Here is a 57,671-nt window from a genome sequence, read left to right as displayed (position 1 = left end):
TTCTCGAAAGGAATCTGGCGTGAGCGCACTTGTTTTTTGTGCTGTGTCATGCTGTGAACCTGCTTTCGCTTATATATTTCTCTGTTATTATAGAACGCATAGTAGCCAGGAAAGTGATATATAGACCTTCGTTGTGCGCTCCATGATGGAGATGGATTTGGCTACAGGCTGTCAGGGGGCGTAGTGCCCTATGGCCTGTGCTTGCCTTTAGCTTGTATAACGAGAAGAGAAGACATGCAAGTTGTGAGGATTATCGGTGGCGCCGTTCATGCCACCAGAGCCAGCAAAGGAGCATGGAGGTCATGGAGACACCTCAACAGTTTGACGAGGCCCATTGGACTACACCAGTACCAGCATCCCTACCACCAGCCGAGGGGCGCGATGATATTGGCCGTGAAGAGGAGTGCTCTACCGTATTTGGAGAGTCCGCGATCATTTCGCCCGATCCCGTGGAGGGGCGTAATGATATCGCAGAAGATGTTGAGCAGGAGCGACAGCAATCATATCAAGCGTCGCGGGAGGATGTGGGCTAATAGGCTGAATAGAAGAGGAACGGTCACAGCAGAGTATGCTGTGACCGTTCCTCTTAGTATGAGCTCCTCTATTGCTAGACGAGTTGAGTCTCGATGGTTGGCATCTGCTCCTGCTCTGGTGTGAGCGGGATGTGCTTTTCAGCCAGATGCTTCACCCACTGATAATTGCCATCACGTGGCTCACCGCTCAAGAGCTGATAGGTCAGGAAGAGCCAGCACAGAGCGTTAGGAATGGTCAGGTAGTCAGTATTCGCGCGCTCAGTGGCATCCTTACTCATGAGCTTATAACGCTCATCCTCTGTCAGCAAGGTATACAGGTGCTTGGCGACCTGCGTTGTATTATTTGGCTCGACGAGGTGTCCGGTAATGCCATCCTCAATCTGTAGAGGAATGCCCCCAACGTTATACGCAATCACGGGGCGTCCCTTCATGAGTGCCTCAGTAACCTTGACTTCAAAGCCCTCTTTGGTTGAAAGCTGAAGCACCACTTTGCTTCGGCGTAGGAGGGCATTCAAGATCTGGTCGCGGTGAGGCAGGCGCAGAACTTTGATGTCCTGTGCGAAGTGTGCATATGGCGCTGTCTGGAGGATATTCCAGATCAGATTGTAGATGGGCACACCATCGGGATCGTCAATAGAACCATTGCCAGTAATTATCAGTTGTGGGACAACGCGGCCTTCCACTTCCAGCATCTCACGCAGCTTGCGGTATGAATCGAGCACGTCTGGGATACCCTTGGAGGGATCGAAGCGCGCGACCTGAACGATGAAGGGGCGCGCACTATCCAACGGTGTCTGCCCAGCTGCCTGAAGGTAGGAATTGAAGATCTTCATATAGTTGTTGAGTTGATCTTCGGAGAGTGGCTTATTGAGACCATCCAGCGGGTCTGTCGTCGCGGGCATATAGAAGACCTTATGCGCCGGAACCGTATCAGGAATAAACATGCTCATTGGATGGCTTACAAAGTAGTCCGCGAGTTGAATTTTGTCCCACAGGAAGTTCCAGGTGATCTGTTGTGGCGTTCCAGGCTGGTTCGCCAGACTGCTCACAATCTGGATGTGTGAGCGGTAGATGATCTTGGCTTCGGGATTGAAACGCTTGATATGGGGAATCAAACCAGCCGGTTGCGGGTCATCAATGACTACGACATGTGACTGCTTCAATACATCCTGGAGCATCTCGGCATTCTCATGTGTCCACTCCTCGTAGACTTCCATATCTTCTGGCGTGAGAACGGTTTCAGGACTGGCGACAGCCTGTAGGACATTATGAATTTTGGTCTTCGTGATGTCGAAAACTTCTTTGCTGGGCTTAAGAATATACCAGTGCGCGTCGACATCGAAGAGACGAAGTAAACGAATAAGTGCATGACGCATCAAGGCCACACCACCACCCCGTGGTGTCGCGTTGATAAAGATTAACTTTTTTCCTTGTAGATAGCGAGCTAACATCTGTAGACGCGCGAAGTCAGCAGGCGGGGTAATCCGCTTGTAATCTTCAAGAGTAACCAGCTCAGAAGGAATAACCTCGTTATCCTCTGTCAACTCAGGCTCCACAATGTCCTGCTCATCGAAGATCTCCATCATTGCTTCGATGCTCTGCCCAGGGGTTATTGTTTGCCCAGGAGGGATGCGGAAAGGTACAATATCTTCCTGCAACCATAGGCGAGAGTGCAGCTCATTGAAGTGTGGATCATCATGAAAAGCGGCAGCTATATATTGTAGATTGTGTTCCTTAGCCGCCTGATGGAGGAAGGCTAAGGCCTGAGCGACTACATTCTCAGCGTGGCGTGGGTGCGTGAATGATTCAAGCTCCATACCCCGCTCGCTCTTGCTGGTCGCGGTGATTGTTAGCGCATTGCTATCAAGGTGAATGCTAGCATATTTCGCCGTTGGATTTACATGTACGCTGCTAGCATCAGGAGTAGAAATGTTTTTCAACATAGCGAACTTCTTTATTTCTCAATTTTCAAGAGCCACTACTCAGCCATGAGGCCGCGACTATGGCTGTACACATCTTATGTAACTCTTACGTACATTCGTTGGTGTGTTACAGTGGCAACGAATGCGCCTTCGCTTCCTTGTGCCACCTGAAGCCGAGGTAATTACAGACCTCTGCAAAGAGGGGAAATAAGAGGCGAGATGATAAGTCACTGTCTTCCGTACACCTTATCGGCCTCCCCTGGCCCCAACCCAAGACGCTAGTACTTCTGGTCATTGAGTAGATGCGCTCGATAAATGGAGTAGTGAGCCAGCCATGAGATGCATAGCGTATATCCATCTTGTATCTGACTTTAACTCCTCTATTAACAGGATAATTTTGTATTTTAACCATGAAGTTAATTTTACTAATAATAACGCCGCTCGCTTCATAATTATTCCAGCTCGCTCGAAGCGTATGGGTCGGTCAGGCGGTTTTTATATCTCAACCCAAAGGTACTGCTCAGCGGGCTTGAGAACGGCCCATATAGAAATGATCACCAGTTTTTTGAGGTGGGTTATCGTAGAGATACGCTTGCTCTCCTATACTAAATGTGTAGAGGACGGGATGTATGAAATAAGTTGACTTTTGAGTGTAACAAGGCGTGCCCTGTGTCTTGTACTTACTTCGACAGTGGCATACCCGAGTGCATCGTGAAGGAGATACGCCTGTGTTTAAGCGCGTTCTGGTCCCGCTGGATGGTTCTGCCAGAGCCGAGCGAGCCCTCGGTGTGGCAAAGAGGATTGCGCGAGCCTCTGGTGGTTCGATTGTATTGGTACGTGTAGTTGATCCAGTTAGTGATCTCTGGCCGGTCAATCAGGCCCCACTTGTCGAGACTCAATTGAAAGTGGCTGCGGTCTATCTGGCTGATCTGTTGAACGAGGAGTCAGGGGCTCCGACAGCAGCAGATTCATCCTCGATTCCTGCCGAAACACTGGCGCTACGGGGTAATCCTGCCTCAAATATCCTCTCTGCTATAACATCGAGTGGTGCTGACTGTGTGGTGTTGTGTAGTCATGGGCAGAGCACCGAGACTTCTTGGCGTGTGGGAGGTGTTTCGGCCAAAATCGCGCGCCACGCGAAGGTTCCAGTCCTGATCCTGAAAGAGCGAGGTAGTGTTCCTGCCGGACCCCATCCTGACGCGACTGAGCCTTTGCGTGTCCTGGTTCCGCTGGATGGCTCAGTAAACGCGCGAGTAGCGCTTGCTCCTGCCGCTCGGCTGTTAGTAGACCTGGCTCAGGGGGCTCCCGCCGCGCTGCATTTATTACATGTTATTCCGGCTGAGGTTCAGATGCTAAGTTCTGATGAGCGCAAACAGGATCTAGTGAACAAAGCGAGCTCCTATCTTAAAGAGATGGCCGCTAAACTAAAAGATGGCTCAATTGATCCAGCTCTGGTAAACCGACATCCGGATGTTACCTGGTCGGTAATGCTGGATAGCGATGTTGCCAACGCTATTATCCGAGCGGCTGAGAATGGTGATGCTCAAGAGGGTTCTGGCTCCATTGCGCGCTGTGATGGTATCGCGATGTCCACACATGGTATGAGTGGGATTCGACGCTGGGCTATGGGAAGTGTAACTGAGCGTGTAATGTATGGCACCAGACTACCCTTGCTGATTACACGTCCTGCCTGGGTGGAAGAGAAGGTGAACCAGGAGGAAGTACGCGCGAGTGTAGTCTCCGATCAGATAAGACATTGAGTATTGTGCCTGTTTATGGGGGCTGAAAGAGAGAAAGGGAGTGCGTCTATGTTTAAGCGTGTCCTGGTCCCCCTGGATGGCTCGGAGCTATCCGAGTGTGTCTTGCCATTAGCAGCTATCATCGCACGTAAGGCTGGTGGAAGCTTGATCCTGCTGCGCTGTGTGCGCATGATCGATGATCTGGCTTCGCGGATAGCCTATAACAATGCATATGCCTTGTTCATGTATAACTATGATGAAACAGATTCGACAGAAGAGGCGCGTCGTTACCTGGTTCATGTGGCTCATACGCGAGTCCCTGATGATGTGCAGGTACAGAAATATGTTCTGACGGGCGAGCCTGCGTCCGCCATTTTGATGTTTGCTCAGGAGCAACAGGCAGACCTGATTGTGGCGAGCACCCATGGTAGAAGTGGCTTCAAGAAGTGGATGTTGGGAAGCGTAACGCAGAAGCTAGTTCGTCATAACTCCATTCCTGTGTTGGTTGTGAACCGCGAATGTTCCTGTACCTGCCCTGAAACTGGGAGAAGTAGCCGTGTTCTGGTAGGTCTCGATGGCTCCCAGTGGGCGGAGGCTTCATTACCTGCGGCAGTCTCGCTTGCCTCCCTTTTCTCAGATCCCGCGCGAGGTGAATTACATTTACTCCGCATCGTGCCTGCCCTGACGCCGAGCGAAACAGCTCTTTATAGACGTGCTGGCATAGTCCGAAACTTTGAGCGTGAGGCGACGGAGATCGCGGCTAATTATCTCAAGAGCCTGGAGAATCGCCTGAATGTGGAACTGGGAGAAGCACACAATCTAGATATTACGTGGTCAGTCATAGAGGGGAGTGACGTGGCTCGTCCGTTGCTTTGCCTTGCGGATACGGGGAAAGGGACATCTCGTGAGTGTGCTTTTGATCTGCTCGCTCTGGCTACACATGGTAGAGGTGGATTTGAGCGCTGGATGCTTGGTAGTGTTGCCGAGCGTGCTCTGGCGTCTGCCCATATTCCAGTACTGATTGTGTGCCCTGACCAGCGTTTGACGCGATAGTGTCCCCTCTCTGGATATCCAGAGAGGGGACATCTTATCTCAAGCGTCTCTAATCCGTGAGAGGTTAGAGTTTGAAGCCACCCAGGTTATCGATGTTACCGAGGTTACCCAGGCTCTTCAAGTCGTTTTTAAGCTCATCAGGGGTATTGTATGTCTTGTCAGGAAGGCGGTCGAGCACGGCAGTCATTTGAGGGGCAATACCTGACTGCTGTACCATTTGTACCAGATTGGATTTGCTTACCGGGTAAGGTAGGCGATCAATTACCTGGTTAACCTGTCCGAAATCCATGTTCATATGTAGAGTACACCTTTCTCTATCAGGACGCTACAACAAAATAGCGTTGCCAGGTCTGTATGTGCCTGGCAGACAACCACGTCAAATGGCAAGGGAAAGTACTTAGCTAGCACCACCCAGAACCTTGTGGTTTTGTACTTAGTGTATCCTGAAGGCAGACGGCACCATGTAAATAAACTGATCCAGCGATCCAGGAGTTTGCCCTGAAGGAGGATACTTGTGGTCGATTATGTTCAGCCTGCTGCTGCTCCAAAGCAGGTCGCAACCCGACAAGCACTCATTGAGCAATACAAGCTCGTTCGTAGTTTTACCGAGCAACTCTGTGAGCCGCTTGCGACTGAGGACTATGTGGTGCAATCCATGCCTGATGTCAGCCCAACCAAATGGCATCTTGCGCATGTGAGTTGGTTTTGGGAGACTTTTGTGCTTTCTGCGGCCCAGCCCGGCTATACGTCGCTACACCCTCAATACACCTATCTGTTCAACTCTTATTATGATAGCATTGGTGAGCGCCATTGCCGCCCCAGGCGGGGGCTCATTTCACGCCCTACTGTTGAGGAGACTTATCAATATCGTCATTATGTTGATCAACATATGCTCGATCTGTTGACCAGGATAGATGAGGCCCAACTGACAGAGTTGACGCCAATTATTACGCTTGGGCTACAACATGAGCAGCAGCATCAAGAACTGATGCTTACTGATATCAAGCATGTGCTTGCCTGTAACCCCCTGCATCCTGCTTACCTCTCCGAGCGGAAGCATCCACCTTCCAGCGGGAGTGTCCCGCCGCTCAAATGGCTCTCCTATGAAGAGGGGATTTTTGAGATTGGGCATCAAGGTGATGGCTTTGCCTTTGATAATGAGTGCCCAAGGCATCGCGTGTTTCTCAACGCTTTCCGCCTGGCATCACGCCTGGTCACAAATGGGGAATACCTCGACTTCATTGAGAGTGGAGGTTACAGCATTCCTACTCTCTGGCTCTCGGAGGGCTGGCACACGATTCAAGAGCAGCAATGGCAGGCACCGCTTTATTGGGAGAAGCGTGATGGCCAGTGGCATGTACAGACTTTGATGGGGTTGCGCAAGATGAATTGGGACGAGCCCGTCTGCCATGTGAGCTATTACGAGGCCGATGCTTATGCCCGTTGGAAGCATGCTCGGCTGGCGACTGAAGCCGAGTGGGAGATTGCGGCCCGTGATATCCCTATAGAGGGTAACTTTGTGGAGAGCGGACGTTATCATCCAGCGCCACTGGCGAGTGCAGGGTCAGATGAACAGCCTGCTCAGATGTATGGGGATGTCTGGGAGTGGACCCAGAGCGCGTACGCTCCATATCCAGGCTATAAGCCCGCGCCAGGAGCGGTTGGCGAATACAATGGGAAATTTATGTGCAGTCAGTTTGTACTACGTGGTGGTTCGTGTGCGACCCCGCGTGCCCATGTTCGCTCAACATATCGCAACTTTTTTCCACCTGATGCCCGCTGGCAATTTACAGGTATTCGTCTGGCTGGTGAGGTATAATGTGCGTCAACATCTTGAACTGTATGACTTCCAGCCATCGTGTGTGACCTTACGCCAGGAGGTTATACAGGGACTACAGAAGCCACAGAAAGAGCTTCCGAGCAAGTACTTATATGATGAAGTAGGCTCAAAGCTGTTCTCTCAGATTTGTGAGCTTGAAGCTTATTATCCAACACGCACCGAGCTGCAAATTATGGATGAGAACATGGAAGAGATAGCCGCACTGCTGGGCACTGATTGCCTTCTCATCGAGTATGGTAGCGGGAGTAGCCTGAAGACGCGAAGGCTGCTGAACGCGTTAAATCGTCCCACTGCCTATGTCCCTATTGACATCTCAAAAGAGTACTTAATGGATGCCGCTCTTGAACTGGCTCTAGCCTATCCAGACCTAGAGGTCTTACCTGTATGTGCCGATTATACAGGTGATTTTCCCATTCCTGTGTCGAGTCTCCAGGTCCGTCAGCGTGTGGGTTACTTTCCGGGATCAACGATTGGCAACTTCGACCCTGACGCCGCAAGAGATTTTTTGTGGCAAATCGCTCGCACGTGTGCTGGTGGTGGTCTACTTATTGGCGTCGATTTGAAAAAGGATTTTAATATGCTTCACCTGGCTTATAATGATCCAGAGGGCATTACGGCACGTTTTAATCTCAATCTGCTCACGCGGCTGAATCAGGAACTTGCAACTGATTTTCAGCTTGATCAGTTTGGGCATTACGCGTGCTATAATCCTGGCGCCAGCCGCATCGAAATGCACCTGGTGAGCCTGTGCGAGCAGACTGTACACCTTGAAGAATGGGCCTTTCCTTTCAGGCGTGGGGAAAGTATCTGGACTGAGAGTTCTTATAAATACACCCTGGACGAGTTCGCTAGCTTGGCGGTAAGCGCTGGTTTTTGTGTTGAGCGTGTCTGGACTGATCCATATCAGCTCTTTAGTATCCAATACTTAAGCGCTCCTGCTTTGTAGGGTACGCAACAACAAAGAGAGAAGCGCTGAGGCGATTTGCCTTCAGCGTTTCTCTCTTTGTTGTTGCAGGCATAATAGCTTATGACAATGTTTAGTTATGCAATTTGGAAGTCAATAGTCTGTTGTGGGACTGAGCCCGTTGAGGGCGTATTGAGCAGGATGAAGGAGAAATCTGTCGTTCCTTGAGGCATAAGGAAAACGGCGGTACCTGTGATATTTGATTGATTCGCGTTGATAGCAGTGGGAAGATTGCTATTGCCATCTGGCGAGTTGAGAGTATCTCCAGATTTCAAGCGAATGTAATCTCCATAATAAGCATTGAAAGTAGTGGAACTGGTATTGTCCATCCGCAATTGAAGCACAATATAGCATTTCCCGCTTTCAGCCTGTTTTCCTGCGTAACTGAGTTGAGAGGTGGCATTTGTAATGGTCCAGGTGACGTTGCTGTACTGGGTCTGCTTGTTAGGAGTAGCAGTCTTCGCCTGATACTTAGACAGATCGGCGTTGCCTTTCAAGGGAATATCGATCTGCGACTCGGTGCTTGTTCCCAGACGGAGGATAAGCTGATCTGGCTTCACTGAGGTTGCGACGGGGAAATCAAGCCAGTTTGTCCGTTTGATAGAGGCTTCGGGACCAGAAAACGCCTGTGAGGACGAAACCGCAATGTTGTCTCCATTAGGCATGATAAGGTGCGCTGCATCTCCATAATAATAGCCTGCAGTTTTAGAAGAGGTATTTTCTTCTTTAATATTTAAGCGGATAAGGCCCTTACCATCTCCACCATTGTCTCCTGGCAAGCTTGTCGCCTGTTGGGCGCTGAGCACAGTAATATTAACGCTTGAGTACATCACAGGTTTGGTGCTGATGTTCGTGGTCACGGCTGGAGCGCTGGTTGGGGTCGCGTAGCTTGAGTTACCATCCCCTGTATTGTTGGTACTTGTGTTGCTCTTGCTAGCCTGTGAGGCTATCCATTGATAGCCAAAGTAGCTTATACCTCCACAGGCTGCGAGAACGACTAGGATAATGGCAAGCATACCACAGCCAATCTGTCCCAGCACTTTTCCCTGAGAGGGACTCTTGCCTCCAGAGTAGGAGGAAATGGGAGTGTTGTATATCTGCTGTCCAGGCTGCGGTGCCTGGGCATAGACTGGCGGTGGAGGAGGAGGAGTATATTGTGGCTCTATGCGTGTGCTTTCGCGAGAAATGCTTTCGGCTGGTGTACGCTCGGTTTGCTGATGGGCACTTCCTTCGAGGACTGTACCACAGTTCGAGCAGAAACGCTGCCCCGCTTCAAGCGGGGTATGACACGAGGGACATGAACGTATTGATTGCCCCATAATGCCTCTCCTTGCGCTCTTGTGACGAGCGCTACGCTATTGCTATATATAGATCATAAAAAAAACAGCGCCATGTGGCGAAAATTTGCGCGAGTTTCAATGGCTACTATGCAGCCAATTGTTACCTACTACCATGATGAACGCTCGCTTTAGTTTACTTTGGTGGATGAGTTATGTCTAGAGTCCATTAGGAATAGTGTCACGAACGCATGCGTTCATGACACTATTCCTAATGGACTCGACAATATGGGGCTTGATTAGTGATGTGTGATTGAGCTTAGCGTGCCTTGAACTCTGGCTGGCGCTTTTCAACGTAGGCGGCGATACCCTCTTTGGCGTCCTCGCTTTGGAAGAGGAGTTGTTGTAGCTCACGTTCGATAGCTAGCCCTTCGGAGAAGGAGACCTCAGCCCCCGATTGGACCGAGCGTTTAATGCGCCCGACCGCTTTTGCTGCCTTATTAGGTGGGCAGAATGACTGGGCATACTTCATTACTTCATCCCAGTAGTTCTCGGCTTCGTAGATATAGTTGATCAGGCCGAAGTCAAGGGCTTCTTCAAAGTTTATGAGCTTGCCCTCGGTCATGAGCTCAATGGCCTTGTTCTTGGGTAGCGCCCGAGCCAGGCGCTGTGTCCCGCCGGTACCCGGAAGCACGCCCAGATTGACCTCGGGTAATCCGACCTTACCACCCCCACGGCGCGCGATACGGATGTCGCAGGCAAGCGCAATCTCCAGACCACCGCCAACCGTGTGCCCATTAAGCGCTGCGATAACCAGCTTGGGCGTCTGCTCCAGACGTGTCAGCGTCTCATTGGCATGTAGACAGAAATAGTATTTAAAGCCTGGGGTCACTGCGTTCAGCATGCTAATCTCAGCGCCTGCGCTAAAGAATTTTTCACCTTGTCCACGCAAGAGTAAGACATGCACGTCATCGTCGAAGCGTGCGCGGAGGATGGCCTCGTCAAGCTGGCGCATCATCTCATGGCTGTAGGTATTGGCTGGTGGGTTTGTCAGTTCAATAATGGCAATACCATTTGTGGTAGTATAGTTAACCAAGGTTTTTTCTGTCGTTGTCATTTTGCTCAATCCTTTCAACGTCGAATGCTCGCTTTGACCTTGCGTCACGATATGCGTAACGCCTTGTTGGGCGAGGATATGATCACCCTTGATATGTTCAAATGGCGTGTGACAGCTCTGACAATAATATTGTACCGTGAGTAATTGCTGACCGAACAAGGACATGAGTTCGGTTTGGCTTGAGCCGCAATAGGGGCACACGATCTGTTCTCTTGTGTTTTCAAATCGTGCATTCATCAGGTTGGCTCCAGCCTTCTTGTAGTCCTGTTCCACCGTGTCCAGGGTAATGATTGAGAGGGTTGTCCCTGGGGGCCGAGTGGGATAGGAACTTCAAGTTCTAGCTCATTGAGTATTGGCATGATCTTGCTCAGGTAGCGTGCGCGCAACTCGTCGGGCGAAGCATTGATGATACCATTACGCAAGAGTGCTTGTATGGTGGCGTCATCAGGAGGGCCAAACCAGCACAATGCTTCTTCCCAGAAGCGCGCGAGCGATGTTTGAAGCGCACGGCGTACCCCGCCACCGGGTCCGTTCAGCCGCCGCACCCAACCCTCCGCATGGACGAAGTGGAGCTGCTCCTCTTGAATGATCTTCCGCGCACGGGTACCAAGTGGTTCATAGGTGGAGTTTTGCGCCGCCTCGAAGAAGGTTGTCAGGGCGGTATCTACTAGAAAGTTCGTCGCCACGAAGTCGCACCAGCCTGTGAAGTCCTGATCGAGCGCGCAAAGATGATAATGGAGCGTGCGCGTCGTGGGTTTGATCTGCTCGGGAACGGCCTGTGCCTGCACAAAGTCCTCTAGCAAGGGATAAAGCGTGCGAGCATGGCCCAATTCATCCTGAGTCATGGCGGCGGCGGCTACGGCGGCTTCCAGCGCTGGTGCGCCATTGCACCAGTACGCGTACCGCCGCCCGATGGCCTGTTTGTTATCAGCCAGTGATGAGAGAACTGCGAATAGGGCCTCGTTATCAACGTGTGTGCCTGTGGTCATAGATGCTCCTTTTCTTGCGCTACGACGCGATAATGGTGACAATCGCGTCGCGTGGAATCAAGACCATCTCGATCCAGCTGAATTCGTCATAGATACTGCGCGCGTAGACCTTGGCTAGCTCTACATCATCAGCCATGACGTTGCCAATCTCATGGAGTGGCTCCTCATACCTCTGTCGGGCATAGACCTGCCAGACTCGCGTCTCATTGAGAATCTCACGCCGACTGGCGACAGGTTCAAGCGTCTGTTCTCTCATGCTGATACCCCCCAGGTGCGTAGAATATCGACCCCTTCTTCGCTCAAGCGCTCGCGAGTCCAGATGGGATGCCATACGACCTCGATGTCGACCTCATAGATGCTGGGCTCTCGTAGTAAGCGCTCGCGAATATCATCCATGATAAAGTCCATGGCGGGGCAACCCATGGCGGTGAAAGTCAGCTTCAGGGCGACTCTTCCATCGTGCTCTTGAAGATCAACGATTAGCCCCATATCAACAATGCTGATAGGGATTTCAGGATCGGTCACGTCCCGTAGCGCGTCCCACAGGGCAGGGCGCGCGTGATCGTCGTAGGTATGAGTAAGTAAGGACGGATAGGTGGTAGGCATGGCATTATGCCTCCTGTTCCAGCAGGCGTAGCATCTCGCGTTTGCCACGCTGAATTTGTTCTACAAAGCGCTCATTCGCGGGGCCGCGTGCCTTCCAGCGTTTGAGCACATCGTCCCAGGTGCATTGGCCCTCCCAGCGTCGCGCTATAGCATCAAAGTGTTGGGGGAAGGCGCAGTCAATGACGTATTTTTGCTGTTCCGCGTCATAGTGTGCTGGTACATTCAGGTGTAGCTCTTCGCAGAGGGGAACCGCCGTCGACATCCAGCCCTGGCGCAGTTCGTCATTACTCTTGCCTTTGAAGCCGTAATCAAGCTGCTCTCCATGCTTTTTGAGATTATCGGGAAGGCCAAACCATTCGACGGTCAATAGAAACATCCAGTCTGCCGCATCCTGGAGCGCCTGATGTCCTGCGGCGGTCTGATTGATCTTGCGCATACCCTGCTCACCGTGGCGCAGGTGGAATGTCTCTTCTTTATCTACTTTGATCAGAGCCCGTTTCCAGGGGCCGAAGGTTGTGCTCTGGTAGATATCGCCGAGCAGGGCGTAACCAGCGCGGTCGTAGAAGGCATTGGCGACGATCAGTTCAGTCCAGCTTGTCAGGGGGACATCGAAGGCATAGGGATATTTGAAGTGGCGCGGCTCGCGCTCGAAGATAAGCGCTTCGGTATCAACGCCCAGGTCGCGTAGCAAGCGATATGCGATATGAGCGTGACCTAGCTCATCTTGAATGATTGAGATGGCTGAGCCAAAGTTGTTGAGCGTTGGCGCATGTATGGCGGCATTATAATAGGCTGGCGAACTGATAAGCTCGGTGTCCGCCGAGACTGTGAGGATTCGTTTGATGCCTTCCAGATAGATTGGACTCATCTGATCAATAGATTCGATGAGTTGTTGTTTTCGCAGGCGCGCGAGAACCGATTCCTCGCTTTGCAACGTAAGCGCAGGCGATATGGACATCTTTAACCTCCTGTACAAGCCATAATGCGAAATCCAATGCCGCTATCGCGGCTGGTGAGGTCTGTTCAGGTTCTCGTATTGACCTGAACGCGCTCAGGGGTTGCATTAGGCGGAAACGCTGGGCAGGAAAGGTTCCAGTGTTGCTATAAAAAGAATGCCCGGAATGGATACAATATATTTTTTGAACAACTGGTAGAATTATAAAATGGTCGGCAAGGAAAGTCAAGTTTCGCACAAGAAAATTAAGCACCTGTCTCTTTAACGGGAGAGTATTGTGCTCGAAAATCGGGAAGTGTGATCGATTCAGAAAACGGTATCGCTTACGTGGTAGTGGTTAACTGTGCGAATCTTGACAGCGAACGCTATTTCCTCGTATCATTGATTTTAAACAGGTAGTAGAAAAGAGGAAAACCATATGGTGCGCAAGCTGGAGCCGGAAGAAGCCCCTAGAAAGAAGCGTGTCCGGTTAACGCAAAAAGCTATTGTGGAGACTGCCGCCGAACTGTTCGCGCGTCAGGGCTTTGGCGCGACCAGCCTGGATGATATCGCGGAACAGCTTGGCGCCACGAAAGGCGCGCTCTACTACCATGTGAAGAACAAAGAAGAGATTCTGCGCCTCATCTACCTGATGGTGCTGAACGCGAGCGAGGAGCCGTTGAGCCGCATTGCCGAAGCACCACTCTCTCCAAAGGAGAAGCTAGGTCAGGCTATCCGGCATCATACGACGGTTGCCGCTAACCGCTCGCCCGCGATGGCAGTATTCTATCGTGAACAGCAACATTTAAGTGGTCCGTTTGCGAAGGAGATTATCACGCGGAAGAAAGAGTATGAGCGTTATTTCGAGCAGATTATTGTTGAGGGGCAGGAAAGCGGCCTCTTTACGAAGGCCATTGATTCGAAGATTGCCACCTTTGGCCTATTAGGGATGTGCAACTGGCTCTCACAGTGGTATCAGGCAGGCGGGCAATACTCCTCACTTCAGATTGCTGATATGTTCATTGCCATCATTGAACATGGCCTCACTCTTCCACACAAATTGTAATCAATTGCTTTTAAAGTCGTGATAAACATCATATAACTATAATGCCTGATTATATCTAAGGTGCGTATTATAATCATAAAAGTAGGAAGAAGGAAATAGAGGTATTCACCATCTATTTCCTTCTTCCTACTTTTTACAAATGCAGTTTAGCAGACGACTCTTGCTCTTATTATCGCGTGGCAACCGCGAAAATGTGTAACTGACCTGGGCCTGCTGGAAGAGTTGGTAAAGTAATGCTTTGGACCTGTTTGTTAAGCGCTCCTAAAGTGGCTTCACAATAGAACATGTAAGTCGCAACATTCTGCTTTCCTTTGGGACCATTGCGATAGGTGGTTGTGAGCGCGACTTTATTGCCATATGAGGGCTTCATCTTGCCTGCTCCCAGTGTCCAATCGCTAAAGCCCAGAGAGACCGTCTCAGTTGTTCCGTCTGTATAGGTGACGAGCACATTACCCTGTAAGGGGCCATGTGAGGCTGAGCCAAGGAAGGCGATATAATTGGCATTGTAAACCGAATTGACTGGTATCACCTGCCCTTGCGCGACATAATTATCTACTGTCCCTGGCGTTGATGCGGGCCAGACGAAGGAAGTTCCATTGAAGACGACTACACTGCCTGGCTTATAGCCTTTACTCTGTAGCGCTTGAGCGGAATAGCTCATATGTCCACCATCGAAGTTGCCTGAGCCGGGTGTATTATCGTTACTTGTGCCCATGTTGTTGTATGGCGATTGAGCGTAGAGAGAGCCTGTCCTGGTTGAGATGGCAAAGACATGGAGTTGTCCATTTTTGACATCCGAAGGAAGTGTAATACTCTGTACCGTTTTATCAACCGCTAGCGGGATTTCGCTATAGAAGATGTAGGTATTGATGTTCTGTTTACCATGAGGTGTATTGCGGTACGGCATAGACATCGCGACTAGGTTATTGAAGGAGGGCGATGCCTTACCTCCCGCCAGGGTCCAATCGCTGAAACCCAGCGTAAAGGTCTCAGTTGAGCCATCCGTATATGCCACGGTAAGCGTTCCACTAGAGGGGCCATACGAAGATGATCCAAGGAATGCCAGGGTGCCAGCATTATTGACGGGCTTGATTGGTAGAACCTGTCCCTGGGCAACGTAATTGTTTTTGTATGATGGATTGACGGCAGGCCAGATGAAGGTTGTGCTATAGACATTCACCGAAGCCCCTGGAATCAAACCTAAAGACTGGGTGGCCTGTGATGAATAGCTGTTAATTCCATCGAAGCTACCGCCAGCCGGGCTACCATCATCGCTTGTCGCGACGTTATTATAAGGAATTGTAGGCGTAACAGGCGTCGAGACAGTTCCTACTTTAGTCGCGATGGCGAAGATATGCATCTGTCCGCCCGAAGTCGTTGAAGGCAAGGTCACACTCTCAACAGTCTTTCCCTCTTGCATGGCAACGTCTGCATAGAGTATATAGGTTGTGACTACCTGCAAGCCTGAGGTTGTGTTGCGGTATGGCAGAGCAGCCATCCTGCCGTTGCCAAAGGAGAGTGGATTTTTACCCCCGCCTAGTGTCCAATCGCTAAAGCCCAGGGTGATCGCTTGTGTTGAGCCATCGGTATAGTGAATAGTTGCCTTACCGGAAGATGGCCCATTCGTTGAGGCACCCAGGAAGCCCAACACGTTAGCATCTGCTATGGGTATTACAGGCACTGTTTGTCCCTTAACCAGATAGTTGTTTGGTTGTCCTGGGACAGCATTCGGCCAGGTAAAGACCATACCCTTATAGAAGGTGTTATCGCCAGGGTTGATACCTGCGTTTTGAATGGCCTGAGCGGAATAACTGGTATGTCCGCCGTCAAAATTACCAGAGCCTGGATTGGTATCATCACTGGTACCAACATTATTAAAGGTTGGCGGGCCTGCTGGAGTTGTAGGGGTAGGGGGAGGTGTTGACGTCGCTGTTGGAGTCCCAGGTGTGCTTGGAAGCAGGCCGAAAATGGATAGGCCGGTTTTGGTGCCTACAAACACTTCGCCATTCGCGACTGTTGGCACTGCGAACTTCACAAAGCTATCTAGGCTATCACGACTGGCTACATCCGACGAGGTATAGAGCCGTTTGGAGAGGTTTGTCGCGTCATATGCGCGCAGTACCGCGCTCGGGTCAATTGACCATAACACGGCTGTACTGCTATTCATACCGTTGCTTGATGTCACGGAGCCGCCGCCAGTAAAGGCAAAGCTATCAGCAGTTTGTGAGATAGGAGCAGTTGAAAGTACTCCATTGTTAAATCTAAACGCCTTGATATGGTCGCCAGCGCCAGTGAAGTAAACAGTATCGTTCCAGAGAGCCGGAGTACTGTATTGTCCGCCTGTTGTTCCCGGAGGTAGTTCCTGTACCACCTTGTCGATATCTGTGCGTTTTCGCTCATCGGGATTCGAGCAGGTTAACTTTGGATTGGGCGTATATTTTCCCATATTGGAATTGTTCACTACATAGATGCGCCCTTCCTTCCCTGCTCCCACAAGTTCATTTGTCCCTGGGATAAGTAAGGGGCCACCAGAACCTAGATCGGCATCTGCTTGTTCCAGGCAGAGTTGATTGAAGGGAGCAAAGTAGTCGAGTAATTTTAGTTGTGGGCTGAGCTTGATAAAGGTATCGCCTGCATTAACTCCACCAGTATTCAGATCGAAATCGCCATTACCAGTGATAGTGTAGATATTGCCATCACTATCTGATGCCAGCGCGTTCCCGCTGCCCCAGATACCGCCATCGGCCCCGTTGGCTGTATCATTATAAATGCCTGTTTGCTGTAGATCTGTATTATAGCTCATGATCCAACCATGATACGGTCTGTTATCACAGAAAGAAGCAAAAGCAATATAGAGTTGCCCATTGGCAAATAGTAGCGCAGAGCGTTGCCGTTCATGTTTGGGGTCAAAGTTGACCACTCCATTTACATTCCCTGAGCCTTTTCCCGGCACAGATCCAGTTATAATTTGTGGGCTACCAGGTTTTTCCTGTCCGTTTGTTACATCGAGCGCGTGCAGTTGATAGACTAATTTGCTATTCTCCTTTGTAAAGGCGACCAGATATATCGTGTCTCCAACAATGACGGGGGTGCCGGTAATGCCAACCTCAGGAACCATATCATTGCATGCGACATCCGATGAGGGAACAGGGGTTATGCCGCTCGAAAGAAAGCTGGTATACCAGAGTGGTGCGGTCACCGTGGTTTGATCGGCGTCAAAGGCATAGACGCCATCATGTTCCGTGACGACAATGACGACGTTATGTGTGTCTCCATTGATTGTCAGGTTGGGCATGAAGAGCGGCTGAGCGTAGACTTGCCCATCAACTGGATACGTAACTCGTTTTCCGAACTGCGAGGAATTAACATTACTCTTATTCAGGATTGTCTCATTGGTATATTGACCGGTGCGATAGGTGTCACCCTTGTAGGTGAGGACCGCGCTATCAGCCGCCGCGCGTGCTGTGCCAAATGGGATAATATTGAGCGTGAGGAGTGTCCCTGATGCCACAATAACCAGCAACAATACACTAAAGAGTATAAACGGAACACGAGGAATCTTCACAAAAGGTTTGCTGTAACGCGTACGCCAGGACGTTTCGGGCGGACGGGAAGCCATACAAAATCTCCTTATAAATAGAACACACAGATACAATGAAAGAACGTGCATTGGACGGTTATTGTACAGATAAATATTTAATCTGGCTTTTCTATTTAGTCCACTGTCTGGGCGATTTCTCGCGTAGTAAAACAAGGGAAATAACCGCTTTTTGTAGTATAATTCAGCTGAGCTAAAAAGGAAATGGTTGTTAGTAAGAAGAGTTAAAAGTACTTAAATGTACCAGTACCTGTATAGATCAATTGTTTGGCACGTTTTATATGCTTATATGGCATTATCTAAACTCTCAAATTAGAGAGCGAATGCTCGCCATGTTAGAAGTGGTTTAAAAGGGGTATGTAATGAAGCGCTCTATATTGCTTAGTATATCTATTTGCTTGCTTGCGCTCTTGCTTGTTGCCTGCAACGACCAGGGATCCTCGACCTCGCAAGTCGCGCCAGCCACACCAACTGCGACGCCATCTACACCTACACCAGCGCCTACTTTTGCACCTAATGCTGTGCAAAGCATGCCGATTGCAGTCGGATATTACCAGGCCTTGAAGATGAAAGATTACGATACAGCTTATACCTATCTCAGTGCAGACGCGAAAACTCAGGATGGTCAGCCTCTTACGAAAGAGGTCATGATCAATATGGCGCGTACCGCTATCGATAGCTATGGTCCTATCAGTACTATCACCATGTTGCCGGAATCTAGTGACGGTACCCAGATCGTGACGACGATAGATCGCAATACAGATATACACTACCATTCTCACCTCACCTTGAAAAAGGAGCAGGGACATTGGAAGATCATAATGATTGATAGAATTTAGGAGGTCTTGATCTTTGACTACTAACGAACAACGCGCTCGCGTTTCGGTCTCGACGTGGAGCTTACACCGAACTCTAGGTGATCCGGAATTTTATGGAGTGGGGCAGGAGATCCCAGTTGATACACATCATAAAGGGGCCTCTTCGTTACTGGAGTTGCCGGAGCGCATCGCGGCTGCGGGAATCCACACTCTAGAGATTTGCCATTTCCATCTCCCCACTCTTGATCCTGTCTATCTGGACGAATTAAAGGCTGCTCTGAAGACTGCGCAGGTAGAGCTCTTCTCTTTGTTGGTTGATGATGGTGATGTGACACATCCTCGCGATGGTGAGCGCGATCAGGCATGGATCAGTTCGTGGCTCAGAGTTGCGAGTGCCCTGGATGCTCGCTGTATGCGTGTTATCGCGGGTAAGTCCGCTCCGACTCCTGAGACACTGGAGCGCAGTTATCAGGCAGTGCGTCAACTGGCGCAGGAAGCAAGGGAGCAAGGTATACGCCTCATGACCGAGAACTGGTTTGAGCTCCTTTCAACCCCTGAGGCCGTGCAAACTCTGCTGAATCGCCTAGAGGGTGAAGTTGGTCTCTGCTTTGACTTTGGTAACTGGGAGGGCGAGGATAAGTATACCAGGTTAACAAAAATTGCCTCTTTCGCTGAGTCATGCCATGCGAAGGCATCGTTTACTTCTCCCTTTGTTGTGGACGGCGAGGATTATACAAGATGCCTGGATATCACGCGCCAGGCAGGGTTTGCTGGTCCATATACATTGATCTATGCGGGACCAGATGATGATGAGTGGCAGGGATTAGCGATCGAATCCTCTCTTGTTCAACCTTATGTGGAATAGTTCATCTCCTGAGCGAAGGAACTCTCTTACTGCGACTATGTTGTAGAATAATAGCTGAGCCTCGATGCTGTTCTTATCGAGGCTCAGCTATCAAAGGGGGTTCCTTCATTTATGACTCAGGCAATGCAACTACTATGTTCGACTGGCGCTTTTAGCCGCTTTCCAGACCAGACTGGTTATCAGGCGGTGCTTGAATATGGGCCACTGCTAGAGGTGGACGGCTTTGAATTGATGTTTTACCCCAACTGGTATGGGCAGATTGAGCAAATCGCTCATGATCTGAAGTGCTCGTCCCTGGCTTTTCCGGCGATGCACGCGGATAAGAATATAGGTATTGTGCTTGGGAAGCCTGAAGAGGAGCAGAGGGCCATGGGTATACGTTGGCTGGAAGAGAATTGCCAGTTGGCGCGCCGGATAGGTGTACGGGTTATGGTACTACACCTATGGGGATGGCCCGAACTTGATGATGATCTTGAGCGTAATTTGGAGTCCCTGAGTGCATGTCTGGATGTGACAACACGCCATGATATAGAGCTTGCGATTGAGACGATTCCCTGTAGGCGCGCGGACCCTCTGAGCAACATTATGGCTGCGCTAGAGTGTGATAATCGTAGTCAGGTCGCGCTTGACACTGAATTTCTGTCGGATCACTCTCAGCTTGGGGAAGTTTTCCAGCAAGAGCGCCTATGGCGTGAGCAGCGCGTACGTCATGTGCACATTAAAGATGCCAACGGGCAGCGTTTTGGACCAGATGGCAAGCGCCTCTATCTACATCCGGGAGAAGGTCAGATTGATTTTGCCTCGTTCTTCGCAAGCCTCAAGGAACTAAGCTTTGTGGGTAATATCAGCTTGGAAGCCCCAGCGATAGCCCAGGATGGAGATGTGCGTGTCAAGCAATTGCGTACAAGCCTGGATTTCCTGCGCCGTTTGATGGCATAAATGAAGGTGGACCCCTTCAGGGCTTTGGAGGTAGGGTTCCCATCTTGAAGCCCTGAGGGACATTCATATCCCAGAGTTCTTGAGGCACTTTCTCAGTTCGCAGTACTTCAAATTGATCATATACCGGTTCTGTCTGTCCCTGATTCTTCTGATGCAGGATATTGACTGGCATATAATCCATATCGAGCAGAAGGATATATCCGTCGTGATAGTCTATCTGATAAACCTCCTGCTGCTTGAAAGTTTCTTTTCCCTCGTATGAGGCTCGTCCTGCCTGTAAATCAGCGCGTATTTGTGCCAGATTGAGCATAGAGGTGCTCTCATTCCAGGCAAAGGCATCCCATTGGGCGACATGGTTCATCATATCTTTCCCCAGAACACCATGTTCTTTGTTCCCGACGGCGACCACATCAACCTCATTATCCATGGTGGTCTCTACATGTGTCATATCACTCGCGAGATCACGATAGGTGTCCTCGCGATATTTCGTACCATCTTTGGTTGTCTGTGTCTGGCTATAGTGTAGGACGTAGCCATTCCAGGTCAGATCTGTTGGAATCTGAAATTGCTGCGTGGGCGAGAGCAGTGATGTATAGATGGCGAGAGATGCGGCGCAAAGTAGCAGCAGTGACGCTACAAGTGTAATGGGTCGCCATTTATTGCGTGCTCTTGTGCGCTGTTCTTCTCTTCGCTGCCGCCTTTGCGCAAAGTGTGTAGGATGAGTTCGAGATCTATTTGCGATGGCTGCATAGACTGCTTCATCTACGCGCGCGGATGGCTGGGACATTTCAAGACCTGTCACAATCCGTTTGGCTTCCTGAATAAGATGCATCTCTTGTGCACAGGTTTCGCAATGTCGCACGTGCTTCATGACAGTTTGCTTCTCTTCGGAGGTCAGGTCATCCCAGACTGCAAGATACAGGCGCGCCACCTGACAAGTTTGTGGGGATAGGGCTTCGTTTGAAGGGAAAGGTGGGAGACGGTCTTGGTTCATTTCCTGCCCTCCTGCCTCTCATACTCTACCTTGTTTAAGCGTTTGTACTGTTCCATAAACATCTTCTTTGCGCGCGAGATGCGTGTTGCTGAGGCATTGGGGGAGATACCAATAATCGCGGCAACCTCTTGATAGGGAATGCCCTGGGCTGCGTTTAATATGAGGGCTGCCGCGTACTCTTCTGGTATGCGAGACAGGGCCAGACGAATAAGTTCACGCTCTGCTACCTCTGGAATACCCCCATCATCAGCGAGGAGAATGCTACTTTCTTCGTCCGCTGTCAGCTCGCTCCTTCCATTGTGTTCTTCTCGCCGCCAGCGATTTGAGAGGGACCACCAGGAGAGGCGCTTGCGACGCCTCATCAGGTCCAGGCAGAGATTGGTTGCGATACGATAGAGCCAGGAGGAAAGCCGATCACGATCATAGAGCCCTTCCCACGCTGTACAGGCACGAATGAATACTTCTTGCGTTATATCATCGGCATCTTCCTGATGACCTAAAAGGCGATATGCGTAGGAATGGATGGGGCGTCGATACTGCTCGTAGAGTTTGATCAAAGCAACCTCATCATTTGATGCTTGAGAGCCTTGATAGTCTGTAGACTCTTTCACAGTTTCCCTGGCTGCTACTTTCTCTTGGGATAATGAAGTCCTATCTGATCAGGAACAACATTCTTGCACTATATCATATTTGCCCGAATGAATGAAGCGGTCCTGCTTCTTGTAAAAATACTTTAGTTAACGCGTGTAAATGGGTAAGTATCTGGTTTCTCTGAGATGTGGGGCTGGATTCACACTATGAAGAGCTAGAAAATTGTATTGCAGTCTATGTAAGGAGTTGCTATGACTACTGCACCCGTTTTGACCCTGCCACGCTCGATTTATATTGAACCTACCAGTCGTTGCAATGAATTTTGTCAGCAATGCCCTCGCACCCTGCTTTCGCGTGAGGATGACCGGGATCTGACCTACGATGATTTTCGTCGGATCGTAGATCAATTTCCTGTACTTGAGCGTGTCGTCTTGCATGGGCTTGGGGAGCCGCTCTTAAATAAGGATTTGCCGAAGATGGTCCGCTATTTGAAGGATCGCGGGACCTATGTGCTATTTAATTCCAACGGCATCGCGCTCACGGAGGCGAAAGGCAAGGAATTGATAAAGGCCGGGTTGGATGAATATCGCCTCTCGATGGATGGCTCAACGCGCGAGGTCTATGCGCATGTTCGTGGTGTTGACGCCTTTGATAAGATCTGGCGAAATGTGCGAGCCTTTGCCAAACTCCTGAAGGAGAGCGAAGCCAAAAAGCCTTCCCTCTCGCTCTGGTTTACCGCTATGCGCGAGAATCTACATGAGTTGCCGCATCTGGTCGGACTGGCGGCTGATGCAGGCATTCCTGAGGTGTATATGCAACGGCTGGTCTACTTTGAACAAGGGCTTGCACAGTCGCAGCAGTCGTTGTTTCGTCGCTCATCCAGAGAGGAGCTTGAACTGGTACGCCGCTGTGAGCAGATGTGTAATGAACGCGGCATTCGCTTTAACGCCGCTGGCTCAGCAACTCCGGTGGAGAGTCTGGTACGTGACTTTGGTGAGCGTCCCTGGTCGGGTTGCCGCCGTCCCTATACGCTGACCTACATTACCTCAAGCGGGAATGTACTCTCTTGTTGTTTCGCACCCTTTGGGCATCGTAGTGCCAAAGAGTATCGTGAGGAGCGTGTTCTGGGGAATGTCTTCCAGGAGTCAATAGAGCAGATCTGGCAAGGCGAGCGTTATGAAGCTTTCAGGCGTGCCTTTGAGAGCGATTCCCCTGCCCGACATTGCGCGCAGTGTGGTTTGAATTGGAGCTACTAGGAAATACCCCAATCATTCAGGAAGAGTTTCTATGAAAACCTGTGTGCGTAGAATTGATTTTTGTTGAGATGCAAACAGGAGGTTTGTTCGTTGCTGTGTGGAATAAGTCTTTCTTTATTGCGAAAAGCGCTGGGCAGCGAGCCGTTGAGGCTGATATGCTTCCAGATCAGGTGTGTAATGGCATGATTACATCACACACTGAAGCATGGCTGGACCGCTATTACTTTGAGAAATATGTTCTTGAGGTCTCGATAGCTACCCTTGAGCGTGGAGGGGTGACGTCGAGAATTGATACTTACCAGTTTCTTGATCCTATTGATGTATGGGCCTTTCCCAAATATCCTGGAAAGACCGTAATTCTTGAACCAACGATGAATATCGCCGAAGGGATTGCGGAATTTATTCGCGAGAACGACGCTTGTTTGCGTGAGCCTGATACGTGGCTTGGAACCTGGATTAATCCCGCAACCCAGCGCTGTTATCTTGATATTACAATGATCTCTCCTTATCTTGACGAGGCAACCGTGCAAGCACGTATTCATAGTGAGAGAGAGAACCGTGCGATTCTGGCCCTCTATAATTTGGGGAACCATCAAACCGTATATCTTGGTCGTGAAAGTCTCTCTCAGGAGTAATGGTGCTATGTCGACGACACAACAAACGGAGAGACCATCACCGGCTCGTTGGGTGCTGGTGATATCCCTATTGGGGTTAGGGGCTGGTCTTGCGAGTAGCCTGTTGGCAACAGTGGTTATGGGGGTGTTGCTCTTTGCTGTCGGCGCTCCCACACCAGTGGAGTTGTTTGGCAGCTACGTGCTTAAGCATTTAGACGTGTACACCTTTGTTAAGCTGCTTATTACCTTCTCACCTAACTCTAAGACAACCCCGTTGGGATTGGCATTTCTGGCAATGCTTGGGATCGGGACTCTGTTAGGTGCCTTCTATGCTCTGGTGGCGCGAGTCCCACTTCCTGCTGCTGGTTATTGTCCGGGGCGCAGGGAGTGGATCTGTGGCCTAGGATTGGGATTGGGGATGGCGATTGTGGGCATCGTGCTCTTTCGGGATGAACTACGCCATAATCAGTATGGCTTGACTGTTGGCTGGTCGAGCCTTGTGACGAGCCTGTCTCTACTGGTCGAATTTGGAATCTATGGTGTGACCCTCTGTTTTGCCTTGCGTGCCCTCTTACCGAAGGAGCACAGCCCGGAGACTCCCGCCGAACTGCAAAAAAGGCGCCAGTTCTTCTCGCGGACTGGTGTTGCCGTTGTTGGGCTGGCAAGCGGCGTGGGAGTGGTGGGTTTACTGCGTGCCTATCTTGATCAGTACTCATCTTATGATGGGATGAAGACTCTTCAGCATGGGGAAAAGACCGCACCTATTACACCCAATGATGACCACTATATTGTGACCCAGAACACTGTTGATCCCGCGCCGTCAATCAGTCTATGGAGGCTTGAGGTTGGTGGGCTGATAAATAAAGCTGGATCATACACCTATGAGGAGGTGCAAAAGCTCCCCTCGATTTCGCGTGCTATCACACTTGAATGCATATCCAATGGCCCCGGAGGACGCTTGATGGGGACCGCTATCTGGCAGGGAGTCACACTTAAGGCCCTCTTGGAGCAGCATGGCGGCGCGAAACCAGAAGCGACGCATGTGGCCTTTTATAGTGTCGATGGTTACAACGTGAGTCTTCCATTACGAGAACTACTTGAGGCCGACACCCTGCTCGCATGGCGCATGAATGGGCAGGAGATCCCACAGAGGCACGGTTTTCCTATGCGTGTGCTCGTCCCTGGACGCTATGGTGAGGAGAATGCCAAATGGGTGACGCGAGTGGAACTGACCAATCACTTTGTTACCGGACTGTATTCGAGTCAGGGATGGTATAACGGACCACTACATTCCACCAGCCGGATTGATACCCCACGCGGTAAGGTAAGCGTCGGGCAGGCCGTAGAGGTAAGCGGCGTTGCCTACGCGGGGGACCGCGAGGTCAAAAAGGTGGAAGTGAGTACCGATGGAGCGCAGACGTGGCAAGAGGCTACCATCAAGACACGGCTCTCACCCGATGCCTGGGTGCTCTGGACCTGGCAATGGGTCCCCCAGAAGCCGGGTCGCTATATCCTGGTTTGTCGTCTGACCAATGGAGATGATGAGGTTCAGACGGGAAACAAGCAAGGGACTGTGCCTAACGGGTCAACTGGCTACCATGAGGTCGTCGTGCAGGCAGTCTAGCATGAAGCGTGAATGATGAATTGTGTAAAGAAGATGCCGGCTAGATTGTACATTGGAGGTTGTAAAGTTTATGCAAATTGAGAAAGTAGCTATCGTCATCCCTGCCTTGAATGAGGAGGACGCGCTTCGGCACATGCTACCAGAGATTCCTCCTCATCTTGCCGAGTGGATTATCGTGGTTGATAACGATAGTAGTGACCATACGGCAGATGTCGCGAGAGAGGCGGGAGCCATTGTTGTCAGTGAAGCGGTGCGTGGCTATGGGCGCGCCTGCTATGCAGGATTACAAACAGCTTTGAGTCTGGGTGCGCATATTATTACCTTTATGGATGGAGATGGAAGCGATGATCCGGCGGATCTGCCGCTGATGCTGCCCTTGATTACCCAGGGAAGGCGGACCTAGTAATTGGCTCGCGGGTGAGTGCGAGAGCCGAGAAGGGCTCGGTCCCAGTGCAGGCACGCCTGGGCAACTGGTTGGTAAGTCGCCTGATAACGGTACTCTATCGTATACCATTGCATGACATTGGTTCATTTCGTATTATTCGCAGCGAAGCTCTACAATGTTTGCACATGCGCGAGATGACTTTTGGTTGGCCTGTTGAGATGCTAATGAAAGCTGCGAAGGCGCGCTACCGAATTGTTGAGTATCCCCTACATTACCGTAAACGGAGTCATGGTCGCTCCAAGGTCGCTGGAACACTTGTAGGAAGTGTAAAAGCTGCCTATTTTATGCTTAGTGTGACGCTTCGCTATGTTTTTATAAGAGGAAATAATGCCTAAGACCGCACTTGTAATTATGGCCCGTTATCCCGAATTGGGAAAGACAAAGACGCGTCTGGCTCGTACTCTTGGTGAAGAGGCAACTCTGGAAATATATCAGGCATTTCTGAAAGATCTGGCGCAACGCTTCGCTGTGCCTGAGTATGCCCTGAATTGGGCGTATTTTCCCCCATATGCTGATTTTGCGTCCTATTGCACAACGTTGGTTCCAGAAGAGGCGCGGCATATGCGGACTATACCACAGCAAGGGGGGGACCTGGGTGAACGCCTGCGTTATGTATTTGAATGGACACGCGACCAGGGGTTTCAACAAACCATCGTTATGAGTTCGGACTCGCCCCATATTGAGCGCGATGTGGTTGACAAGGCCATTCAGGCACTTGAGAGGACGGATATGGTGTTGGGGCCTGCCGAGGATGGTGGCTACTATCTTTTGGGTCTGCATGAGCCCTACGATGTCTTTAGCGGAATCCCCATGAGCACCAATGTTGTTGCGGAGATGACTATTGCGGCAGCACGGAGATATGGTCTAAGTTACCAGCTTCTAGAGACTTTACAGGATGTTGATGAAGTCGCTGATCTGGTCCAATTAACAAGGCTACTGGAAAGCGAACCGTCACTTGCTCCCGCCACCGCTGCCTGCCTTGAACGCTTGAAGAGTAGAGTATTGCCATGCAAGAACCTTTGTGCGCACGCCTGCCCCAGCAGGAGAGACGCGAGGGAAGCGATGCCAACGCAGCGAACGGGAAACTGATATCTGGATGCAATTGGTCACGCATCTGGGAAGCTTCTTTGCCAAGACGACCGTTGTGCATGTAGGGGATCGCGAGGCAGATATGTTTCCCTTCTTTCAGGCGTGCCAGGCGATGCAAACCCATTTTCTGGTACGAGCGTTTGAGAACCGACGGCTCAAGCCCGAGGAAGGACTCCCAACCTACCTGCTAGATGCGTGCGAGCCTGGCCATCGCAGGCCTGCAAACCCTTTGAGGCGCCTGGCACCCATGGACGAACGGCTCGCTTGACGGTGGTGCAACTTGCCTTTGGCCCTTTGACGGTATTGCCGCCTCGCTTTGAGAAGCGTTACCGTTTGTCGCCCCTGGCAGTTCGGTTGCTGCAATTGCGAGACCTGGCTCGTCGGGATCCTGAGCGTCCTGCTCACGAGGTTCTCGATCCTGACCTGTTAGCCGTGGTCGCGGCGCAAACGGGTCAGTCGCCCACACAGATGACCATGTGAGCCACTTGGAAAGCCATTGCTTACATGGGAGGGTATTTGGACCGCCGCAGCGATGGTCCTCCCGGTTGGAACCCCCTTTGGGGAGGCTGGCTTCGCGTTCAAACCCTTCTTGAAGGCGTTCGACTCGCTTCTCATCTTCGTTGGTAATTTGTGTATAAAAGATAGGCCTAAAGGGCTGGGGTTTTGATAACAATAAGACTTGCCCCCATCACGAGAGATACGCGCGCATACCTCTCGTGATAGGAGCAAGTCTTAGCTTAGGCATGAGCCAAACAGTTATGCCTTTTTCTTGAGTACAGAGAGACTGCCAATGACCATTGCAAGCAAGATACATACACAGCCAATCCAGGCTTGTGCCCCCAGGCGATCACCCACGAAGTAGCCAAAGATAGCCCCCCAGACAGGTTCCAGCGCATAGCAGAGAGTTGCTTGCACACTGCTTACAAATTGCTGGATTCTGTTCATCATAGCCATACAGAAGGCAGTAGGGACCAGGGCCATGAAGATGGCAGCCAGCCATACGGGCCCGGACGGCATCGTCAGAGGCTCATGCGCAATAGGTAGAGTGATAAGACTGAGCAGAGCCAGACAGACCATCTGTACCCATGAGAGAGCAATGGCATCTACATGCGGCGCGAATTTGCTGATCAGAACAATATAAAGGGAATACGCGACAGCACTGATCAGAAGCAGCACCTCTCCCGGCCCAATAGTAAAGACGAAATGATCGTTGAGAGAGAGCAGTAGTAAGCCACAAAAAGAGAGGAGAATCCCTATCCATACTCCCACAGTGGGCCACTGGCGTAAGAACACAATCGAGAACAGCGGCACAATCGGCACATAGAGACCGTTAAGAAAACCGACCATGCTCACTGTCGTATAGTTCAGAGCAACAGTCTGAGTAGCATAGAAGCAAAACAGGACACAACTCGTTAAGACACCAATGACGACAACTTGACGCGTCAAGTGCTTCAGGCGGCGATGATAGAGCAGGCCCAGAGCCAAGGCCGCCAGCGAGAAGCGTATTACCTGAAAGGAGAATACCCCGATATGCATAATGGCATAATCCAGAGGAAGCACACTCCCACCCCAGATCACTGTCAGCAAGATCAGGACAGCCAGTGCACCCAGATCGCGTAGCCGGTTCTGTTTCTGCACATTACCCATTTCCTCAGAGGCAGCCGCCAATGTAGACATGGAGCAACTCCTTTGCATCAGGCAATGACAGTGACTTTCTGCTCTATATAGTCCCATATCTGCAGCGCCTGTTCCCTACTCTCAGCGAGGTACATCACACACGCAATACGCGAACGAAAGTCCTCCTGCAATGGAATAGGCTCTCCAGGCTTGATAGAAATAGCCGAATGAAAGACCGACGGCAATGCAAGAACTTCATCCCAGCCGCGCAGTTCCCGGTAGGATAAGCCTGCCAGTCGGGGCTCTACTATATACTGAATCACCGCCACCTGACTTTGTGGCTTCTTACGTTCTGGCATCTCATATCCAGTCAGTGCGGCCAGCACCGATTCAGGCATGCAAATACCTGACACCTTCTCTACCAACTCTGGGAGATGATCCCCTGCCAGACGTGCCGCAATCTCAATTAAGGCAGGACCGTCTTTCGTCATCATGATCTCAGAATGGAATGGTCCAGACTTGATGCCAAGTGCCTTCACGACGGAACGTATGTACGTCTCCAGAGACCGATGGAAAGGGAGATCCTGCAGGCGATACGACAGGTGTCCGATCTCCTGGAAGTGAGGCTCCCGACCCAATCGAGCCTCAGTTGCAGAGATAACTTCTATGCCGTCTGATGAGACATAGCCATCGACCGAGTATTCAGTACCGACCAGGAAATCCTCGATGATGACCTCCATACAAGAAGGGAAGTCCTTCCGGTAATTATCTTTATTCAGAGCATCGTGATAAGCACGTATAAGCTCATCACGGTTATGCACCCGACAGACTCCCACCGAGCCAGCCAGATTAACAGGTTTGATCACGCAGGGGAATGCAATCCTCTTGCTAGCTTCTATTACCTCCTCCAACGTAGATGCCACCGCGAAGTTGGGCACATAGACACCGTTTGAGGCCAGCCTTGCCCGTGTGATGGCTTTGTTACGCACCCCTTCCATAACCTCTGGGGTGATACCAGCAAGATCGAGTGTACGTGCGATAAACGCCGTCTCGTCTACGCGAAACTCATCGCCCGCAACTACCCCACTGAGAGGAAGCTTGTGATGAAGGTCCAAAGCATGCCTGAGAAGCCCCTCCATATTCCAGTCCTCGACCATAATCAGATCATCAATAGCACATCGCATCGCCTCAGGTAGGTCATACTCTATCTCATCTACGGTTAAAACAGAGACATGCATGCCTAGCGCGCGTGCTGCTGTCATATACAGCAATCCAGATCCTGTTGGGCCAATAATGAGGATGTGAGTTTTCTGCGATTGAGACACGTCCTACTCCTTTAGTTCCAAAATCGCAAACTATAAATAGCCAATTAGAATACCCAAATAATCAAATATTTACTAGATCGAGGAACGACCTTCGCAACTATAAAAATCGTCGTTACAACATAACGTTATAAATCATTGTTGTTGAACGCCACTATATATAGTGCTCTAATCAGAGAAAAGTACCATTTTTACTGCTCGCTTGTCAAGGACCTCCCCACCCGGCATGACCAGAGGCATGTCATACTCTACGATATCCTTCACGTGGATGCCTGCCCGCGCCTACGGTACTCACAGGAGGAAGGCGGCAAAGGCTACCACAAAAGGAGAATAAGAGGTTCCTAGCGCAGATTCCAGGGCCAGTTGATATATAGAGGAAGGGACTTATAAAAGTGAAGAGGGCCAATTGATGAGCAAATATGCAGCATTGCCGATGCTCAAGGTGTCAAATATAAAGTAATAGAAGAAGGTGGAAGAATGAAAGTATTGCTCAGCTTCTAGAAGCACAAACAGTTTCACATCCTCATCTAGTGTTTAGTCCATGCCAGGCGACGAGCGACTTTGACGGCTCGTCCTGTTCGCCGAATATCCTTGAGTTTGGCCGGCCCGAACGTCTTTTGGGCCCAGCATGCTGGGCCTAGGAGGTCTTGTGGGTTCATCTTTCCATTCTAGCAGTTTGTTAAATGTGTATAAAAGACAGGCCTTCAGGTGTGGGAAGTCGTCACAAAGTCATGAAATCAGATGGAGGTCACGTGCCATTTCACTGGCGGCGCTACGCGTATGGACGCCTAGCTTGCTAAAGATACTTTGCACCTGGGTACGTACGGTATTGACTGAAACGGTCAATTCGTTGGCTATGTATGTATTTGAATGGTGTTGAACGAGAAGCCGTAAAACGCGCATTTCTTGTGGCGAGAGCGGGTCGACCAGAAAAGCAGTTTGCGCTTGCGGGCCATCTTGCTGTTGGGTTGGAAATGCATGTAGTAGGGTGCGAATAAAGGCCTGTAGTGGTTGATCATGTACCTGGGGGAGAATGGAACGCAAGAGGACCGCCATCTGCTCCCCTGCATTGAGGAACAAGCGCATAGCGTTCCTATCAAAAGCCTGCATTAGCACCTGAAGTAATAACTGTTGAGCTTCTGACTTGTGTTTTCTGGAAGCCTCAATCAGAATTCTCTCCACTTGAAGTTCAAGGATGTAACGCGTAAACTCCTTTTCCTGCGCTATAGCCAGCAAGTTCTCAAGTTGGAGAGAGGCTTCTTTCTGTTTCCCCTGAGTCCGTAGCCAGCGGATGACAAGAAGCTCCTCTTCTCTTTCCTGTGAAAGATCATGATGTGACAAGTGATCTGTTGCCCAACGTTGTATGGTAATCTGATCGCCAGTGGAGAGTGCTAACTGTGCCTGCGCGGCTTGGATTGCCCTGGCGTGCTGAGATAAAGACACTGGTATCTTTTCAAGGAGGGCGCTTAGAGTCTGTTGGGCGTTGAGATGCTGATTTTGAGCCTGTTGTACACGATTGAGGAGGAGCGTCGCTCGCGTTTCGTGATGTAATAGATGGTGTGATTGGCTGATAACTATGGCATCCTGTATGTGCTGATACGCGTTTTCCAGTTCATTGCATTCATAGTAGAGCGTTGCTAGGCCAATCAATGCAACGCAGCGCCAATGAGTGAGCATCTGAAATTGCTCATATGCCCATGTTTGTGCGAGCGCCTGACGAAATAAGGTACTCGCTGTTTGAATATCTCCCAGTTCAAAGCATACCTGAGCAAGCATTACCAGAGCAACATGCTTGAAGAAGTGATTGTGAACAGTTTCGCAGAGAGTAGAGGCTTCAAGCAAGGCATTGCGAGCTTGCTTGAACCGACCCATTTGATTCCATTTTTCTCCTATAATACACAGACTGAGCCCTCGCCAGAGGGCTTGTTGTGTTTGCACAAGCCAACTCAGGGCCTGTTCTGCATCTCTGGCTGCAGCTTGCATATCTCCCTTTCTCAGGGCAAGCAATGAGCGCAAGGCAAAAAGCTCGCCTAGCTTTGATAGCTGGCTCTCCTCGCGGAAGCCGTGTTCCGCCGTATTCAAGAGCCTTTCTATTAAGGGAAGCGTCAAGGGGTCAGGCTGCCATGAGGTGCTTTGAAATAGAAGAGTAATAGCATAGCTCAAGCAGAGAACCGGATTTTGCTCTAATGTGGCTTCTGGAAGTTGTTCTAACCAGCGTCGCAAGGTATAGGGTTCATGTATTTCCCCGGGAAAGGTGCGCTCTTCAATGGATCGCGCGATTAAGATTGCTGCACGATTGTACTCCTGAGCAGATAAAGCGACTTCTATCGCTTCTTGCAGGAAACCATGTGTCTCGTACCACTGGGAGGCTCGAAGAGAAAGCCGACGCAAGTAATCTTCTTTGAATTGCCGATGTGCTTCGTTACGCATTGCTTCGGCAAAAAGCGTATGATATCGATACCATTGTGGCGAGGCTTGCAGAAGATCAGGCGTAGCCGCGTCAAGTGGTTCGAGAAATAGATTGATGCGCTCAAGTTGAGCGAGTATTTCCTGACTATTCTGTTGTTCAGTTACTGCGTCACACAAGGATGCCGTCAGATATGTGAGAAGGCTGGTTTGGAGTACAAATTGTTGTACTGGTTCTGGCTGTAGTGCAAGCACTTCGGTGACAAAATACTCTTGTAAAGGCGTATGGCTCCTCGAAATGAGAGCTGTGGCTTGTCTTTCTTCTTCCAGTGAAGTGCTTCTTTGGAGAATGTGCTTGAGGAGGTGGAGCCCTGCTCCCCATCCTTGCAATTGTGCATGGAGGTGCTGAATGGTTGAGGATGAAAGCTCGAAAGGGAGAGTGTGATGAAGAAGAATAGCTGTTTCTTCTTGTGAAAAGCGGAGATCGACTGCGCGTATTTCGTATATCAGACTCTGAGCACGCAGTCGCGCGAGAGAAAAGGGAGGGTCACTACGTGAGATTAAGATCAGGTGTAGCGTGGATGGAAGGTGGGCAAGGAAAAAAGAGAACGAATCCTGAATCTCTCGAGCTGTGATGTGGTGATAATCTTCTAGCACCAAGATGCCCTGCGATGGGCATTGAGCCAGGGCATTGAGTAAAGCTGTCAGCATAATTTCCAGAGATGTGGATACGAAAGGAGGCTGTGGAGTTAATACCTGTAGCGCGGCATATGTTGCTTGTAGATCAACCTGAAACATTTGGCAGGCTGTGACGAGATAGCGCCAGAAACGTAGCGGATCATTGTCAGCAGTCTCCAATGAAACCCAGGCAACTGGTGGAAAGTCGAGATGTGAACGATGTGCTGCCATCCACTGTCGCACCAGGGTTGTCTTTCCAAATCCCGCTGGCGCTGAGAGAAGGGTGAGAGAGCCTGCGCGACCCTCGTCAAGCAGAGTAAATAGATGTGAGCGGTCAAGGAGAAAGCCAGGCAGGCGTGGTGGTGATAATTTGGTAAGGAGGATCTGGGAGATCTCGGTATGAGCAGAGGATTGTCTGGCCTCAGCACCAGATATGTCGGGTGCTGATTGGAGTTGCTCTCTGGGATGTGCTGATAGTAATGTATCTTCCTCAGCTTCATCTCCACTTTCTAGCAGGCGAGTGACCTCCTCTAAACGAGAGAATGTAATATCTGTCGCTTTGCCGAGATAGCGCTTCACAACATGCCCGTGCTGGCGTTGATATGCGTACCAGTAGCTACTCCCGCGTTGTACTTTCTGCTTCCTAACAGTGTAGCGCTCACCCCAACGGCTGTGAAAGGAGAATGAGCTATTTTGTTCCAGCCAATCACTTGTGAGGGTCTGATTACTTTCCTGGTCATCAATGAAGAGTACATAAGTCTGTGCCTCATCAGACCAGCGAAGTTGAGTGTGAGCATATCTGGGCATTGAGAGGTCTTTCTGTGTGTTGAGTAAGAGGCGCATAGAGTCTAGCTAATAGATGTAGCACAAGTATAGCAAAGATGGCTCTATCAGGCAATAAAAAGATGTTCTCCCTCATACGGTTGGATATGAAGGGAGCAAATGATGTCTGACATATTCAACAAGGTTGACGTTGGCGTATGTTAAATCCTGGATTTACTATGCGGGTGGCTTGACAATGATGGGTCGGAATAGTAGAATTTTCGATGAAAGAAGCGTTCATTTATCGAAAAGGGGGAGATATGCCTCGGACGCCGGAGGCGAATCAGCGTATTCGCGAAGCTCAGCGCGCAAGAATTCTAGAAAGTGCTAGGATTGTCTTTGCGCGCAAGGGAATGGAGGCCACAATAGCGGATATCGCCACTGAAGCTCAGATTAGCCTTGGGCTGGCGTACCGCTACTTTGCTGATAAGGAGGCGATCTTCGCTGAATTGATTAAGCAGATGGTCCCAGAAGCTTCTGAAGGGCTCCAGAGTTTGTTGGAGATGCCTGGAACACCTGGGGAGCGGCTTTACGAGCTAATTTCGGGTATCGTGGGAGCTCGCGGAAAGCGTCAAGCGCTTGAAGCTCATCAATTACTCAATCATGCCCTTGACGCGGATGCTATGCCAGAGAAAACACGCGAATTGCTCAGCAGACGCTATCAAAGTCTGCTAGAGACAATGAGACAATTGATTGTCGAGGGTCAGGCGACCGGTGAGATTGTGCGGGGTGATCCAGATCAATTAGTCGCTATAATGAGTGCTTGCCTGGATGGTCTTACTCGCTGGGCATTGAGAGATCCAGAACAGTTTCGTACCTATGTTCCCGATGCTCGAATCATCATGCGCCTTTTCCAGCCTTCAAGGACAGAGATGAGCAATTTTGAAGCGCCTTAAAATAGCTTACCCAATAGTTTTATGTGCCAAGATACCTTAGAGTATGGCTCTCACATTAACACAAGGCCGCCCACACATATCTGGGCGGCCTTGTATCTTAAAGCAGGGAAATCCTCTACTTCCATATCACGTGGAATGAGAGTATATAAGCATCAATTACCTGCCCAGGTGAGAGTGGCTGCTGCGCCAGCGGGCAATGTATACGAGAATGTTTTGTGCTGAATCTGCACCTGGAAGGTAGTGTTCGATGAACTATTGTTGTAGACAACCAGAACATGAGATCCGTCCTGGTTACGAAATGCTACATTTTCGAGTGTACTATTGTTGACCGTTGAAGCGATGCGTGTAGCACCAGGAGCCACAAACTTACTGAAGTGCCCCAGACCATAGTAATCAGAGTTTCTGGTTACAGTGCCGTCTGTGGCGATTGAGACGACGCCACGGCACGTGCCACATGATCCACTTGTATCCAAATGTGGATTCCCATTAGGATCAAGTGCCAGGCCCCAGCGTACCACCGTTTTGGCCCCATGAACGGTCGAGTTAATCCCTAAATCCATGACTGCTTTGAGGGTTGCAGCAAAGGTGGGATTGTTATTGTTTTCCCATTGTCCTCCTGAGCATTCAGTCTCATAGATATCCTTCTGACCGTAGAATTGGTCTTGCGCGCTGGCGTCTCCACCGTAGCAATGGAATGCGATGCCATCAACGTACTTGCCAGCAGGACTCTGAAGGATTGAGCTTGGATATTCTGGTGTGTCCCAATTATGATCAAAGGCTAGGATCTTTGTGCCCACATGGCTGTGTTGGAAGGCATTTGCCAGGTGCATGATGAAATCTGCTTCGTTGCCAATAGCCTGCCCGTTAGTGGTCTGACTAGTTGCGGGTAAGAGCATAGTGGGCATGTAATTGCCATTTTGTGGCTCATTCTGTGGGGTGATGGCGTAGATTGGAATTCCCTCTCGCTGATAGGCTTGAATGAACTTGACGAAGTACTGCGCATAGGCCTGGTAATATTTTGGATTCAGATATCCCTGATTGATACTTGCTACGCCGGAGCCGCCATAGGAGAACTGATTAAGCCCTGATCCCTGGACACTATCATCGACACTGACAACGTCGCTTCCAGAGAGAATGTCAACGCGATCTGGATTAATGCCATTCCAATGTGCGTCACTATTTTGTTCTCCAGTAACACGCACTTTAAGCGTGTGTTGTCCTGCGGGCAAGACTTGGCTCGTGTAAATTAACGTGTTTCCGGCATTGGTTGGTGAGTAGAAATCGACCATTGTTTCAGAGCCACCATCAATGGAGAAAGCTCCAATACCATGATCTGTACCAACGACTCCGTAGAATTTGATTTGTGTTCCATTGAAGGTGATGGAGACGTAATCATTGGGAGTGTTGTCCCAGCTATTGCTCTCATTATAAAAGCCATCATGATTGTTATCACAGCTGGTACAGTGCCCCCAACTATTTCCCGGCAATTTCATCCAGGCAGGCGGTGACCAGGGCGTTGCCATAATCTTAAGCTTAGGGTTGATGCGTAGCGCTTCCTTGAGTAGAGATGTGATGTGATAGCGATCATCCTGGGCGATGGAGAAGTGGCTGAGTGTGATATCTGTCTGTCCGGCTGGCATATCATCGTAAGTATACTCCCCGACCCAGTTTTTACTGGTATCTTGCGGCGGTGCAAGGTCTGAAGAACCCATAGGTTGGCGTAAATAACTTAGCCCAATACCAGTGTGAGGATCAAAAAGAGAGCGCATCACCTTGTCACGTAAAATAGGAGATTGAGTGAGGACCACAGCCGATGATGCCGTCAAAGAGGCGCCAAAACCGGTTATGCGTTGATATTGTTGAGCATCATTTATGCTGATCGTTGGGAGATTTGAATTGGAGTTGCTGGAAAAGGGAATGTCTGCTTGTTGTTTTAGTAAATTGCTCTGATCGGATGTGGTAAGCCAGACTTGTACACCTCTATTTGCAGCGAGAGCCTGTGAAGGAGATATGACTGCGAGAGTGACTAGGCTTAAAAGAAAGAAAATGGCGATGCATTGCGAGGCCTTCTTTAATGTCAACCAGGACATATAATCCTCCTTGAGAAAGAGTCTCGAGTAGTATGCAGGGACTACCCTATCTTCTTATGTATGCTCCACGTCCATGGGAGCAATGAGCAAGCGAAGCACGTCTTTGTGATTACGATCCTCTTCTACACAATACTACGGCAGTTTCATTCGTGGATGAAGCGTTTGATTCAGTTCAATCAAGCCAGTAGCTTTGTATATCTGGTGTGAGTTTTTCTAAGTATTAATTTAAGTATTGCACTTTAACTATTTTACTGATAAAAAAAGGCTTGTCAAGGCAAACTTCTTTGGGGACGCAGGAAGCCAACTCCTTGTCAGTGATGATACTTCGTTTGATAAGCCCAACCTCATTGATAGAGTACTATATAAGGTGGTAGAACCAAGGGTAAAGATGGTGATGCTCCCATATGAGGAGCGTGCACGTAACATCCGTCTCATAGAGAAAGGCTATCTGCGCAGGCAAGCGGAGCGTGAGGCAACACGTTGTCTGCAGTGTGCATGTCTGGCGGTGTGACAGTGTGAATTGCAGCGATATAGTATCGAGCATGGCCTGGCGGACAACCATGATGATGGATCAGTGTGTCCTTATATGCTATGCCTTTGCGCTTGATCACTGCATTTGTTAATAATACTTGTGGGTACGGTGATGATGACTGCATCTACATCTTCTATGTCTTGTAGAGGTTTGCCCGTCTGATCCGCTGTGGAAATAGAGACTTTCTGTTGGGGTGAATAGGTAATTTTTGTCGCAGATACGCTGAGGGAACACGTAAGTTGTCCGTTGTTGCCACCGTATTTCTCAATCAATTGTTTCCCATATAGAGTAACGAGAGCTCTTGTTGTAAGCGTAAACAGTATTCGTCTTCGGATCTAGCGACCACACGACATCGCCCTGGGCATAACCCTGAGGAGCCGAGCCAGAAGTATTGCCTAAGAGTGATGTCAGGAGGCCTACTCCTATATTCGCAACTTGCGAAACGATTGAAGCCCAATCAGTCATAGCGTTTTCCTTTCACATGTGAGGCTGTTTTCAAACGTTATGAGAGAAAAATACATTGTGATCGTTATATACGCTTCTCTCTTCACATCGTAGAGCGGACAACGAAATGATGAAGGCCAATGAATGCCGTTCAAATACAGACAAAGTGGACACTGTGATGCTCTGTAGCACTGGCAAGTGGTAAATACCCCGAAATCCAGGCATTTTTGGCGGGTCTAGGTCACTTCCGGTGGAAAACCTCAACTGAGATTCTGAAATAGAGAGCTATTGCGCCGCAAAGCTATCTGATTGACACGTCATGAGCTTTTTCCAGGGACTCGCCGCTTCCCCTGAGACCGTTCGTTCGGTGGTTGGATTTGCCGCGTAGATTTTGTCGATTTATGTAGATATACGCGTTCGCTTCTTCCCTAAGATTGAATGTGTGTGATTCACACCAAAGGAGTTTTTCTCTCCTTCGAGAAGAAATAAATAAAAGTGAGGATTCGAACGATGGCCCAGAAAGCGTAGAAGCGGTTTTGCCCTTCTTTCCATGCTCAGAAAAAGGAGCGCAATCGTCAGATAAAAGTCCATCGAGGCAAAGGACTGTCTAGCAGTTTTCGATGAGAGGATTGTATCGACGAAGAGGAGGTGCGCAGGAGCCCATAGGTACGCGGGCTCCTGACACTCGATCTTCCTTACTTCACAGTGAGGCTGAAGTCATGGGCCACGAGATCCATGCTCTTCTCACATGAGACAGCGGAGTGGGACCATCCGATCGAAAAGATGCCACCAGGAAGTGTAGACACAACGCGTCACAGAGAAAATCCATTTCATCAGGAGGGTCTCCTTTCTTCTGATGTTTCATCCTGAGGTATCTCAAGGAGACGCCAGGATGGATTTCCAAGATAGTCAACTAAGAGCAGTAAGTGCGACATTGAGCATTTGAATGGTCTCCCACAATGTTGACGACATCCAGGCATAGTCGGGGATCTCTACTGGCCCACGTTCCTCCCGCCGGTTAAATCTCATACTTGAACACTCATATCTACTAGTCGTGATACTGTAGGGGCACTTGCTGTACCATCTTGTTGGTCGTATACTTAAGCCATGGGCATAAGAAATTATCTGATTGAAGGTGTTTCCGGCACCGGCAAAACTTCGGTCTGCACAGAATTGCAGCGGCGCGGCTACCAGGCCATTCATGGTGACCGGGAATTGAGGTATAAAGGTGATCCGAAAACAGATACACCGATGGCTACCTCTGTATCTGATCGCCACCTCTCCCCCTTTGGGATGTAGAGAAAGTCCAAACCCTAGCTGCTCACAAGGATGAGGCTGTCACCTTTTTCTGCGGCGGTTCAAGGAATTTTCCCCAATTCATCCAGTTATTTGACGGCGTGTTTATCCTTGATGTCGACCTTGACACCTGTCTTCGGCGGATTGATGAGCGAGTGGCACTGGACCCAACTGACTGGGGCGGGAGACCAGAGGAACGAGAACTCATTGCGCGCTTGCATCAAACGAAAGAAGCTATACCGAAAGACGGCATCATCATCGACGCCACCGCACCTCTCATGCGCGTCGTTGACGAGATCGTCCGTTACATAACCCTTTAGAGCGGTATTCACAAGGCAAGTGCTGTATAATGCGCCAGGCATTCCTAGCAATGGTCAGGAGACTATTTGTCATATTATACTTAGCGGATGTCGCAAGATAGCACTATTATAAGTTGCAAGGTGATCTGCTCCCCTTATAGTAAGGTCCAGTTTTAGGTTAGTGATAGCAACTGGATATGAGGTGGGGTATTTATGGGTATAAAGCGTTATGGAGCTGAGGAGATATTTCGGAAGTCGAAGCAGGCGGACGTGTTGATATCACAGGGAAAGACGGTTCCTGCGATATGTAAGGAACTGGGCGTATCGGATGCGACGTATTAGAGCCAGGGGCCATTACATGCTGATCAATCTAGAGGGAAGCGAACTACTGATCACTCCTGATTCGCATGAATGGTTTGCGTGGCTGGTCTCCCCCTATGTCACTGAAGCTCGCAGATGTAGGATATGGCTGGCTTGTCGTTGAGCGTCAGTTCACCTACGGCGACGAATCCATTGTGTTCAAGTACCTTGCGCGAGGCTGGATTATCCAGCGTGACCCTCGCGCTCAGCCTGGTGAGCCCGTACTCTGTGGCGGCGAGTTCGCGCATCTGACGCACTATCGCTGTGGCCAGTCCTTGCCCCGCAGCCTTCTGCGCGATCCGGTACCCGAGTTCCGCCGACCCGCCTGCCACTCTGAACAGGTTCACTCGCCCCACCACCTCACCACCCTCGGCTACCAGCAGGTAGAAGTAATCCGTCCCGGCGGACTGCGACGCGAGCAGTTGCGCGTGCCGCGCGTCGAACTCAGCGAAGAACTCGTCCCTCGATCCGGTATTACAGCCGCGAAGTAGGCCCGATTCTCCCGCTCGAATGCAAGCAGGGCAGGCGCGTGGTCGAGGCGGACCAACTGAAGTTCTGGCGCGTCTCGTTCGTTTCGTTCTTCCATGCGTTTCACTCTTTGCTCAATGATGAATTGATAAAACTTGCCCATTGAGGACTACACATACTCTATCACCATGGTGCAATTCTCTGTACATCCCACCAGTATTTGGCTAAATAAGGAAAAGACGACCATTACCAATGCAAAAACGGAAGAGGCGCATTCTCGAGGAGGTCAAGATGATAGACGTCATGGACGCGAGGATCCTCTTTGTTCAGCGCTATCAGTAACTCAGTGGGAAAATGCTTATCATGCCTTGTCACACGTACCTGTACATTCGCAAATGGAGTGAGGTCGCGTGTCTCACGCGTTTCGACATTTGTCAGGTAGAGGCGCCAGTTCTCATCAACACCAGCATCCTGAATGTAGGCGATATGCGTGTTATCGGCCATCCAAAAATAAAAGCGTATACCTCGCTCTTTATCTTCAGTCACAGGCTGATAATCGTCGCCCTTCAGAGAACCAACCCAGGCATTGAGTGCATTCTCAACGGGGGCCAGATAGGCCAGGCGCCTACCATCCGGAGAAATTTGGGGACTAGATTTGACCGGATTCCCAAAGAGGACTTTGCGAGGTATAAGTTGTGTGGCGGCTGTGTTCATGAGAGCATTCTCCTTCCGCTATAGAAACGAATCCCAAAAAAGTAGTGCCATGACATAGAGGGCAAAGCCGAATGTTTACGCACCAGGCAGTGGTGTTTTGTCCAACCCTTCTCGTATTCGCAGCAACAACTCAAGAGCCATACGCTCAGCTTTTGCGTTGATGCCAAGCAAGCGATTACAATGCAGGTGGACATAGCTGCTGTAGAGGTGTGATACCGGTTGTGTGAGTTCTCCACGCGATAGTGCCTCCTCCAACCGATCAGCGACGTGTAAGAGTGGAGTCTGACTCGCCAGATAACTATTGGCCATTGCTTCGTCACCAACAGTCTGAAAATTGTTCTCGGCTGAACTGAGCAGTGCGCGTAATCGATGTTTCTTCTGTCGATAGAGCGCCCCCGAGGCTGATTGGGCTTTGACCTGCTCACGATACCACTGAAGGCGCATTGAGGGAGTCAAGCCTAATTGCGCAAGGAGGATGTCAATGCTAAGCACCGCAAGGTCAACATGATCCATTTGGACTTGCCCTCGATGTTGTAATAGCTCTACCACCATCCGGCTATCGATCCCAAACAACGTCTCCGCGATATTGATACCAGAGAGTCCTCCATATCGCTCAATCTCTCGCTCATAGACATCAAAGGTAAAATGTCGACAAGGGCCATTCACCATAAGGTGGGTAGCCCATTCAGTCAGTTGCGGAAGGAGGGAATGCAGCAACTGCTTAGGGTCTCCACGAAAGCGCAATCGAATATGTGGATCAGGATCGGCGTAGCGAAGAAAAAACCAATCTTGCGCAGCCTGTTGGGTGAGTATTTTTTGCGCAAAAGGATAGACGTGTTGAGTAATCAATGCTTCTTGCAATTGTGGAGCACAATAGAGCTTAATAAAGAGCCACTCGCTCCCCAAAGGACGCACACGAGATTCCACAGGATAGGGAACGTAGGCGGCTGCTCGCCCTGCTGCTTGTGTGGATCTTGCCTGACGCTGCATGAGAGAGACCACAAACTCGGAGAGATAATGCTTGCCTCCCGGCCCCTCAATCCAGGCATGCTCTGGGCCAGGCAGCCCTTCTTGCAAAAGCACACGCTCTTCTCGCTTGATTTTCTGTAGAGCAAGATACAACACCTCTCTATGTTCGCGACGCTCCAAATCCAAAAGCAATCGTTGATCCATCTCTCCAAGATAGACATAGCGAGGAACGCCCCAATTCTGGCACCACCTTTTCAGAGAGTGGTGAAATTGCTCAATCGTTTCACTCTTCAATTCGTCAAGATGAAATGAAGTAGTGATTTGCCACTGAGCCAGGCGAAGCACACATCGCCCTACTTGCACACGTGGAAGAAATGGAAATGATTCGGCGGGGCCCCAACGAAAGTTATTGAGAAGAGGCCCCTGATTTCGGCTTATGTCAACTAAAAATCTGGCAATAGCTGGAGCGTGAAGCTCATTGAGCATATGCCCAATGCTCAGCTGAATATCTTCCTGTTTCTTCACCCAGCGAATATAAAAGCGATGGTTCCGTACCCCAACAACAAGTTCATCGAGGGGAATGACATGCTGGTTGCTTGCATCAACACTGACTCCATAGGGGATCGTATAGGCGTGTGGAGCGGGACTGAGCACCACATTCGCAAGGCGATCCTCTTTCGGCAAGTAAATCAGATCAGCCCAAAGCGCATGTGCTGTATGTGCCGCTTCCCTTTGTGCTGTCTGTTGAAGGAGACTTACAGTCTCTTCACCTAAGAGGTTGGTAAAACGACCCAGTGCGCGGCGCGCCTGATTTGTTCCGACCGTTGGACCGATGATGAGGTGATAGTTTCCCTCGTTGACAGCATCAGCAGAAGATGCAGCCACTATTACATAGATATCTAAAGAGGGCGGCATCGGTATCTCGGCTGACAATGGACCTGTCAAAGGTTCAAGTGTGGTTTCGTCTAACTGGAGAACTGTTTGATGCTCCCGTAAGGCTGTTAGCGCGAGCGTCAGCAGGTGCTGTTCGCGTTGCTGAAGCTGTTGTGATTGTTCATGATGAAACGCTTGCTCGTCTGTATAGAATGCCGGGAGGCCCATACCGACTTGAGGATCAAGCAGCTCAAGCAGTGGAACTTCGCGAAAATCGCCATAGCGCTCCAGGAATGAGAGCCGATAGGAGGCCAGAAGAGATCGGTCCCGAAAAGGGGATAGGCGCAATAAGAGTTCAGCAGTTGCTGCGATTTCCTCGCCCAGCATTTTTGAGAGCTGAGAAGAAGCCAGGGGCTGTTCCATATCCACCTGTAGATACTGTGGCGTCTTCTTTCCTTTCGACGTTGCTGGTACCTTATTTGACTCTGCATGAAGTAGATCATCAAGCCAACAATCGATTTCCTGTGCTTTTTCAAGTAAAACTCTATATTCTCTTATACTCTCTTCTACAGGGAGCCTTTCCCATAGCTCTAATACCGCAAGGTAGTCCTGCAACTTCATCGAAAGAGATGAAAGTAGCGGGATTGCCTTGAGCCGCTGATGTAGATGAGTGACAGGAGAGCTATCCACAAGGGAAGGGCGCAAATCTGTCTGTAAGAAGGTATGCCGCCAGAGGGTGGTCAACAATGCCTCAACTTTCAAGAGGGTTGCACCAGGTGTTGACGTGAGAAGACATTCCACCAAATCGTTGTACCCGATTGATTGACGTGCCAGAGATAATGTGTGCATCGTAGCCCCAGTCGCTTTGACCGAGACATTTTGCTCTTTCTTCGGTTTGCCAGTGGGGAGTTCCTCAAGAAGAAAAACGCGTCCTTTACGCACATATGCGGCAGGATTTGTCTGGAATCGGAGGTAAGGCCAGATAAGAGGAGAAGCCTCGAGCCGCCAGATAAGCTGCATGAGCCATTCCATATCAGGGCGAATAGACAGGTTCGGATCAGCAGCGGCAAAAGCGATTTTGGTTTGCTCACCCCAATGAGCAAGGGCGACCCCGGCGAAGAGGCCATAAGGGGTAGGTCGCGTTGCCATCCTGATATGATAGCGAAGGAGAGCACGCTCACGACGTACCAGATCATTCTGGGTGACCACAGGGCGTTCTAACTCATCGAGCAGATCGAGGCTACCTACCGCCAGAGCTCGGCGAAGAGGAGCCTCAACTGATGGGAGTTGAGGCTCAAGATACGCTTCAATGGGAAGTATTGGAGCGCGAACAAGAATCCCATCCAATGCTTCGTAGACTGGAGAACGCCTCGCCTTGGCCGCGAGGGACGTATGAGAAATGTCGGACAAATGCACAGCAGAGTTCCTCAATAGTTGCCTCTTCGTTCACGAGAGGAGAAATAAACGATCCCAGTATGGCTCCTGTGTTGTAGAAGTGGCGAGAAGCACAAGCAAAATCCCAGCGACTCCATCAAGCAATCCAGGCTGATCCACGAGCGTCTCCGGTCCCTCTTGATTGCGATAGCCTAACAGCGTATCGGGATCATACAAGGAAAGCAATTGTTTCGTCAAAGTATTGGCAGCCTCGATAAAGAATGGTGCCTGAGAATTATGAGCGAAGCGCAGCGTTATCTGGAGCAATCCCGCTACTCCATGACAGAAGGAGGGCGAATCAATACGACGTTCAGGAAGAGGGGTACGATAGACAGATTGCATTGCGACCAGAGCAATGTCCCGATAATGCTGGCAATTGAGGGCTTCTCCCGCAAGCCAGAGGGCACGAGCAACGCCAGGAGTTCCATAACACCAGGCGGTACGACACTTCTTCAGATCGCCAGGAGGTGGCCCCATATGGTTGACTGGCACGGCAAGGGGCCAGCCAATGCCCCATTCGTTGCCGACCTGCTGCTCAAGAAGCCAGTCAGCAGTGCGGGTAATTGCCTCTTCGAGTCCTGGCACACTGATGTGAGCAGATTTTGTCAGAGCGAGCAAGGCTAGTGGGCCTGGGATTCCATGGGCCAAGCCACAATTATAAAAGCCATCAGGACACAAATCGCCCCAACTCTCTAGCCGGCTGAGAGAAGGTGGCACATACCAGGCGGGCAGCCCCATCACTTCCTCCCGCGCAAGGAAGACAAGGCCCTCAAGAATAGCTTCCAGAGGAAGATTCTCCTGATGGCTGGAGAGGGACAGCAGACAAGCACCAATCCCAGCCAGGCCCGTCACCACATCATAGTAAACGACAGGAAACCCATGGGATTGTTTGAGTGTCAACTGCACAAGGTTGTGTACCATTGGCACAAGACGATGGGTAAGTGTTGTCAGCAACCGCTGATATCTTTTTCCCTCATGGCTGAGTGCCCAGGTGGCGTATGTGAGGCCACTCAGTCCAGCAAAAAGCCCTACATGGAGATGTGGAAGGTTCGCGGCCTCTCGTGTCGCCTTGAGAAGATGGGCATGACCGATCTGATCCCATCCTTCAGCAGGAAAGCATGCATCGAGATGGGCACATAGGACCGCTATGCCTGCATCCCCTGTTGCCAGAGTTTCGGATCTCCATCGAGTTAAATCTGGAACAAATGATTGTTGTGTAATTCGTTGAAATGCAACCTCAAGGAGACCCCCATCTCGTAGCCGAGTAGCAAGATCCCTGGCGGCGGCATATGCCGCCGCCGCCAAAGGCGCGTCAATGACCACTCGCCATGAATGCTCTTGAGAGGTTGCCATTAGCATATCAGGCAGAAATGACCAGTTGTGCAGGTACTGGCACACGTTGGATATGCGGTGCAGGTTGGAGCTGGATGAGTAGGGTCCCCTGCACTAGAGAAAACGCTCATATGATGATTATTTTCAACTTCCCCTGCAAACTGGATATCCAGATCGAATTCTTCCAATTCTTCAATATTGGTGTTTGAATTCAAAATCCTTTTCCTTTCAATAGAAAGGCTGAACGCCTCTCTTCTATAAGATGTCACTTTTCGAAACAATTAAGCAATCATGACATCTATAATTAATATCGTAAAAATAATAATAAAGTTACCTGTATAGCACATTTAGCCCATAAAACTCGTTTAAAATGGAGCGGGAATGAAATATATTAATATGAGTTCTGTTTAAGCCAGACCAATCAACCAGCAAAAAAAGTAACTCATGGCACTCATTTTGAGGACAAAACCGCATAAATCAGCATTACGTATTATACAAAGTACTTAGAATATGTAGGAACTTCGGTTGCAACTGATAGACTGAAAGAAAGGAGACGAGAAAGCTACCCAGAAAGGATCATCCGACATGAGCGTATGGCATCGAAAGCGCTACCCAAGCGACCTGACCGATGAACAATGGGATCTGCTTTCACCTTTGATTCCCGGTCCCAACGAGTTCTCACCTCGCGAACCAATCAAGAGGCGAGAGATCGTCAATGGCATCCTCTACGTCCTACGAACTGGCTGTTCTTGGAGGCAGATGCCTCATGACTTACCCAATGGGCTGACGGTCTACCACTACTTTCGCTTGTGGAGTCGTGATGGTACATGGGAGAAAGCCATGACTATTTTGCGCAGGCGCGTGCGAACCGAACTGGGACGTGATCCTGAACCCAGTGCCGCCATCATCGATAGCCAATCCATCAAAACCAGTCCCATACGCGGAACCGAGCGTGGGTTCGACGCTGGAAAAAAATCTGGGGACGCAAATGTCACGTGCTCGTCGATACCCAAGGTCTGATCCTGGCAGTGAAAGTTCATGCAGCCAACCTGGCTGACCGTGTTGGAGCGCGCGTTCTCTTGGACGGCTTGAAGGATCGCTTTCCTCGCCTGGCTCATGTGTTTGCAGGTCGAGGCTACACTGGCTCCCTGCTCGATTGGATCAGGCAACATCTGGGATGGACCACCGAGATTGTTCCTAAACCACACAATGACGCACAAACCAATTGGACGCTCGTTGATGGTCTACCTGTTCAGGTGAGCAAGCCCAAACGAGGCTTCCACGTACAACGGCAACGATGGAAAGTGGAACAGACCTTTGGTCTGCTTCTCCGCTTTCGACGCCTCGCTCGCGATTACGAGGGACTTCCTCGCAGTTCCGAGGCGATGATCCAGATGGCGAGTATTCACCGCTTTCTGGTGCGTTTAACCCCTTTCCGGTCCACACGGGCCTAGTTCCTACACATTCTAAGACCAAAGGAGCGCCTGTTTCCTCCTCCTGTCTAAAGAATAGGGGTCTCCACAGGCGATAGAAGATGAAAAATGAAAAAAGAAAAAACGACTGTGAACTCTCAAAATATAATGAAAAAAATGACTGTGAACTCTCGAACGTGCCTGAATTTAACACACTTGTGTTTGTGTGCGCTGCCTCGCCTCGATCATTTTCAGGCAACGTAAAAACATTACATGGAATCTAGCCTATCTGGTATCCCATTGTAAAATGTGTATAAGCGTTAGCCCTTCAAGCATGGGGAGGATGTCAACTCTAAGGTGTTTGTAGCAGACGCTATGGTCTCATTACGCCCAGGTGTGGCTAGTTGTGTGCTGGTTCATTCTCGGGTAGGCTGTCATCCGATGAGGACATTGATTGCCTTTGCTGGCGAGCGGATGGGTATTTACGAGCCAGGAGAAAGAGGCCAACAAGCGCCAGAAGATCGAGCACAATCTTTCCAGTAATATCGAGCGTAGACGCTGTAGGGAGCGTGATAAATCCTTCGAGCATACTTGCAATAAGTGCCCCAGTGATACAGGCGAGGCTATGCCTGCTGCACCAGGCAAGGCTAGCAGACCAGTAATAGAAAACGAAGAAGACGAGTACTGCTAGGATGCTTCCACTTACCAGGGGTATGAGAAATGGCAGATTTGGAGCTAGCCCATAGTAAAGAAAGAGCGGAATATACCAGATGAGGCCGAGCAGGAAGGCAAGAATCCCTACAAACCAGGGAGCCGGAATTTTCCGTTCTTGAGAGCGAGAAATACGCTTGAAGCGAAGCGAAATACCCACTATCACAGCGACCATAAGAAATGCCGCCAGGATAGTGAGTAGAGAGGGCTGTGGAGAAGCGCCATGCGTGAAAATGACCAGGATTCTCTGTGTCCAGTAGTACCAGGCCAAACTCGCCCCCAGTACAAAGAGGACACAGAGAATCAAGAATCCGCGTTTCCCAAACCAGGGGTCATCACGTCGAGTGGGGAAGAGCAGGTCAACCAGTTGTATAGGAATCAGCATAGCCCAGACGCACTCATATCCAAGCGCCCAGAGCAAGTAGAGCCAGCTAATTCCAAATGTGCGCCCATACACATGATTCTCGGAGAGGACAAAAGTTGGAGTAAGAGAGGTCTGAAGAAACACACACTCCTCGGCGAGCGCATAGGCGATACCAAGCAGAATGAGAGCAACAATACTGAGCCTTTGGGAACGTACCAGCCAGCGAATCAAGATAGCGGCGAAACCGTAGGTGACGATTTCGGGAATGAGACCAGCCAGCGCCGAGAGACGAGTTGATCCCGGGAGAACATCAACAATGATTGGAGCAAGAAGTAAGAGTGTGAGTAGAGGTGCGTTACCAGAAAGCCAGTCACGAGCCTGAGCAAAAAGCGGATTCTTACGATCAGATGGTTGTGTGGTCATCATGATATTACCTCGCGAAATGTTTTGTAAATCACCTTTTCAAGAAGTGACACCTACGACTCTTGAGTGTGATCTAGGTAAGCATGTAATTCTTGTTGACTAAGACGGGGTCCAGAGATATGGTCAGCCAGGCGTTTTAATAATGTGGTAAAGACCTGCACTTCCTCTGGATTCCAATCAGCAATCACAGCAGAAAACATCGTGATGCCTATCTGGTTGAGACGTTGACATTCTTCTTGCCCACGCTCGGTTATACTCGCCAAACGCGCGCGCCGATCAACGGGATCGTTGATAACGGTTGCATAGCCCGCGCTTTCCAACCCCTGGAGATGGCGTGTAATAGAGGAAGGAAGCAGGCTCATTTCCTGCGTTAGCGTTTTAAGTTGTGTCGGACCATTGGTAGCTAGAAATTCAAGTATGCGAATGGCGGTAGGATCTAGCTTCATTTCACGTAAGCCGCGTCCCTGGTTGCGTCCAAGCAGATGAACAACTCGCATGAGTGCGCCAACAAGTCCCTGAACATCGTGTTTATTTGTTTGCATGAAACAATTATATGTACTAAATAGCCATATGTCAATATGCTGAGATGAACAACGCTGCTGTTGTTGATGCTAGAAATTGTATCTGAAGCCATCATGATGGGGTTCGTGTGAGGCGACGCAGGAGCATGCGGATTTTGGAAGTATAGATCCAACATTTGCTGCCTTTCCGGCAAGCATTCGTAGTCTTTGACGAGCCGACGACAAAAGGTAAGCTGCAAGACGCGACGAATGATGGTTTTGGCAGTGGTAGGCATGCTAAGGGGCGAGGCGATCCGGCTCCATTGGTAGTCACTCCTAGGGCTTGATGAGCCTTGATGAGCTGATCCGTCATCCGAGCATAGCGCTGGACGAACTCTGGGAAACGCTCGGCAAAAATGTGTTGGGGACAGGATGCCTCACGGCATATCCACTTACGCACCCGTAACTTGAGTACAAGACGTCGTCCGCCAAACGCGACATCGGCAATGGTGCGCACATAGCAGCTATGGACCCGAGAGCCTGGCGTCCCATATCGTGGACAAAGAGCACTTGGCGAGGTGGAATGAAGTTGGATGATGATGGTCTGATTCTGGACCTCGATGGTCTCAAGATATATCGTTGAAGGAAATGCAAAAACAAGGGGAGAGATCTATGGGAATGTCTCCAGATGACCCATAGGGGTTTCTCTGCTTGCATTCTATTATAGAAGAGGCTTTTCCGCTAAGCAAGCATAAACACTAAATATATCCTAGAACTGTTATAGTATCGAAAAATCGCAAATTATTCTGGTAAACACAGAAGAGATCTAGAGAAAGCGAAGGGAAACAGACAAGACCAACAAAACGCGAGCAGACCGCGCCATACACATGCCTAGCTGGCGTATGCACGTCGCGAGTCCACCCGCGTTCCTTCTTGCTCAATGCCTTCCTTATTTCCTGAGGGGAACGAGGTTCCTACAGGGCGCCCTGGGATGCGAGGGTCAGCACCGTTGCGATGGACACCAGGAACCTGTCCTCCGGAGAGACCTTCTGGAAGAACAAGAGGATCTCCCCCTCGGTCTCCGAGTTGCGAGATTGCCTGGCTTACTTGACCAGTGGAACCAGCTCGTCCAATCCGATCTTCTGGTCGCTGGTCAGCGGGGCTTGCACGCCCTCCAGATTCCCCAGTTTGCTGGCTTCCTCGGCCAACTCAACCTTCTCCTCGTCGTCGAGGTCGAGCTGGTCCAGCACATACCATGTGGCATGCTTGGCACTGGGATAGTTGCTCTCCGCATCGGGATAGATGCTCACAGCGAATGCCTTCCGCGAGAAACAGATGAAGCATGACACGAGCAATCGACTTGGCCTATCCTTCATATTGTGGAAGGAGGTTCATCTCAAAAGACAAGCGGCCAACTCATCTCGCGTTCCTCAAGTGATTGTGCATCCATGTGCAAAAAAACTTGTCGCACCCATTGCCATGCCATAAAAAGTCGCTCCCAAGTTATAATATCCGACTAAAGAGCGGAAGTGCGACAATTACAACAAAGTATGGCGATAGAGACGTCCTTGGGGCAACGCCCCTACCAACTACAAAGCCTTCTGTTTTGAAATTGTCAAAAGAGTCAATATCCTATTTCCTGATGCATGCTTCAGCGAAGCGTCGGACAGAATCGAGTTGAACAGAATCTTTTAAGAAGATAATGACTTCCTGGGCACCAGCTTCTTCGATCTCCTGTAAGCGTCGGCGAATTGTTGAGGGAGAACCAACAAGATCCCTCTCGCGTGTGCGCTCATCGGGAATATTGCCTTGATAAGCCTTCTGCAGCGCCTCTTCGTCCGTATCAGCCATAATGACCTCATAAAGCACCGTGCGATGAATCTCATTATAGTCTCGTCCAATAGCATCACAGTGTCGTTTAAGAACCTCAAATTTGTGCTTCAGGGTCTCGCTATCCGGTGCATTGAAATTGCAGGCATCACCATATTGCGCAACAAGCTTAAGTGTGACTTGCTCACCTGCTCCTCCAATCAGCAATGGGATATGGAGCTTCTGCACTCCCTTTGGCTGATTGATTGCGCCACGTACCTGATAATACTTGCCTTCAAAAAATGCTTCTTCTTTGCTCCACATTTCATGAATGACCTGAAGCGCTTCACGTAAGTAACGGAGGCGAGTAGGCGTGTCGGGGTAAGTATATCCATAAGCACGAAACTCATGTTCATACCAACCTGCGCCAATGCCGAAAACCAGACGCCCATGTGAAAGCACATCAACAGTGCTCGCCATTTTGGCCAACAATGCCGGGTTACGATAGCCGTTACATGTTACCAACTGCCCAATACGTATTCGCTTTGTGTCACGTGCCAGCGCCGCCGTGCTAGTCCAGCATTCAAATGTAAGTTCCTGCGTTAGTGTTGGAGAGGTGTGAAAATGATCGAATAACCAGATCGAATCGAAACCAACCTCTTCCGCAACTTGGGCAACACGGGTCATCGACTCGTACGCCATGACTGGATCGGGAATGCCGGCCAGATCTAGTTGCCAGCCCTGAGGGATGATCAAACCAAATTGCAATGACATAATTCTCTCATTCCTTCTGCTTTGAATTGCTCTGTTTCTTCTATTAACCTCTCATGTCTCCAACCCCTCTTCGGCTCAAAGCCCATGCTTCCCGCATTGGTGGAGAAATGATGTGATCCTGTGAGGAGTGAGGCAGTGCCCATCACACCAATCTAAGCGGATGAAAGCACTCTCTTTATCAGTTCCTCAGGCCTCTTTCTCCTTACACAATAGGATATGTGCTTTGGGGGGAGCAAACAGTATCCAAAAGGAGAAGATAAGTGCGTATTTCTTCCTTCACACTCTAGAAACTCGTGCGTTTCTCTTCATCCAAATCTGAGGGAGAGGAAGCCATGAGTGGAAGTATACCTATCAGATCACTCTCTGGGAGACCCAGAGGGTGATAGTGAATTTCCGTTCTCCGAAACAGGCCAAGCGAATGGCCTGTCCATCGCTGGCGTTCGGTTTCTGGCGTTAGCACAGAGTGCGAGCCATACGCCAGTCTTACCCCTGCTCCACAGGCGCCCATTCCCATGGAACGCACGATACTCCTGGCTGCAGTGTCACCCCGTTATGAGGAGGCACATACATCCATGATCTCTAGCATAGGGGAAGGAAAGTATAAGCCTGTTTGCTCTTTTGCGTCCCAAATGATGCAGGTCCACAAAACTGGTAACATCTGGAACGGGGTAGCTTTGTTCGTTGAGCAGAAGTGCCCTGTTCATAGGTGAAACGAGCGATGTGCAAAATCTGTGTTGCACCCATATCTTCATTGATGTTGGGTGATCTGGCGGTTGGGTAATCGAAGAGAAAACACCCAACCGCGAGGAGGCCCCTGCCAAAGCTATCTTGGGTTTCTTCCATTCACAGTCCATTCAATGATTCTATCGTACCATGTCCCTTTTCTAGGAACCATTCTCCGTGCAAAACTTCTTGTCGCATCTATGGGCAATCGTCATGACCAAGCTCGCGCGGGTGCGGCAAGTTTTTTGCGTGAGGAAAAGCTCAAGAAAGAGCTTCGCGCTATCTCTTGTAGCGCAACATTGGACAAGAATCGGGCATAAATGACAGATTGTATAGATACTAAATTCCGCAACTTTTCAAGCATAAGAAAAAATGTGTTATTCTAAGAATCTGACTCCTCTTCTTGCGCATAATAGACCCCAAGCCTGAGCGAGACATGTTCCTGGGTCCATAGAAGCCAATCATTGTCGGGATATTGGCGCTCTATCACTCGGATGACCTCTTCCCCAGACCCCGGATGCTGGGAGGCACAGAGCTTGAAACGTCGGCGATCAATCTGTTCCGCGAGTTGAGAGGACAGGTCGGAAAGAAGTGGCGAGAGTTGTGAGAGTGACACTTCAGACGCTTCTCTTGCCTCAGAGTGGAGAGCCAGCCAGGCGAGATAGGCGTGCATTTCCCTATCATCGAGCGGTTCTTTCCCAGAGTGCCCCGCGAGAGCGCACTCAAGTACCTGGCGACGATACTGCTCATACTCCTGCGGGGTGAAGAGAACCTCGTCGAGATCCACAAAGAGCAACCCATGCGCCAGCATGCCTGCACTTGCTCCATTGTTCCAGAAGCGCTGTTGTCTCAGAGCATTGAGACACAACCCATCAAGTACCAGTTCATGGAGAAGTGGACGGACATATCCTCTCTCCTCCGCGCTCTGCTGGCTGGCTGCGGTTTCCAGGACCATCTCCAGCACCTCATAAGGACAAAGCGCAGACCGGTGTCATTGCGCTTGTTCTCGATGCTGCAGAAGCCGCGTCCTCGGCTTTTGAAACGCACCTGCCTGGCGTTGCCGAGGCAGACACGATTGAGAGCATGGTAGGCGCGGCTCGCCAGGGTTTGGGCGAGTACCGCCTCAATGTGTTCAGCGATCCAGCCCACGCGCAAGCCTTTGACCGCTTGATGCAGGGCGGCTTCGGTGAAGCCATGAGCTGTGCGCAAGGCGGAGAACGCCGCCGCTCGCACTCCCTTGTGGGCGCGAGAAATGGAGCGGGCTGATCCTGCCTGGCAAGAGGCCCGCATGCGGCGCAGGCGTCTTTGCCTGAGGGAAAGGATGGCATTGTAGAGCTGTCGGGCCGCTTCCAGATGGGCACGCAGGCGCTTGGCCTGCCCGGCGTTCACCACAAGGGGCAGTTCCAGCAGGAACGTGGGGGGCGGATGGTGGGTGCTTGTGTGTGGTTGCTTGCTGCCTGACGCATCATCATCCCATCTCTCCTGTGCACTGCGCTTTGTGTATAGGTCATATGTTCCATAGGATAGTAGCATGGCGACCTATCGTCAAGTGCCTCGACATCCGTTGTTGCGAGGATCCGCCCCTCCCCTGCTCCTTTCAAGAAACGGCGATGCATCCCTGCCATCAATGAGCAGGGATGCATCGCTCGGATTCTTATAATTACCGCCTCCCTTTTTCTTTGGAAGAATGAGAGCATAAAAGAGCATCACATGGAGGTATTTGCATGCTTGAAGGTCTTTTGTGGGTGCAGGAGTACTGCGACGAGGCATACTGTATGACATTCGCTCAAGGATTGGGTGAAACAGAACTCTTGCGCCGTTTCGGCGGCGATCTTTCCCAGACACGGCTGGCCCAGTTCGATAACTGGGACGAGCTCGAGGAGCTACGGTTGTTCGGAGACGTGATTCTGGTTGGTCAGTGCAATGGGTGGGCTTTTGCCTATGAGGAGAATGGATATAGGGGTATAAGTTCAGAAGTATTGTGCCCCGTCTCTTCCGGAACGGTGGCAGTCTCTGTGTACCACAGTGTCAATGCGGATACATTCTTCTGCTATGGGGAGGATGGGACCATCGCGGCTGGTTTCGATACCCTGGCTCCCCCATTTGAGGATGCTTCGCCTCGGGTCCTGGCCCTCTTCCATCAGGCAGGGATATTTTTGGAGGATGTTGAGAGCGATAATTATGACTTTGTTGGGGCCATGTTTGCGCTTGCAGAGGCGGTTGGGGTTCGCTTGAGTAAAGAAGCCTTCACAGGAAAGCCACTGCTCTGCACGTTTATCAGAAATCCGTTTTCAGACTTCATAGGGGACTTGCTTCGCCAGGAGAATAATGAGCAGACCGTGTATCGCCTGCTGGATATTTTAGGGGACCACTGGGAAGCGGAACGATTTTTCTCCTTCCTGGATGAAAACCAGCAAATGGAGCAGGTGAGCCCTATAGCGGTTCATATAGTGAGATCATTACTCTCCGTTCGGATAACACAGCAACTGCTAAGCATGCTCAGTAACAAAAAACAGGAAATGTATGCAAAAATATCAAGAGTCATGCATGCATTAATCAGCTTTGAACAGAGGCATGACCGTGAAGAAGCGGGAAAGCAACTATTGGGGCTGACCGCTGCCACTGATCCAGACGTGAGACTTCATGCGGCGCTTGCTCTGGAAGAATTGAAGGATCAACGAGCTATTGAACCATTGCTGGCATTACTATCTGCTCCCGAACCAGACATCGCATTGCAAGCAACGCTCGCCTTAGGCAGACTGGGAGATGCGCGAGCAGTAGATTCTTTGCTCCACCTTCAATCGCTCTATCCAGATAAGAGGGCAATCATACAATTGCTGGGTCACCTTCGTGCAAGTAGCGCAGCAGAACTGCTTTTCAGCCTGCTCGCCCCTCATGATCAAAGCAACGATCCTTTCGATGAGCGTATCGATTTCCAACGCGATGTAATCGACGCTTTGGAACGGATTGAGGGCAAACATATCGTTAAGCGACTTATGCCGTTGCTGTATCCTGAGCCTCAGACTATTATGGAATGTTCTTTTCAGCAGGCCTTACTCGCTGCATTGGCTCGACAGGGTGACGCGAGTATGGTCAACCCACTGCTCAAACTGCTCAATCCTCATCCCAAGCCCATGTATCCATATGATTTCCAACTCCGTTTGCTCGAAGCCCTTGGAAACCTGGGTGAGATACAAGTCATTGAGCCGCTGGCTCAGTTGCTCATGCCCGAATTCAGTACATTATCTGTCTATGAACAGATCTTCCAGGAGTATCTGGTCAAAACACTCCGCCAACTGGGGGATGCACGAGTTGAGTTACAGGCAGTGGAATTAGCGCTCCAACACGAACTCAGATCACGAAATTGACGTTCCGTCCGCGGAGCAGGACTACTCGCGCTGAAGGAAACAGAAAGGCGAGACGCACTTCTTTCTGCGTCTCGCAAAATACGGCTCGGGAGACTCTGTTTGAGTACTGTTCATTATGCATACTCAGGACTTGCAACAAAAATTTACCCCTTTAGGCGAGCAAATTGGAACAAATGCCTTTAAACGATATGGCAAAAAGCCGGACAAGATCTCTAATACATGGCCATGTCTCCGAACTTGAAGAAATTGCAATTAACCTATCTAAATCAGCTCAAACATACAGAATACTCTCATTATTGACAAAAGTCGCCGTTATATTCCTGGGCGCATTTATCGCGACCAAAGAAATTGCCAACTAACTTCTTGGCACATCTAATATTGCAAATGTTGTAACTTATGCTATTGCAGGATTATTAATAGCGACCTTAACAGGCCTAGAAACAGCATTTAAGTGGGAAAATAAGTCCAATGAGATTGTAAACTTAGTAACTGTTTGCCGAACAACTACAAGAAAAATTGCGCCAGACTTAGCAAAATTTGACACCACAAGCCAACAAAAAGACAGCCTGAAAGAGCTATCTAAAATGTTAGATACACTAGATACTGCTTTAGTTGAAATACAAACAAAAGCCTCTACAATGGGGATAAATACAACCAAATACAAGAACACCACCTTACAGTGAACGAGCCATTCATCCCCGGTCATTCATGCCTGAAACTTATACACAAATCATGAAGGGTAAAAAATCATGAAGGGTAAAGATGAGTCGCAAGATGAACGCCCTCCAAGACATCCATGACCCACATCCATCCTTTCCATAAGATCTGCCATCCCGGTGGACCATCACTCTTGCGGTCGAGCTAGCCTCCTACAGCGGCTGGCACAAAGGTTGATCCATTGAATGACCGATTTTGAGATAGGATACGAAGGATGAGTCCCCTTCTTCCGGTGATGAGACAACCTCTGCGTTCTGTCTCAGCTTTTCCGTCAAGAGGGACAGGTTTTGAGACGGTTATCTTTCTGCTTGCGGGAGATAGCTACAATGCTGAAACCAGTCCTGCGCATCGTGCGTGCTCACGGTGAGCAACGCCTGGGCAGGGGCTTCGTGCAGAGCTTTGCGCGTGCGAGCCCCAACCCGACGCAGCACGGTCCTCACTTTAGAAAACATCTCTTCAATGGGCGAAAAGTCCGGCGAATAGCTCGGCTAAAAGAGAAGCTGGCATCCCTTTGCCTCGATCACTTCCTTTGTAAGGAGGATGACCAGGAATCGGTCGCGGATGGAGGTATCCGGTCTCACGTCTCAACTTGAGGTACCGCTTGATGGTCGCGCTTGATACGCCCAGCAGCTTGCTGATCTCAGCTCGATTGTATCCCTGATCCACCGCTCGGACGACTCGTTCTCTCAAATCTAAGGAGTAGGCTCGCATCGCTTCCTCCTTTCCAACTATGATGCTGTCCATGTCTTGTGGCTATTCTATCATGGGATCAACCTTTGTGCCAGCCGCTGTAGACGGGCAATCGCGCGCCACAGCTGCTTGGCTGTCACACTATTGCGGTGACTGTGATCCAACAGGATCACGGCCCTGGATAGCTTCTTGGGAAACCACCTCTTCTGCAGGGATCTCTGTGACTTGCTGTGCCGCATTGCACTGGAGAGCAAAAGAGAAGAAGTTTTGCCAACCCTTCTGTGATATACTGCTCCTTTGTACAGCTAGAAGCGGCGACGCGAAGGGCCTGAACAAAGGCGTTCGGACAGCGGAAGCCAGGGAACGTCTGGTGAAAAGATCCGGAGGAACTTATATCAGCATGGTTCAAGAATATATCGAGATTCGTGGTGCCCGCGAGAACAACCTCAAGGATGTCTCTCTGAAGTTGCCCAAGCGCCAAATTATCATTTTTACTGGTGTGTCTGGCTCAGGAAAATCCTCAATTGTCTTTGACACTATAGCCAACGAAGCGCAACGACTATTGTTTGAGAATTTCAGCATGTTTGTGCGCAACTTCCTGCCCCGCTATCCTCAACCAGACGCCGATGCGATTGAAAACCTGAGCATGGCGGTGCTTGTGGACCAGAAACGCCTGGGCGGGGGGTCATCTTCAACAGTTGGAACAGCAACTGACATCGCGCCATTGCTGCGGCTGCTCTTTTCGCGGCTCGGTA

General features: G+C 50.1%; 49 protein-coding genes and 4 pseudogenes (2 of these 53 running past the window's edge). 22 read left to right on the top strand and 31 right to left on the bottom strand.

The window, feature by feature from the left end; genetic code table 11:
- On the bottom strand, window positions 1–50 hold the 5' portion of the coding sequence (locus K3T82_RS02340) for a RecQ family ATP-dependent DNA helicase (protein ID WP_220191889.1). The gene continues 1,609 nt to the left of window position 1, outside the view; 50 of the gene's 1,659 nt are visible here — the first part of the coding sequence; it begins with the start codon at window positions 48–50; its stop codon lies off the left edge, out of view.
- 252 nt (window positions 51–302) lie between these two features.
- Here K3T82_RS02340 and K3T82_RS02335 point away from each other — a divergent pair, with 252 nt between their 5' ends.
- A complete protein-coding gene (locus K3T82_RS02335; RefSeq protein ID WP_220191888.1) occupies window positions 303–533 on the top strand; it encodes a hypothetical protein in 231 nt (76 codons plus the stop codon).
- Window positions 534–607: 74 nt separating this feature from the next.
- Here the strand turns inward: K3T82_RS02335 and K3T82_RS02330 are convergent, their stop codons facing one another.
- A complete protein-coding gene (locus K3T82_RS02330) occupies window positions 608–2,476 on the bottom strand; it encodes a glycosyltransferase (protein WP_220191887.1) in 1,869 nt (622 codons plus the stop codon).
- Window positions 2,477–3,183: 707 nt separating this feature from the next.
- On the opposite strand from K3T82_RS02330, the gene K3T82_RS02325 reads away from it, so the two are divergent.
- Window positions 3,184–4,215 carry a universal stress protein gene (locus K3T82_RS02325; protein WP_220191886.1) on the top strand — a complete coding sequence of 344 codons (1,032 nt, stop codon included), beginning with the start codon at window positions 3,184–3,186 and terminating at the stop codon, window positions 4,213–4,215.
- Between the two features lie 48 nt (window positions 4,216–4,263).
- Window positions 4,264–5,247 (top strand): universal stress protein, encoded by a 984-nt coding sequence (locus K3T82_RS02320; protein ID WP_220191885.1) that lies wholly within the window; start codon window positions 4,264–4,266, stop codon window positions 5,245–5,247.
- Between the two features lie 64 nt (window positions 5,248–5,311).
- On the opposite strand, the gene K3T82_RS02315 is transcribed toward K3T82_RS02320, so the two are convergent.
- Window positions 5,312–5,542 carry a DUF2795 domain-containing protein gene (locus K3T82_RS02315; RefSeq protein WP_220191884.1) on the bottom strand — a complete coding sequence of 77 codons (231 nt, stop codon included), beginning with the start codon at window positions 5,540–5,542 and terminating at the stop codon, window positions 5,312–5,314.
- A 219-nt stretch (window positions 5,543–5,761) separates the two neighbouring features.
- Between K3T82_RS02315 and egtB the strand changes: the two genes are divergently transcribed.
- Together egtB and egtD are read left to right on the top strand one after the other, a co-directional pair.
- A complete protein-coding gene (gene egtB, locus K3T82_RS02310; protein WP_220191883.1) occupies window positions 5,762–7,066 on the top strand; it encodes an ergothioneine biosynthesis protein EgtB in 1,305 nt (434 codons plus the stop codon).
- A 1-nt stretch (window position 7,067) separates the two neighbouring features.
- Window positions 7,068–8,033, top strand: a complete 966-nt coding sequence (gene egtD / locus K3T82_RS02305; RefSeq protein WP_236030963.1) for an L-histidine N(alpha)-methyltransferase — start codon at window positions 7,068–7,070, stop codon at window positions 8,031–8,033.
- A gap of 95 nt (window positions 8,034–8,128) precedes the next feature.
- Here the strand turns inward: egtD and K3T82_RS02300 are convergent, their stop codons facing one another.
- From K3T82_RS02300 to K3T82_RS02275, 7 genes and pseudogenes are all read right to left on the bottom strand, one after another.
- Window positions 8,129–9,370: a zinc ribbon domain-containing protein gene (locus tag K3T82_RS02300; RefSeq protein WP_220191881.1), complete on the bottom strand. Its 1,242-nt coding sequence runs from the start codon at window positions 9,368–9,370 to the stop codon at window positions 8,129–8,131.
- A 277-nt stretch (window positions 9,371–9,647) separates the two neighbouring features.
- Complete coding sequence (locus K3T82_RS02295; protein WP_220191880.1) at window positions 9,648–10,445, bottom strand: enoyl-CoA hydratase/isomerase family protein; 798 nt, start codon at window positions 10,443–10,445, stop codon at window positions 9,648–9,650.
- 99 nt (window positions 10,446–10,544) lie between these two features.
- A pseudogene (locus tag K3T82_RS49800) lies at window positions 10,545–10,682 on the bottom strand (PaaD-like zinc ribbon domain-containing protein); the annotation flags it as partial.
- The gene (locus K3T82_RS02290) at window positions 10,682–11,434 is read right to left on the bottom strand and encodes a Phenylacetic acid catabolic protein (protein ID WP_220191879.1); all 753 of its coding nucleotides are present in this window, start codon (window positions 11,432–11,434) and stop codon (window positions 10,682–10,684) included. The pseudogene K3T82_RS49800 and the gene K3T82_RS02290, both read right to left, overlap by 1 nt.
- Window positions 11,435–11,453: 19 nt before the next feature.
- Complete coding sequence (locus K3T82_RS02285) at window positions 11,454–11,690, bottom strand: hypothetical protein (protein ID WP_220191878.1); 237 nt, start codon at window positions 11,688–11,690, stop codon at window positions 11,454–11,456.
- Entirely contained in the window at window positions 11,687–12,040 is a 354-nt protein-coding gene (locus tag K3T82_RS02280; RefSeq protein ID WP_220191877.1) for a metal-sulfur cluster assembly factor, read from the bottom strand. The genes K3T82_RS02285 and K3T82_RS02280 overlap by 4 nt, the downstream gene beginning before the upstream one ends.
- Before the next feature lie 4 nt (window positions 12,041–12,044).
- Window positions 12,045–12,998, bottom strand: a complete 954-nt coding sequence (locus tag K3T82_RS02275; RefSeq protein ID WP_236030961.1) for a Phenylacetic acid catabolic protein — start codon at window positions 12,996–12,998, stop codon at window positions 12,045–12,047.
- Between the two features lie 415 nt (window positions 12,999–13,413).
- Here K3T82_RS02275 and K3T82_RS02270 point away from each other — a divergent pair, with 415 nt between their 5' ends.
- Window positions 13,414–14,040, top strand: a complete 627-nt coding sequence (locus K3T82_RS02270) for a TetR/AcrR family transcriptional regulator (protein ID WP_220191876.1) — start codon at window positions 13,414–13,416, stop codon at window positions 14,038–14,040.
- A 169-nt stretch (window positions 14,041–14,209) separates the two neighbouring features.
- Here K3T82_RS02270 and K3T82_RS02265 read toward each other — a convergent pair whose 3' ends face one another.
- Window positions 14,210–17,659 carry a hypothetical protein gene (locus K3T82_RS02265; RefSeq protein WP_220191875.1) on the bottom strand — a complete coding sequence of 1,150 codons (3,450 nt, stop codon included), beginning with the start codon at window positions 17,657–17,659 and terminating at the stop codon, window positions 14,210–14,212.
- Window positions 17,660–18,000: 341 nt separating this feature from the next.
- Here K3T82_RS02265 and K3T82_RS02260 point away from each other — a divergent pair, with 341 nt between their 5' ends.
- From K3T82_RS02260 to K3T82_RS02250, 3 genes are all read left to right on the top strand, one after another.
- On the top strand, window positions 18,001–18,477 hold the full coding sequence (locus tag K3T82_RS02260) for a hypothetical protein (RefSeq protein ID WP_220191874.1): 477 nt from the start codon (window positions 18,001–18,003) through the stop codon (window positions 18,475–18,477).
- 13 nt (window positions 18,478–18,490) lie between these two features.
- Window positions 18,491–19,321, top strand: a complete 831-nt coding sequence (locus K3T82_RS02255) for a sugar phosphate isomerase/epimerase family protein (protein WP_220191873.1) — start codon at window positions 18,491–18,493, stop codon at window positions 19,319–19,321.
- 111 nt (window positions 19,322–19,432) lie between these two features.
- A complete protein-coding gene (locus K3T82_RS02250) occupies window positions 19,433–20,260 on the top strand; it encodes a sugar phosphate isomerase/epimerase family protein (RefSeq protein ID WP_220191872.1) in 828 nt (275 codons plus the stop codon).
- A 16-nt stretch (window positions 20,261–20,276) separates the two neighbouring features.
- On the opposite strand, the gene K3T82_RS02245 is transcribed toward K3T82_RS02250, so the two are convergent.
- Together K3T82_RS02245 and K3T82_RS02240 are read right to left on the bottom strand one after the other, a co-directional pair.
- The gene (locus tag K3T82_RS02245; protein WP_220191871.1) at window positions 20,277–21,254 is read right to left on the bottom strand and encodes a hypothetical protein; all 978 of its coding nucleotides are present in this window, start codon (window positions 21,252–21,254) and stop codon (window positions 20,277–20,279) included.
- The gene (locus tag K3T82_RS02240; RefSeq protein WP_220191870.1) at window positions 21,251–21,865 is read right to left on the bottom strand and encodes an RNA polymerase sigma factor; all 615 of its coding nucleotides are present in this window, start codon (window positions 21,863–21,865) and stop codon (window positions 21,251–21,253) included. The genes K3T82_RS02245 and K3T82_RS02240 overlap by 4 nt, the downstream gene beginning before the upstream one ends.
- Before the next feature lie 231 nt (window positions 21,866–22,096).
- Here K3T82_RS02240 and K3T82_RS02235 point away from each other — a divergent pair, with 231 nt between their 5' ends.
- From K3T82_RS02235 to K3T82_RS02200, 8 genes are all read left to right on the top strand, one after another.
- Window positions 22,097–23,101, top strand: a complete 1,005-nt coding sequence (locus tag K3T82_RS02235; RefSeq protein WP_220191869.1) for a radical SAM protein — start codon at window positions 22,097–22,099, stop codon at window positions 23,099–23,101.
- A 95-nt stretch (window positions 23,102–23,196) separates the two neighbouring features.
- A complete protein-coding gene (locus K3T82_RS02230; RefSeq protein ID WP_220191868.1) occupies window positions 23,197–23,736 on the top strand; it encodes a hypothetical protein in 540 nt (179 codons plus the stop codon).
- Between the two features lie 7 nt (window positions 23,737–23,743).
- Window positions 23,744–25,339: a molybdopterin-dependent oxidoreductase gene (locus tag K3T82_RS02225; RefSeq protein ID WP_220191867.1), complete on the top strand. Its 1,596-nt coding sequence runs from the start codon at window positions 23,744–23,746 to the stop codon at window positions 25,337–25,339.
- Between the two features lie 70 nt (window positions 25,340–25,409).
- Window positions 25,410–25,742 carry a glycosyltransferase family 2 protein gene (locus K3T82_RS02220; RefSeq protein WP_220191866.1) on the top strand — a complete coding sequence of 111 codons (333 nt, stop codon included), beginning with the start codon at window positions 25,410–25,412 and terminating at the stop codon, window positions 25,740–25,742.
- A 47-nt stretch (window positions 25,743–25,789) separates the two neighbouring features.
- Window positions 25,790–26,119 (top strand): glycosyltransferase family protein, encoded by a 330-nt coding sequence (locus tag K3T82_RS02215; protein WP_220191865.1) that lies wholly within the window; start codon window positions 25,790–25,792, stop codon window positions 26,117–26,119.
- Window positions 26,112–26,873, top strand: a complete 762-nt coding sequence (locus K3T82_RS02210; protein ID WP_220191864.1) for a TIGR04282 family arsenosugar biosynthesis glycosyltransferase — start codon at window positions 26,112–26,114, stop codon at window positions 26,871–26,873. The genes K3T82_RS02215 and K3T82_RS02210 overlap by 8 nt, the downstream gene beginning before the upstream one ends.
- Window positions 26,874–26,880: 7 nt before the next feature.
- Complete coding sequence (locus K3T82_RS02205; RefSeq protein ID WP_220191863.1) at window positions 26,881–27,141, top strand: hypothetical protein; 261 nt, start codon at window positions 26,881–26,883, stop codon at window positions 27,139–27,141.
- Window positions 27,138–27,353: a hypothetical protein gene (locus K3T82_RS02200; RefSeq protein ID WP_220191862.1), complete on the top strand. Its 216-nt coding sequence runs from the start codon at window positions 27,138–27,140 to the stop codon at window positions 27,351–27,353. The genes K3T82_RS02205 and K3T82_RS02200 overlap by 4 nt, the downstream gene beginning before the upstream one ends.
- 276 nt (window positions 27,354–27,629) lie before the next feature.
- Here the strand turns inward: K3T82_RS02200 and K3T82_RS02195 are convergent, their stop codons facing one another.
- From K3T82_RS02195 to K3T82_RS02180, 4 genes are all read right to left on the bottom strand, one after another.
- Window positions 27,630–28,550, bottom strand: coding sequence for a DMT family transporter (locus K3T82_RS02195; protein WP_220191861.1), 921 nt, complete (start codon window positions 28,548–28,550; stop codon window positions 27,630–27,632).
- Window positions 28,551–28,567: 17 nt separating this feature from the next.
- Entirely contained in the window at window positions 28,568–29,815 is a 1,248-nt protein-coding gene (locus K3T82_RS02190) for an ATP-grasp domain-containing protein (protein ID WP_220191860.1), read from the bottom strand.
- A 524-nt stretch (window positions 29,816–30,339) separates the two neighbouring features.
- Window positions 30,340–30,471, bottom strand: a complete 132-nt coding sequence (locus K3T82_RS49795; protein ID WP_220191859.1) for a transposase — start codon at window positions 30,469–30,471, stop codon at window positions 30,340–30,342.
- A 70-nt stretch (window positions 30,472–30,541) separates the two neighbouring features.
- Window positions 30,542–33,703 (bottom strand): winged helix-turn-helix domain-containing protein, encoded by a 3,162-nt coding sequence (locus K3T82_RS02180; protein WP_220191858.1) that lies wholly within the window; start codon window positions 33,701–33,703, stop codon window positions 30,542–30,544.
- A 275-nt stretch (window positions 33,704–33,978) separates the two neighbouring features.
- On the opposite strand from K3T82_RS02180, the gene K3T82_RS02175 reads away from it, so the two are divergent.
- A complete protein-coding gene (locus K3T82_RS02175; RefSeq protein ID WP_220191857.1) occupies window positions 33,979–34,614 on the top strand; it encodes a TetR/AcrR family transcriptional regulator in 636 nt (211 codons plus the stop codon).
- Between the two features lie 152 nt (window positions 34,615–34,766).
- On the opposite strand, the gene K3T82_RS02170 is transcribed toward K3T82_RS02175, so the two are convergent.
- Window positions 34,767–36,704: a glycoside hydrolase family 30 protein gene (locus tag K3T82_RS02170; protein WP_220191856.1), complete on the bottom strand. Its 1,938-nt coding sequence runs from the start codon at window positions 36,702–36,704 to the stop codon at window positions 34,767–34,769.
- 2,083 nt (window positions 36,705–38,787) lie between these two features.
- On the opposite strand from K3T82_RS02170, the pseudogene K3T82_RS49790 reads away from it, so the two are divergent.
- Window positions 38,788–39,296: pseudogene (locus K3T82_RS49790) on the top strand (AAA family ATPase).
- 419 nt (window positions 39,297–39,715) lie between these two features.
- On the opposite strand, the pseudogene K3T82_RS47485 reads toward K3T82_RS49790, so the two are convergent.
- From K3T82_RS47485 to K3T82_RS02145, 4 genes and pseudogenes are all read right to left on the bottom strand, one after another.
- Window positions 39,716–40,221 (bottom strand): annotated as a pseudogene (locus tag K3T82_RS47485) (GNAT family N-acetyltransferase).
- 128 nt (window positions 40,222–40,349) lie between these two features.
- Window positions 40,350–40,817 carry a TolB family protein gene (locus tag K3T82_RS02155; protein ID WP_220191854.1) on the bottom strand — a complete coding sequence of 156 codons (468 nt, stop codon included), beginning with the start codon at window positions 40,815–40,817 and terminating at the stop codon, window positions 40,350–40,352.
- A gap of 75 nt (window positions 40,818–40,892) precedes the next feature.
- Window positions 40,893–44,069 (bottom strand): lantibiotic dehydratase, encoded by a 3,177-nt coding sequence (locus K3T82_RS02150; protein WP_220191853.1) that lies wholly within the window; start codon window positions 44,067–44,069, stop codon window positions 40,893–40,895.
- Window positions 44,070–44,105: 36 nt separating this feature from the next.
- Entirely contained in the window at window positions 44,106–45,446 is a 1,341-nt protein-coding gene (locus K3T82_RS02145; RefSeq protein WP_220191852.1) for a lanthionine synthetase C family protein, read from the bottom strand.
- Between the two features lie 564 nt (window positions 45,447–46,010).
- On the opposite strand from K3T82_RS02145, the gene K3T82_RS02140 reads away from it, so the two are divergent.
- A protein-coding gene (locus tag K3T82_RS02140) for an IS5 family transposase (RefSeq protein ID WP_220191851.1) occupies window positions 46,011–46,879 on the top strand; the annotation gives its coding sequence in 2 pieces (ribosomal slippage) (window positions 46,011–46,404 and window positions 46,404–46,879; 870 coding nt in all).
- A 358-nt stretch (window positions 46,880–47,237) separates the two neighbouring features.
- On the opposite strand, the gene K3T82_RS02135 is transcribed toward K3T82_RS02140, so the two are convergent.
- The 7 genes and pseudogenes from K3T82_RS02135 to K3T82_RS02105 form a co-directional block, all read right to left on the bottom strand.
- Window positions 47,238–48,338, bottom strand: coding sequence for a hypothetical protein (locus K3T82_RS02135; protein WP_220191850.1), 1,101 nt, complete (start codon window positions 48,336–48,338; stop codon window positions 47,238–47,240).
- A gap of 50 nt (window positions 48,339–48,388) precedes the next feature.
- Window positions 48,389–48,832, bottom strand: coding sequence for a MarR family winged helix-turn-helix transcriptional regulator (locus K3T82_RS02130; protein ID WP_220191849.1), 444 nt, complete (start codon window positions 48,830–48,832; stop codon window positions 48,389–48,391).
- A gap of 136 nt (window positions 48,833–48,968) precedes the next feature.
- Window positions 48,969–49,430: a transposase family protein gene (locus K3T82_RS02125; protein WP_420799286.1), complete on the bottom strand. Its 462-nt coding sequence runs from the start codon at window positions 49,428–49,430 to the stop codon at window positions 48,969–48,971.
- A gap of 508 nt (window positions 49,431–49,938) precedes the next feature.
- The gene (locus K3T82_RS02120; protein ID WP_220191848.1) at window positions 49,939–50,145 is read right to left on the bottom strand and encodes a hypothetical protein; all 207 of its coding nucleotides are present in this window, start codon (window positions 50,143–50,145) and stop codon (window positions 49,939–49,941) included.
- 322 nt (window positions 50,146–50,467) lie between these two features.
- Entirely contained in the window at window positions 50,468–51,418 is a 951-nt protein-coding gene (locus K3T82_RS02115; RefSeq protein WP_220191847.1) for an LLM class F420-dependent oxidoreductase, read from the bottom strand.
- A 1,105-nt stretch (window positions 51,419–52,523) separates the two neighbouring features.
- Entirely contained in the window at window positions 52,524–52,952 is a 429-nt protein-coding gene (locus K3T82_RS02110; protein ID WP_220191846.1) for a hypothetical protein, read from the bottom strand.
- Window positions 52,953–53,110: 158 nt separating this feature from the next.
- Window positions 53,111–53,560, bottom strand: a pseudogene (locus K3T82_RS02105) (hypothetical protein); the annotation flags it as partial.
- 305 nt (window positions 53,561–53,865) lie between these two features.
- On the opposite strand from K3T82_RS02105, the gene K3T82_RS02100 reads away from it, so the two are divergent.
- Window positions 53,866–55,509, top strand: a complete 1,644-nt coding sequence (locus tag K3T82_RS02100; protein WP_220191845.1) for a DUF6461 domain-containing protein — start codon at window positions 53,866–53,868, stop codon at window positions 55,507–55,509.
- 1,013 nt (window positions 55,510–56,522) lie between these two features.
- Here K3T82_RS02100 and K3T82_RS47480 read toward each other — a convergent pair.
- Window positions 56,523–56,666: a hypothetical protein gene (locus K3T82_RS47480; RefSeq protein WP_236030957.1), complete on the bottom strand. Its 144-nt coding sequence runs from the start codon at window positions 56,664–56,666 to the stop codon at window positions 56,523–56,525.
- 16 nt (window positions 56,667–56,682) lie between these two features.
- Complete coding sequence (locus tag K3T82_RS47475) at window positions 56,683–56,937, bottom strand: helix-turn-helix domain-containing protein (protein WP_236030955.1); 255 nt, start codon at window positions 56,935–56,937, stop codon at window positions 56,683–56,685.
- A 379-nt stretch (window positions 56,938–57,316) separates the two neighbouring features.
- Between K3T82_RS47475 and K3T82_RS02090 the strand changes: the two genes are divergently transcribed.
- Window positions 57,317–57,671 carry the start of an ATP-binding cassette domain-containing protein gene (locus K3T82_RS02090; protein ID WP_220191844.1) on the top strand. 1,883 nt of this gene lie beyond the right edge of the window, so only the first 355 of its 2,238 coding nucleotides appear in the window; its start codon is at window positions 57,317–57,319; its stop codon lies off the right edge, out of view.

This window comes from Ktedonospora formicarum (assembly GCF_016587355.1).
Taxonomy (GTDB): Bacteria; Chloroflexota; Ktedonobacteria; order Ktedonobacterales; family Ktedonobacteraceae; genus Ktedonobacter; species Ktedonobacter formicarum.
Note: the sequence above shows the minus strand (reverse complement) of the source record. Positions and strands in the feature narration are given on the sequence as shown.

Bases quoted from the DNA above. Each gene is read 5' to 3' on its own strand.
- K3T82_RS02270 (WP_220191876.1), top strand. From the start codon at position 13,414: ATGGTGCGCAAGCTGGAGCCGGAAGAAGCCCCTAGAAAGAAGCGTGTC.
- K3T82_RS02235 (WP_220191869.1), top strand. From the start codon at position 22,097: ATGACTACTGCACCCGTTTTGACCCTGCCACGCTCGATTTATATTGAA.
- K3T82_RS02330 (WP_220191887.1), bottom strand. From the start codon at position 2,476: ATGTTGAAAAACATTTCTACTCCTGATGCTAGCAGCGTACATGTAAAT.
- K3T82_RS02180 (WP_220191858.1), bottom strand. From the start codon at position 33,703: ATGCCCAGATATGCTCACACTCAACTTCGCTGGTCTGATGAGGCACAG.
- K3T82_RS02245 (WP_220191871.1), bottom strand. From the start codon at position 21,254: ATGAACCAAGACCGTCTCCCACCTTTCCCTTCAAACGAAGCCCTATCC.
- K3T82_RS02265 (WP_220191875.1), bottom strand. From the start codon at position 17,659: ATGGCTTCCCGTCCGCCCGAAACGTCCTGGCGTACGCGTTACAGCAAA.
- K3T82_RS02145 (WP_220191852.1), bottom strand. From the start codon at position 45,446: ATGGCAACCTCTCAAGAGCATTCATGGCGAGTGGTCATTGACGCGCCT.
- K3T82_RS02155 (WP_220191854.1), bottom strand. From the start codon at position 40,817: ATGAACACAGCCGCCACACAACTTATACCTCGCAAAGTCCTCTTTGGG.
- K3T82_RS02225 (WP_220191867.1), top strand. From the start codon at position 23,744: ATGTCGACGACACAACAAACGGAGAGACCATCACCGGCTCGTTGGGTG.
- K3T82_RS02275 (WP_236030961.1), bottom strand. From the start codon at position 12,998: ATGTCCATATCGCCTGCGCTTACGTTGCAAAGCGAGGAATCGGTTCTC.
- K3T82_RS02335 (WP_220191888.1), top strand. From the start codon at position 303: ATGGAGACACCTCAACAGTTTGACGAGGCCCATTGGACTACACCAGTA.
- K3T82_RS02135 (WP_220191850.1), bottom strand. From the start codon at position 48,338: ATGATGACCACACAACCATCTGATCGTAAGAATCCGCTTTTTGCTCAG.
- K3T82_RS02295 (WP_220191880.1), bottom strand. From the start codon at position 10,445: ATGACAACGACAGAAAAAACCTTGGTTAACTATACTACCACAAATGGT.
- K3T82_RS02285 (WP_220191878.1), bottom strand. From the start codon at position 11,690: ATGAGAGAACAGACGCTTGAACCTGTCGCCAGTCGGCGTGAGATTCTC.
- K3T82_RS02170 (WP_220191856.1), bottom strand. From the start codon at position 36,704: ATGTCCTGGTTGACATTAAAGAAGGCCTCGCAATGCATCGCCATTTTC.
- K3T82_RS02210 (WP_220191864.1), top strand. From the start codon at position 26,112: ATGCCTAAGACCGCACTTGTAATTATGGCCCGTTATCCCGAATTGGGA.
- K3T82_RS02100 (WP_220191845.1), top strand. From the start codon at position 53,866: ATGCTTGAAGGTCTTTTGTGGGTGCAGGAGTACTGCGACGAGGCATAC.
- K3T82_RS02315 (WP_220191884.1), bottom strand. From the start codon at position 5,542: ATGAACATGGATTTCGGACAGGTTAACCAGGTAATTGATCGCCTACCT.
- K3T82_RS47475 (WP_236030955.1), bottom strand. From the start codon at position 56,937: ATGCGAGCCTACTCCTTAGATTTGAGAGAACGAGTCGTCCGAGCGGTG.
- K3T82_RS49795 (WP_220191859.1), bottom strand. From the start codon at position 30,471: ATGAACCCACAAGACCTCCTAGGCCCAGCATGCTGGGCCCAAAAGACG.
- K3T82_RS02110 (WP_220191846.1), bottom strand. From the start codon at position 52,952: ATGCTGGCGCATGGGTTGCTCTTTGTGGATCTCGACGAGGTTCTCTTC.
- K3T82_RS02130 (WP_220191849.1), bottom strand. From the start codon at position 48,832: ATGCGAGTTGTTCATCTGCTTGGACGCAACCAGGGACGCGGCTTACGT.
- K3T82_RS02175 (WP_220191857.1), top strand. From the start codon at position 33,979: ATGCCTCGGACGCCGGAGGCGAATCAGCGTATTCGCGAAGCTCAGCGC.
- K3T82_RS02250 (WP_220191872.1), top strand. From the start codon at position 19,433: ATGACTCAGGCAATGCAACTACTATGTTCGACTGGCGCTTTTAGCCGC.
- K3T82_RS02115 (WP_220191847.1), bottom strand. From the start codon at position 51,418: ATGTCATTGCAATTTGGTTTGATCATCCCTCAGGGCTGGCAACTAGAT.
- K3T82_RS02290 (WP_220191879.1), bottom strand. From the start codon at position 11,434: ATGACCACAGGCACACACGTTGATAACGAGGCCCTATTCGCAGTTCTC.
- K3T82_RS02320 (WP_220191885.1), top strand. From the start codon at position 4,264: ATGTTTAAGCGTGTCCTGGTCCCCCTGGATGGCTCGGAGCTATCCGAG.
- K3T82_RS02205 (WP_220191863.1), top strand. From the start codon at position 26,881: ATGCAATTGGTCACGCATCTGGGAAGCTTCTTTGCCAAGACGACCGTT.
- K3T82_RS02220 (WP_220191866.1), top strand. From the start codon at position 25,410: ATGCAAATTGAGAAAGTAGCTATCGTCATCCCTGCCTTGAATGAGGAG.
- K3T82_RS02260 (WP_220191874.1), top strand. From the start codon at position 18,001: ATGAAGCGCTCTATATTGCTTAGTATATCTATTTGCTTGCTTGCGCTC.
- K3T82_RS02300 (WP_220191881.1), bottom strand. From the start codon at position 9,370: ATGGGGCAATCAATACGTTCATGTCCCTCGTGTCATACCCCGCTTGAA.
- K3T82_RS02195 (WP_220191861.1), bottom strand. From the start codon at position 28,550: ATGTCTACATTGGCGGCTGCCTCTGAGGAAATGGGTAATGTGCAGAAA.
- K3T82_RS02280 (WP_220191877.1), bottom strand. From the start codon at position 12,040: ATGCCTACCACCTATCCGTCCTTACTTACTCATACCTACGACGATCAC.